Annotated in this window: 44 protein-coding genes; 18 read left to right on the top strand and 26 right to left on the bottom strand. The window is 40.8% G+C overall.

The genetic code is table 11. The features are described from left to right. Positions 1-824 precede the first annotated feature (824 nt). The 5 genes from CSC79_RS13835 to CSC79_RS13815 all read left to right on the top strand — a co-directional run bounded on the left by CSC79_RS13835 (position 825) and on the right by CSC79_RS13815 (position 6,585). Entirely contained in the window at positions 825-2,636 is a 1,812-nt protein-coding gene (locus tag CSC79_RS13835) for an assimilatory sulfite reductase (NADPH) flavoprotein subunit (protein WP_099296353.1), read from the top strand. A 65-nt stretch (positions 2,637-2,701) separates the two neighbouring features. Beyond that, complete coding sequence (gene cysI / locus CSC79_RS13830; RefSeq protein ID WP_099296352.1) at positions 2,702-4,399, top strand: assimilatory sulfite reductase (NADPH) hemoprotein subunit; 1,698 nt, start codon at positions 2,702-2,704, stop codon at positions 4,397-4,399. Positions 4,400-4,442: 43 nt separating this feature from the next. After that, complete coding sequence (locus CSC79_RS13825; RefSeq protein ID WP_099296351.1) at positions 4,443-5,183, top strand: phosphoadenylyl-sulfate reductase; 741 nt, start codon at positions 4,443-4,445, stop codon at positions 5,181-5,183. A 101-nt stretch (positions 5,184-5,284) separates the two neighbouring features. Further along, positions 5,285-6,019, top strand: a complete 735-nt coding sequence (locus tag CSC79_RS13820; protein WP_099296350.1) for a transporter substrate-binding domain-containing protein — start codon at positions 5,285-5,287, stop codon at positions 6,017-6,019. Positions 6,020-6,057: 38 nt separating this feature from the next. Further along, positions 6,058-6,585, top strand: a complete 528-nt coding sequence (locus CSC79_RS13815) for a DUF4124 domain-containing protein (protein ID WP_099296349.1) — start codon at positions 6,058-6,060, stop codon at positions 6,583-6,585. Between the two features lie 59 nt (positions 6,586-6,644). Here the strand turns inward: CSC79_RS13815 and CSC79_RS13810 are convergent, their stop codons facing one another. The 6 genes from CSC79_RS13810 to CSC79_RS13775 form a co-directional block, all read right to left on the bottom strand. Further along, a complete protein-coding gene (locus CSC79_RS13810) occupies positions 6,645-7,466 on the bottom strand; it encodes an ABC transporter substrate-binding protein (RefSeq protein WP_099296348.1) in 822 nt (273 codons plus the stop codon). Positions 7,467-7,831: 365 nt separating this feature from the next. Further along, positions 7,832-10,579 carry an aconitate hydratase AcnA gene (gene acnA, locus CSC79_RS13800; RefSeq protein WP_099296346.1) on the bottom strand — a complete coding sequence of 916 codons (2,748 nt, stop codon included), beginning with the start codon at positions 10,577-10,579 and terminating at the stop codon, positions 7,832-7,834. Positions 10,580-11,590: 1,011 nt separating this feature from the next. Beyond that, positions 11,591-12,874 carry a threonine synthase gene (gene thrC / locus CSC79_RS13790; protein ID WP_099296344.1) on the bottom strand — a complete coding sequence of 428 codons (1,284 nt, stop codon included), beginning with the start codon at positions 12,872-12,874 and terminating at the stop codon, positions 11,591-11,593. Positions 12,875-12,892: 18 nt separating this feature from the next. Beyond that, entirely contained in the window at positions 12,893-13,819 is a 927-nt protein-coding gene (gene thrB / locus CSC79_RS13785) for a homoserine kinase (protein ID WP_099296343.1), read from the bottom strand. Between the two features lie 9 nt (positions 13,820-13,828). Further along, the gene (thrA, locus tag CSC79_RS13780; RefSeq protein ID WP_099296342.1) at positions 13,829-16,246 is read right to left on the bottom strand and encodes a bifunctional aspartate kinase/homoserine dehydrogenase I; all 2,418 of its coding nucleotides are present in this window, start codon (positions 16,244-16,246) and stop codon (positions 13,829-13,831) included. A 229-nt stretch (positions 16,247-16,475) separates the two neighbouring features. Beyond that, a complete protein-coding gene (locus CSC79_RS13775) occupies positions 16,476-16,841 on the bottom strand; it encodes a response regulator (protein WP_099296365.1) in 366 nt (121 codons plus the stop codon). 252 nt (positions 16,842-17,093) lie between these two features. On the opposite strand from CSC79_RS13775, the gene CSC79_RS13770 reads away from it, so the two are divergent. Both CSC79_RS13770 and rdgC read left to right on the top strand, forming a co-directional pair. After that, a complete protein-coding gene (locus tag CSC79_RS13770) occupies positions 17,094-18,857 on the top strand; it encodes a HAMP domain-containing sensor histidine kinase (RefSeq protein ID WP_099296341.1) in 1,764 nt (587 codons plus the stop codon). A gap of 121 nt (positions 18,858-18,978) precedes the next feature. After that, positions 18,979-19,890, top strand: coding sequence for a recombination-associated protein RdgC (rdgC, locus tag CSC79_RS13765; protein ID WP_099296340.1), 912 nt, complete (start codon positions 18,979-18,981; stop codon positions 19,888-19,890). 98 nt (positions 19,891-19,988) lie between these two features. On the opposite strand, the gene CSC79_RS13760 is transcribed toward rdgC, so the two are convergent. Beyond that, the gene (locus CSC79_RS13760) at positions 19,989-20,828 is read right to left on the bottom strand and encodes an HDOD domain-containing protein (protein ID WP_099296339.1); all 840 of its coding nucleotides are present in this window, start codon (positions 20,826-20,828) and stop codon (positions 19,989-19,991) included. A 275-nt stretch (positions 20,829-21,103) separates the two neighbouring features. On the opposite strand from CSC79_RS13760, the gene CSC79_RS13755 reads away from it, so the two are divergent. Beyond that, positions 21,104-22,795 (top strand): Zn-dependent hydrolase, encoded by a 1,692-nt coding sequence (locus tag CSC79_RS13755; RefSeq protein ID WP_099296338.1) that lies wholly within the window; start codon positions 21,104-21,106, stop codon positions 22,793-22,795. 44 nt (positions 22,796-22,839) lie between these two features. Here the strand turns inward: CSC79_RS13755 and CSC79_RS13750 are convergent, their stop codons facing one another. Beyond that, positions 22,840-23,397 (bottom strand): sulfur transferase domain-containing protein, encoded by a 558-nt coding sequence (locus CSC79_RS13750; RefSeq protein ID WP_099296337.1) that lies wholly within the window; start codon positions 23,395-23,397, stop codon positions 22,840-22,842. 21 nt (positions 23,398-23,418) lie between these two features. Next, entirely contained in the window at positions 23,419-23,823 is a 405-nt protein-coding gene (locus CSC79_RS13745) for an HIT domain-containing protein (protein WP_099296336.1), read from the bottom strand. A 117-nt stretch (positions 23,824-23,940) separates the two neighbouring features. Here CSC79_RS13745 and CSC79_RS13740 point away from each other — a divergent pair, with 117 nt between their 5' ends. Next, entirely contained in the window at positions 23,941-26,166 is a 2,226-nt protein-coding gene (locus CSC79_RS13740; RefSeq protein WP_099296335.1) for a S9 family peptidase, read from the top strand. 317 nt (positions 26,167-26,483) lie between these two features. Next, entirely contained in the window at positions 26,484-28,121 is a 1,638-nt protein-coding gene (locus CSC79_RS13735; RefSeq protein ID WP_099296334.1) for a methyl-accepting chemotaxis protein, read from the top strand. Positions 28,122-28,183: 62 nt separating this feature from the next. On the opposite strand, the gene CSC79_RS13730 is transcribed toward CSC79_RS13735, so the two are convergent. The 4 genes from CSC79_RS13730 to CSC79_RS13715 all read right to left on the bottom strand — a co-directional run bounded on the left by CSC79_RS13730 (position 28,184) and on the right by CSC79_RS13715 (position 33,153). Continuing rightward, on the bottom strand, positions 28,184-29,707 hold the full coding sequence (locus CSC79_RS13730; RefSeq protein ID WP_099296333.1) for a leucyl aminopeptidase family protein: 1,524 nt from the start codon (positions 29,705-29,707) through the stop codon (positions 28,184-28,186). A 124-nt stretch (positions 29,708-29,831) separates the two neighbouring features. Next, positions 29,832-31,514: a carbon starvation protein A gene (locus tag CSC79_RS13725; RefSeq protein WP_099296332.1), complete on the bottom strand. Its 1,683-nt coding sequence runs from the start codon at positions 31,512-31,514 to the stop codon at positions 29,832-29,834. 316 nt (positions 31,515-31,830) lie between these two features. After that, entirely contained in the window at positions 31,831-32,883 is a 1,053-nt protein-coding gene (dinB, locus tag CSC79_RS13720) for a DNA polymerase IV (RefSeq protein ID WP_099296331.1), read from the bottom strand. A 69-nt stretch (positions 32,884-32,952) separates the two neighbouring features. Continuing rightward, positions 32,953-33,153: a hypothetical protein gene (locus CSC79_RS13715; protein WP_099296330.1), complete on the bottom strand. Its 201-nt coding sequence runs from the start codon at positions 33,151-33,153 to the stop codon at positions 32,953-32,955. Positions 33,154-33,277: 124 nt separating this feature from the next. Between CSC79_RS13715 and CSC79_RS13710 the strand changes: the two genes are divergently transcribed. From CSC79_RS13710 to CSC79_RS13700, 3 genes are all read left to right on the top strand, one after another. Further along, positions 33,278-33,706 carry a thioesterase family protein gene (locus tag CSC79_RS13710; protein WP_099296329.1) on the top strand — a complete coding sequence of 143 codons (429 nt, stop codon included), beginning with the start codon at positions 33,278-33,280 and terminating at the stop codon, positions 33,704-33,706. 11 nt (positions 33,707-33,717) lie between these two features. After that, a complete protein-coding gene (locus CSC79_RS13705; RefSeq protein ID WP_099296328.1) occupies positions 33,718-34,770 on the top strand; it encodes an aldo/keto reductase in 1,053 nt (350 codons plus the stop codon). A gap of 108 nt (positions 34,771-34,878) precedes the next feature. Continuing rightward, positions 34,879-35,847: an ABC transporter substrate-binding protein gene (locus CSC79_RS13700; protein WP_180270438.1), complete on the top strand. Its 969-nt coding sequence runs from the start codon at positions 34,879-34,881 to the stop codon at positions 35,845-35,847. 224 nt (positions 35,848-36,071) lie between these two features. Here the strand turns inward: CSC79_RS13700 and CSC79_RS13695 are convergent, their stop codons facing one another. The 3 genes from CSC79_RS13695 to CSC79_RS13685 all read right to left on the bottom strand — a co-directional run bounded on the left by CSC79_RS13695 (position 36,072) and on the right by CSC79_RS13685 (position 40,599). Next, on the bottom strand, positions 36,072-36,677 hold the full coding sequence (locus CSC79_RS13695) for a fumarylacetoacetate hydrolase family protein (protein ID WP_099296327.1): 606 nt from the start codon (positions 36,675-36,677) through the stop codon (positions 36,072-36,074). A gap of 177 nt (positions 36,678-36,854) precedes the next feature. Then, a complete protein-coding gene (locus tag CSC79_RS13690; RefSeq protein WP_099296326.1) occupies positions 36,855-39,374 on the bottom strand; it encodes an exo 1,3/1,4-beta-D-glucan glucohydrolase in 2,520 nt (839 codons plus the stop codon). Between the two features lie 13 nt (positions 39,375-39,387). Beyond that, the gene (locus CSC79_RS13685; protein ID WP_237114026.1) at positions 39,388-40,599 is read right to left on the bottom strand and encodes a sugar MFS transporter; all 1,212 of its coding nucleotides are present in this window, start codon (positions 40,597-40,599) and stop codon (positions 39,388-39,390) included. 318 nt (positions 40,600-40,917) lie between these two features. Here CSC79_RS13685 and CSC79_RS13680 point away from each other — a divergent pair, with 318 nt between their 5' ends. Genes CSC79_RS13680 through CSC79_RS13670 form a run of 3 tightly spaced genes read left to right on the top strand, consistent with a single transcriptional unit; the run spans position 40,918 to position 44,585 of the window. Further along, the gene (locus CSC79_RS13680; protein ID WP_180270441.1) at positions 40,918-42,210 is read left to right on the top strand and encodes a GH1 family beta-glucosidase; all 1,293 of its coding nucleotides are present in this window, start codon (positions 40,918-40,920) and stop codon (positions 42,208-42,210) included. A gap of 19 nt (positions 42,211-42,229) precedes the next feature. Then, complete coding sequence (locus CSC79_RS13675; RefSeq protein WP_099296323.1) at positions 42,230-43,561, top strand: glycoside-pentoside-hexuronide (GPH):cation symporter; 1,332 nt, start codon at positions 42,230-42,232, stop codon at positions 43,559-43,561. A gap of 22 nt (positions 43,562-43,583) precedes the next feature. Continuing rightward, on the top strand, positions 43,584-44,585 hold the full coding sequence (locus CSC79_RS13670) for a LacI family DNA-binding transcriptional regulator (protein WP_099296322.1): 1,002 nt from the start codon (positions 43,584-43,586) through the stop codon (positions 44,583-44,585). On the opposite strand, the gene CSC79_RS13665 is transcribed toward CSC79_RS13670, so the two are convergent. Genes CSC79_RS13665 through CSC79_RS13645 form a run of 5 tightly spaced genes read right to left on the bottom strand, consistent with a single transcriptional unit; the run spans position 44,565 to position 50,099 of the window. Further along, positions 44,565-46,541: a response regulator gene (locus tag CSC79_RS13665; protein WP_099296321.1), complete on the bottom strand. Its 1,977-nt coding sequence runs from the start codon at positions 46,539-46,541 to the stop codon at positions 44,565-44,567. The two genes, CSC79_RS13670 and CSC79_RS13665, sit on opposite strands and share 21 nt — an antisense overlap. Positions 46,542-46,558: 17 nt before the next feature. Further along, positions 46,559-47,020 (bottom strand): response regulator, encoded by a 462-nt coding sequence (locus CSC79_RS13660; protein WP_099296320.1) that lies wholly within the window; start codon positions 47,018-47,020, stop codon positions 46,559-46,561. Further along, positions 47,021-48,505, bottom strand: a complete 1,485-nt coding sequence (locus CSC79_RS13655) for a sensor histidine kinase (protein ID WP_099296319.1) — start codon at positions 48,503-48,505, stop codon at positions 47,021-47,023. Between the two features lie 16 nt (positions 48,506-48,521). Beyond that, a complete protein-coding gene (locus CSC79_RS13650) occupies positions 48,522-48,737 on the bottom strand; it encodes a histidine kinase dimerization/phospho-acceptor domain-containing protein (protein WP_099296318.1) in 216 nt (71 codons plus the stop codon). 21 nt (positions 48,738-48,758) lie between these two features. Beyond that, entirely contained in the window at positions 48,759-50,099 is a 1,341-nt protein-coding gene (locus CSC79_RS13645; protein ID WP_099296317.1) for a sigma-54 dependent transcriptional regulator, read from the bottom strand. A 151-nt stretch (positions 50,100-50,250) separates the two neighbouring features. Between CSC79_RS13645 and CSC79_RS13640 the strand changes: the two genes are divergently transcribed. Then, a complete protein-coding gene (locus CSC79_RS13640; RefSeq protein WP_099296316.1) occupies positions 50,251-50,769 on the top strand; it encodes an NUDIX hydrolase in 519 nt (172 codons plus the stop codon). Here the strand turns inward: CSC79_RS13640 and CSC79_RS13635 are convergent. The 3 genes from CSC79_RS13635 to CSC79_RS13625 are packed head-to-tail and all read right to left on the bottom strand — an operon-like array spanning position 50,752 to position 52,893. Next, complete coding sequence (locus tag CSC79_RS13635) at positions 50,752-51,249, bottom strand: YgjV family protein (RefSeq protein ID WP_099296315.1); 498 nt, start codon at positions 51,247-51,249, stop codon at positions 50,752-50,754. The two genes, CSC79_RS13640 and CSC79_RS13635, sit on opposite strands and share 18 nt — an antisense overlap. 50 nt (positions 51,250-51,299) lie before the next feature. Then, a complete protein-coding gene (locus CSC79_RS13630) occupies positions 51,300-51,866 on the bottom strand; it encodes a cyclic nucleotide-binding domain-containing protein (protein ID WP_099296314.1) in 567 nt (188 codons plus the stop codon). Continuing rightward, the gene (locus tag CSC79_RS13625) at positions 51,859-52,893 is read right to left on the bottom strand and encodes a nitronate monooxygenase (protein WP_099296313.1); all 1,035 of its coding nucleotides are present in this window, start codon (positions 52,891-52,893) and stop codon (positions 51,859-51,861) included. The genes CSC79_RS13630 and CSC79_RS13625 overlap by 8 nt, the downstream gene beginning before the upstream one ends. Before the next feature lie 195 nt (positions 52,894-53,088). Here CSC79_RS13625 and CSC79_RS13620 point away from each other — a divergent pair, with 195 nt between their 5' ends. Continuing rightward, complete coding sequence (locus CSC79_RS13620; protein WP_099296312.1) at positions 53,089-54,465, top strand: NAD-dependent succinate-semialdehyde dehydrogenase; 1,377 nt, start codon at positions 53,089-53,091, stop codon at positions 54,463-54,465. 189 nt (positions 54,466-54,654) lie between these two features. Here CSC79_RS13620 and CSC79_RS13615 read toward each other — a convergent pair whose 3' ends face one another. Both CSC79_RS13615 and CSC79_RS13610 read right to left on the bottom strand, forming a co-directional pair. Further along, on the bottom strand, positions 54,655-55,752 hold the full coding sequence (locus tag CSC79_RS13615) for an endonuclease/exonuclease/phosphatase family protein (protein ID WP_099296311.1): 1,098 nt from the start codon (positions 55,750-55,752) through the stop codon (positions 54,655-54,657). A 14-nt stretch (positions 55,753-55,766) separates the two neighbouring features. Next, the gene (locus CSC79_RS13610; protein ID WP_099296310.1) at positions 55,767-56,099 is read right to left on the bottom strand and encodes a hypothetical protein; all 333 of its coding nucleotides are present in this window, start codon (positions 56,097-56,099) and stop codon (positions 55,767-55,769) included. Between the last annotated feature and the right edge of the window lie 191 nt (positions 56,100-56,290).

Raw genomic sequence — 56,290 nt, 5'->3', positions numbered from 1 at the left:
AAATCCGGCTCCCGCAACCACTGAAATAACATGTTTTATTAAATCTACACGCTAAAGCGTGTTTTTTTATGCCTGAAATTCAGTGAAGTAAATAGCTCGTCGGTCTCAACTCTCCATTAGCCAGCAAAGGTCATCTATCCAAATCCGGCTCCCGCAACCACTGAAATAACAAGTTCTATTAAATCGACACGCCTAAAGCGTGTTTTTTTATGTCTGAAATTCAGTGTAATGGATAGCTCATTGGTCTCAGCTCTCCATTAGCCAGCAAAGGTCGTCGATTCGCTCACCATAAACTCTGGCTCCCGCAACTAACTGAAATTACAATTTAGAATATTAAACAGACACGCCCAAAGCGTTTTTTTTATGCCTGAAATTCAGTAAGTGCAAAGATTAGGTGACTCATAACCCGAAGGTTGCCGTCACTGCGTGAGGCGCTCTCTCTTCATAAATTCTGGCTTCTGCCACTATCAAAATTACACGCCATACTAAATCGGCACGGCTAAAGCATGTGTTTATGGCTTAAGTTCAATGAATTAATTAGCTAGGTGTTTTAATAGTTAAGCTGATGAGCAAGTGTGACGCGAAAACTCAAAACATCTCTTTAATCTGTTTTTGAAGGAAATAATCTAATTCCATAACTAAATGGAATAACAAAGCAGATTCTATTCTTTTTTTATTCGCCAATACCCCGTTATTCTTCATGCTCAAAGAAACCTTTGAGGCGGGCGTTTACGCTTTAAAGTTGAAACAAATTTTAGGCAAACTGATTTACTTATAAAAGTAGTCATTTTGCAGTTAACTTTTAGGGTTACGGGGACGAATTCATGTTGTTAGGTCAACTCAATGCAGCGGCAAGCCCGCTATCGCAAGAGCAAGTACAAAAGCTACAAGGTTTAGTGGCTGAGCTTAATCCAATTCAGCAAGCTTGGGTGAGTGGTTACCTTGCTGCGAATGCAAATACTGCAGCCCTTGGTGGAGCTGTGGGCGCAGCACCGAGTGCAGGTGAAGCAGCGGCATTAACTATTTTATATGGTTCGCAAACCGGTAACTCAAAAGGTGTAGCAACTAAGCTGAAAGAACAAGCAGAGTCACGTGGTTTAGCTGTAAAACTGGTTAGCATGGCTGATTACAAACCAACGGCGTTGAAAAAAGAAAAGTTCTTAACCGTTGTTGTATCTACCTATGGTGAAGGTGAGCCACCAGAAGATGCAGAGACACTACACGAATTTCTAACCACCAAGAAAGCGCCTAAACTCGATGGCGTTAAAATCGCAGTCATTGGTTTAGGTGACTCGAGCTATGAGTTTTTCTGCCAGACAGCCAAAGATTTTGAAGAGCGCTTGACTAAGCTTGGTGCAGAGACTATTTATCAGCGTGCTGATTTAGATGTTGATTACGATGATGAAGCAGCTACCTGGATCACTGGCGCATTAGATGCCTTTGAGCCTGACTTAAAAGCACAGCAAGATGCAGGCGGCCAAGTAGTCTCTATGCCATTTGGCGCACCAGCAGCGGCTGCTAGCCAATACACTAAGCAAAACCCTTTTGCGGCAGAATTAAGCTTGGTACAAAAAATTACCGGTCGAGATTCAACTAAAGATGTACGCCACGTTGAAATCTCTCTTGAAGGGTCAGATATTACGTATACTCCTGGTGACTCACTGGGTGTGTATTTCTTAAATGATGAAGCATTGGTCGACGAAGTACTTGAACTGACGCAAATTGATGCAGCCAGTAAGGTTCAACTTGGCGATGAAGAGCTAAGCATTCGCGATGCATTAATTGAAAAATTAGAGCTGACTCAATCCTACCCAGGCTTTGTTGAAAAATACGCAGTGGCGACTGGTACACCTGAGCTATTAAAGCTGGTGGAAGATAAAGCGGCAATGCGTGAATACATTGAGCCTCGTCAAATATTTGATGTGATACGCCAAAATCCAGCAAAAATTGAACCACAAACCCTCGTAGATTGCCTGCGTAAGCTGCAAGCGCGTTTATATTCAATCGCTTCAAGCCAAGCTGAGGTTGAAGACGAAGTACATCTAACGATTGGTCTTGTTGAGTTTGATGCTTTTGGAAGTGAGCATTTAGGTGGCTGTTCAGGTTATTTGGCCCGCCGTGCTGAAGAAGGCTGCAAAGTAAAAGTATTTAGTGAGCATAACGACAACTTCCGTTTACCTAGCAATGACGACACACCAGTGATCATGGTCGGCCCAGGTACGGGTATCGCGCCGTTCCGCGCATTTTTACAAGAGCGTGATTCGCGTGAAGCATCGGGTAAAAACTGGTTGTTCTTTGGTAATCCTCACTTTACTCAAGATTTTTTGTATCAAGTAGAGATTCAAGGTTATTTAAAATCAGGCCTATTGAGCAAAGTTGATGTGGCATTTAGCCGTGACCAAGCTGACAAAGTCTATGTACAAGATAAGCTTCGCCAAAACAGTAAAGACGTTTTTGCATGGTTAGAAGCGGGCGCACACATCTACATTTGTGGTGATGCAAACCGTATGGCGAAAGACGTACACAATGCTTTGGTTGATATTATCAGCGAAAATACCGGCAAGAGCTTTGAAGAGTCTGACCAGTATTTAAAAGACTTACGTAGCGCAAATCGCTATCAGAAAGATGTGTACTAAGTACACAGTGCTTACTTTATAAAGCAACGCTAACAGCCGTCACTGTAACAAATTTAGGATTAAACATGAGCGAACAAGATAAAAACGTAAAGCTTTCTGATAACGAGCGTTTGAAAAGAGAAAGTAACTTTTTACGTGGCACTATAGAGCAAGATTTAAAAGACGAGATCACCGGTGGTTTTACCGCGGATAACTTTCAGTTAATTCGTTTCCACGGTATGTATCAACAAGATGACCGCGATATTCGTGGTGAGCGTGCTAAGCAAAAGCTTGAGCCACTACACAATGTAATGCTGCGTGCACGTATGCCGGGCGGTATTATCAAGCCAGAGCAGTGGCTTGCGATTGATAAATTTGCCGATGAGAAAACCAGCTACGGCAGTATCCGTTTAACAACGCGTCAAACATTTCAGTTTCATGGTGTATTAAAGCCAAATATTAAAGGCATGCACCAAATGCTTAACAGCGTAGGTATCGACTCAATTGCAACCGCAGGTGATGTGAACCGTAACGTACTATGTACTACTAACCCTGTTGAATCTGAGCTTCATCAAGAAGCATACGAGTGGGCGGCAAAAATCTCAGAGCATTTGTTACCAAAAACCAAAGCGTATGCAGAAATTTGGTTAAATGGCGAAAAAGCAGAAACCACTGAAGAGCCAATTTTAGGGTCTAATTACTTACCGCGTAAGTTTAAGACAACTGTGACTATTCCGCCTAATAATGAAGTAGACGTTCACGCAAATGACTTAAACTTTGTCGCCATTGCAGAAGATGGCAAGCTAATTGGCTTTAACGTGTTAGTTGGTGGTGGTCTTGCGATGACTCACGGCGATACTGCTACGTATCCACGTAAAGCGGACGACTTTGGTTTTATCACTCTAGAGGACACGTTAAAAATTGCTGAGCATGTTGTGTCAGTACAACGTGATTGGGGTAATCGTTCAAACCGTAAAAATGCAAAGACCAAATACACTTTAGACCGTGTTGGTTCAGATGTATTTAAAGCGGAAGTTGAAAAACGTGCCGGTGTTACCTTTGCTCCTAGCCGCCCATTTGAATTCACTCACCGAGGGGATCGTATTGGTTGGGTTGAAGGCATAGATGGCAAACACCACTTAACGTTATTTATTCAAAGTGGCCGTATACTCGATTACCCAGATAAGCCACTGAAAACAGGTTGTCGTAAAATTGCCGAGGTTCACCAAGGTGATATGCGCATGACGGCGAACCAAAATTTAATTATTGCCGGTGTGCCAGCTGATCAAAAAGCTGTGATTGAAGAAATTGCCCGTAACCACGGTTTAATTGACGATAAAGACACTGAGCAACGCAAAAATTCAATGGCCTGTGTGGCATTACCCACTTGCCCGCTTGCAATGGCAGAAGCTGAGCGTTACTTACCAAGCTTAGTTGAAAAGACCGAAGCACTGCTAGCTAAGCATGGTATTCCTGATGACAGTATCATCATGCGAGTGGTGGGTTGTCCCAATGGCTGTGGTCGCGCAATGTTAGCCGAAGCGGGATTAGTCGGTAAGGGCCCAGGTAAATATAACGTGTACTTAGGGGGCAACCTTGAAGGCACACGTATACCTAAATTGTATTTAGAAAATGTCGGTGAAGACGTTTACTTAGAGGCCTTTGACAAACTAATTGGTCAATGGGCGAGTGAGCGTAACGACGGCGAATGTTTTGGTGACTTTGTTATTCGTAAAGGCATTGTTGCTGAAGTTAAAGTGTCAGTCACTGATTTTCACGCTTAATTTAAAAGCAAGCAAGTGAGCTTGCTGAGGTTTGGAATTTACTATGAGTGAATTTAAAAACATATTACAGCTCGATAAAGAAAGCCAAGCGGCGTTGCTTGCAGATGCTAATGGCTTACTAAAAGGCTTAAACGCTGAACAACGTGTTGCTTGGGCGCTTGAAAATTTACCTGAGACGCAGTTTTTATCATCAAGCTTTGGTATTCAAGCTGCTGTGATGCTGCACTTAGTGACAACACAGCGCCCAGGCATCCCTGTGGTATTAACAGATACAGGTTACTTATTCCCTGAAACGTATCAGTTTATTGAGCAAATGACAGCGCGTTTATCACTTAATTTAAAAGTGTATAAATCAGCCCTTAGCCCTGCATGGCAAGAAGCTAAGTTTGGTAAGTTGTGGGAACAAGGCGAAGCCGGCATTAAGCAATATAATCAGCTTAATAAAGTAGAGCCCATGACTCGCGCGTTAAAAGAGATTGATGCTGGTACTTGGTTTAGTGGCCTACGCCGCGACCAAGCATCTACCCGTGCTGATAAGCAAATTGTTGAGATTAGCCGCGGTACGGTAAAAGTTTACCCAATCATTGAGTGGACTAATCGCGATGTGTATCAATATTTAACCAAGCATGACTTACCTTACCACCCGCTTTGGGAGCAAGGTTATGTGTCGATGGGTGATGTTCATACCACACGTAAATTAGAACCGGGTATGACAGAAGAGGAAACGCGCTTCTTTGGCTTAAACCGTGAATGCGGACTGCACATAGATGGTGACGGGATTTAATCCTAAATAGTTATCTGAATATTCCTAAACGCAGCTCAGCTGCGTTTTTTCATTTATGGCTAAAGTATACTCAATGAGTACTACTTAATGCGTACTCATTTATGAAACAAGTTTCTTTAGTTTTACTATTATTATTTTATAGCCAAGTGCATGCTGATACTTTTCGTTTAGCGTTGCCTGAAGATGATTACCCTCCATTTCATTTCGCTAACAGTGATAATGAGGGTATATTAAATAAAATTTTGTCTCTATTCTCAGCTGAAACTGGCTACATTATTGAAAAAGTGCTCGCATCTGAAATGCGGTCGGTTAAATTAGTGCGTGATAGTAAGGTTGATGCTCGACTTGAATCAAAGGCATGGCAGCCTGATAGTAGCCAGTACTATTGGAGCGATGGCATTGCTACAATAGAGGATATTATTGTTGTCAGTCAAAATGGGGATCCGGCCTCTTTTCATTCGCAAAATGAATCGATAGCAGGTGTGTTGCTCGCTAACTATGGGTATGTTTTTCCAGAATATGAGCAGTTACTAGCAGATCAGGTGATTCGTAGAGAGAACTTTTATTCTGATCTCGCTATTTTGCATAGCCTCTATAATAACCATAAAAATACACGTTTTACTATTATGTCTCGCGCTGTATTTAATTGGTATCGCCAAAAATTCCCTAAGTTTCATATTCTCAATACTAGCCACTTTAGTGTTGGAGAAGAGCCTCTTCAGTTACAGTTTTCATTTACGCCGCGAGGCAAAGTACGTGCAGATTCATTTAATAATTTTTTAAAAAAGCTGAAAGCTAATGGTGAGCTTGCTAGAATAATAAATAGCTATGAATAAGCTTATTTATTTTTAAATACACACTTCAAGGAATGAAAATGAAGTATTTTGCCTACATATTAATCATGCTATTACTTATCAGCATCACCACCTTATTTTACCTGAAGCGCCCGGATGGAAAATCTTGGTTGAGCGTAGAACAGATTTCACACACATCAACAAAGCTAAAATCACAAGCGGTAGCTCTATCAAATAATACCTTGGATGAAGCGGTAAAATTAGTAGCAAATACACATCGTGACTTGATACAAAAAACCAATGATGATTTCTCAGCATCTACCGTGATTTATAAATGGCAAGATCAGCATGGCCAGTGGCATTATTCAGATCAACCCAATCCAAATGGTAAAAGTGAAAAAATGCTCTTAGACCCCAACGATATTACTGTGGTTGAAGCCGAAGACACCTCTATTTTAAAAGGCAGCGCCAAGTCAGGCCAGCTTGTTGTTACGCAAAATCCCGCAAATGCGTATAACCCTGTTGTGATCAAAAAATTGTTTGATGATGCGCAGCAAGTAAAGAAAAAGTTGGCAGAGCGGACTGAGCAACTTGAAAAAGCAAACTGAACATATACTTTTGTTTAATAGTGCTAATTATCTAAGTTTATACTCTAACTCATACTCTTTTAACGATCAGCAATGCTAGGAAAGAAAGTATGCTCAATGGCTGAAGGTAAGTTATAGAACTTGAGCCACTCTTGGGTGATTGTATTTATTTCACCGGATTGAATGAGTTGACCTAACTTATGATCAAACCGATCTCTTAATTTTTTATCGTGAAACACAATAAACGACCCTTGGTAATCCAATAAATCAAGCGACACGTAATCATTTGGGTTTAAGCCAGATATATAAGCGGTATGCCTATAAAACATTAAGTAATCGCCAATTCTCACATCAATTTTGTTCTTATGCAGTAGCTTATTGAGCGCTTGCTGATTGGCAGTTTCAAAATATTTAACTGAATCTGACTGGGTAAATTTTTTAAACTCATTGCCAAACAAGTTTGATGCCCCAGTAAAACTAGCTAGAGTAAAGCCATCTAAGTCATGTAATTTTTTTATATCGTTCGACCATTGGTCGGTGTGCATGATTACTCTATTTAAAAACTTCACTCTATATTTAGATGTGTAACTATTCGAAGGTGGCATTGCTGTGTAATTAATTGCAACATCAGCGACGCCATTTATAAAATAACGTTTAATAGCATCGTTGTTTAACGAGACTAAATTGATATTGTTGTAGCCTTCTTTGTTAAGAACTTTCAGTAGGATTAGATCGAAATAACCATCACCAGTAACGTCGTCCTCTTGAAAGTAAGGGGCAAAGTTACCTGATGCGATTGTTAATTTTTGCTGTGCAAGCGCCTCTGAACACAAAGCATAGAACATTGTGCTGTATAAAAAGAGTTGATGTAAAAAAGACCTACGTATTCTTCGTATTAGCATGAATGCTGGCCGATTTATTGTGCTTATCTTCTAAATTCATAAGGATCAATGTTAAACAAATCTTGGTTGGCAATGAAAATAAAACACCGAACGCAATACACGATGCACTAATAACAATCTTATTAATACTAGTAATAGCATCAAAATAGTCAGAAACCAAAAGATAGTGACCTAATATAATAAGACTTAAGCCCAATATTATGCTTAATCTGAGTATCTTGATGATTATTAGAGGAGGCATCAGTACGCTTTGTTGATTACTAATACCTTCAGTGTAGCCAAAAATCCTTAGTTCAACTTGTTCTGAATCAAATAAGCAACTATTGAGGCTGCGCAGTAGTAAGTAGCGCAGCCTCTAGGCAGTATTATTGCTCAAGCATGTTTCTTAAAACGTATTGAAGGATGCCTCCATGTTTGTAGTAGTCCCATTCCTTAGGTGTATCAATACGCACATCAGCACTAAAGCTCACTTGTTTCCCCTCACTGTTAGTGGCTATCACGCTGACTTCGTTTGTTTTATCAAACAGGCCTTCAATATCAAATGTTTCTTGGCCCGTGAGTCCTAAAGATTCATGGCTTTCACCTTCTTTAAATTGCAATGGAAGTACGCCCATACCAATTAAATTAGAGCGATGAATGCGTTCATAGCTTTGCGCGATAACAGCTTTAACTCCTAACAATAGGGAGCCTTTTGCAGCCCAGTCTCGTGATGAGCCTGTGCCATATTCAGCACCTGCAAGCACAACTAATGGCGTGCCTTGCTGTTGATAACTCATCGCAGCATCATAAATACTTGCTAACTCGTCTTCAGGCTGAGTCCGTGTGACACCTCCTTCAGTGCCTGGGGCAAGCAGGTTTTTTAATCTTACGTTGGCAAAGGTGCCGCGCATCATCACTTCATGATTACCACGACGTGAGCCATAAGAGTTAAACTGGCCTTTTTCAACACCATGTTGTTGCAGGTATTCACCCGCCGGAGCACTGGCTTTAATTGCACCTGCTGGCGATATGTGATCGGTTGTGACAGAGTCACCTAGTTTTGCTAAGCAACGTGCTCCACTAATAGTTGGGATGCCTGGGGGCTCAACTTCCATGCCCTCGAAGAAAGGGGCTTTCTTAATGTATGTAGATGCATCATTCCAGTCATACAGTTTACCATCAGGTATTTTGATTTGTTGCCAACGCTCATCACCTTTATATACATTGCCATAGCTAGAGGCGAACATCTCTTTAGTCACTGTTTTTTGTACCAGTTCATTGACTTCATTTACGCTGGGCCAAATGTTTTTCAGGTAAATGTCATTACCATTTGCATCTTTTGCTAATGGCTCGTTGTATACATCAATATCCGTTCGTCCAGCAATTGCGTATGCCACAACCAGAGGTGGTGATGCGAGGAAGTTCATTTTTACATCTTGATGAATACGCCCTTCGAAATTACGGTTACCCGATAGGATAGAGCTTACAACTAACTTGTGTTTTTGAATTGCATCAGATATTTCATCAGCAAGTGGTCCAGAGTTACCAATACAGGTAGTACAGCCGTAACCCACAAGGTTGAAACCAAGGGCCTCTAAATCATCCATTAACTCAGCATTTTTTAGGTAATCAGTGACAACTTGTGATCCAGGAGCTAAAGAGGTTTTAACCCAAGGTTTAACATCTATACCGAGTTGACGGGCTTTTTTGGCAACCAAACCTGCGGCTAAAATTACGCTTGGGTTTGATGTGTTAGTACAGCTGGTGATCGCGGCAATAACACATGCGCCATCGTTGAGCTCAAACTCTTGGCCTTTAAATTTCACTTTAGCTGCGCCCATAAATTGAGCTTCATCTACTGGTTCATCTGGATTGGTCGTAGGGCCTTCACTTTCAATACGAGATTGCTCTTCGTCGCTTTTATCGCGGTTTGCGATACGATCATCTTGAAAGCCTCTTAAATGCTGAGTAATAACATCACCAGCTTGATCTAGGGGAATTCTATCTTGTGGACGTTTAGGACCTGCTAAGCTGGGCACTATGTCATCAAGTTTTAATTCGAGCTTGTCGGTATAATGAGCTTCATCGCCGGCATTACGCCATAAACTCTGGTGCTTGGCGTAATCTTCGATTAGTTTTAATTGTGTTTCATCGCGGTTAGTTAGGCGTAAATAGTTAATTGTTTCATCATCAATCGGGAAAATACCGCAGGTAGCACCATATTCAGGAGCCATGTTAGCGATCGTTGCGCGATCGGCTAATGGTAGGTCGGCGAGGCCATCGCCATAAAATTCAACAAATTTGCCAACCACGCCATGCTTTCTAAGCATCTCTGTTACAGTCAGCACTAAATCTGTAGCGGTCGTTCCCTCAGGAAGACGGCCATTGAGTTTCATGCCCACTACTTGTGGAATAAGTAAGCTGATAGGTTGCCCTAACATTGCGGCTTCAGCTTCTATGCCCCCTACGCCCCAACCAAGTACACCCAAACCGTTGATCATGGTTGTATGAGAGTCAGTCCCAACGAGTGTGTCGGGGTAAGCAAACTTTTGGCCATTGCGCTCTTCATTAAATACCACACGGGCGAGATATTCTAGATTAACTTGGTGAACAATACCGGTTGCGGGTGGCACCACTTTTAGGTTATCGAAAGCAGTTTGACCCCAACGTAAAAACTCATAGCGCTCTTTATTGCGTTCATACTCAAGTTTGGCATTTAAATCAAACGCGCCGTCATCGCCATAACCATCAACTTGCACAGAATGATCAATAACAAGTTCTGCAGGAGATAGTGGGTTTATTTTGGCAGGGTCGCCACCGAGCTTTTCCATGGCATCACGCATGGCTGCTAAATCAACAATGGCAGGCACGCCTGTAAAGTCTTGCATAACAACGCGCGCAGGTGTGAAAGCAACTTCTGCGCTTGGTTTAGCTTGTGGATCCCAATCTAATAAGGCTTCAATGTCTTGTTTTTTTATGTTGATGCCATCTTCATTACGTAACAAATTTTCAAGTAGTACTTTGAGTGAAAAAGGTAGTCGTTTGGCTTTATCACCGAGCCCCTGTAATGAATGAATGTGAAATTGCTCGCCGTTAATTGTGAGTTGTTTTTGGGTGTCAAAACTATTGCTCATTATATGCCCCTTTGTGTTACCGGTGCTGAATGCGTTGGTATTGTGAATATCCTTAAATATAACTTTAGCGTTTAATAGCTAAACTTTTACTAGCCAATTTATTGCAAAATATATATTGCAAAATATATATTGCAAAGTGTATACCAAAATTAGATTGTTGCATTTTTATACATCGCATGTGCTAAGTGTGGTGGTAGGCTTTTATTTTTCAAGGGGGTTATATCCAAGCCACCACCTCAAGATGCGAGCATCGTTGGAATTAAAAGCGATTTAGATAAGGCATTGATTGCGAGTGATGGTGGTTCTATTGGTAAATTCAATAACGCAGTATAAATCGCTTTTAAACCAACCCATTGGGCGCTTCACAGGGACTTACTCTCATCGTTGTTCCTTCTTAAAAGGGATGGCCTTCTTGCAAAGTAACGCCTTGATATTAAGCCCCTGTGAAACGCTGAATTCTGCATTTTGAGGTGTTTGGGTAACAATCACATTGCATATGTTTCTATTTAAACTACAATTTAATGAAATGTGATCAAGGATGATACTTTAACCGCTATGCTCGCAAAACCTATTTACGAATCGATTCCCTATTTTTACTTCACCTTTGGTGCAAGCTGCTTACTTATTGCAAGCTCTATTATCCCAACCGCGATTGGTATCATAGTGTTTTTAAATGGCGCTAACATTTGGCGCTTACGCTCTAACGCTCGACGAATTGATCACAAAGTTAATCGCAAAAAAGTAAAGAAGCACTATTACTACTATGAATTTAAACCCTTTCTTTTGTTAACGTGTGCACTACTTTTGATTAGATGGGCTCCTTATCAAATAGTAACAATTGCAGGTTTAATACTGTGTTTAATTGCGATGCTAATCATATTGCTAAGAGTATTAAACAGGCGCTCACGTTCTATGGTGTGATTAACTGCTTCACTAGTAATAAAATCTTATTTATGGCTCTAGCTGAGAGTGCAACAGCATTGCTCATCTCGCTGCTGTTGCACTTTAGGTCTAACCTAGCTTTTCTAAGATAATGTTTCGTAACTCTTCATAATCATCTTTAATCTCTTGTGCTAAACACGGCTTAGCAAGGGCATCTGCAAGCGGCTTTGGCATATCAAGTTCAATAGCTAAAATCTCTTCAACACTTTCTTTAAATTTAGCAGGGTGTGCAGTTGCTAAGAATATACCTGCACTGCCTGGGGCTAAATCAGCTTTTAGGCCTTGGTAGGCAATCGCGGTGTGTGGCTCAGCAACATACCCTGTTTGTTGGATTTTTTTCATAACAGCTTGGGTGTCGTTTTCATCCACACTGGTTGAGTAAAAATTATCATAACTAAACCAGTTATTATCTAACATGGTTTGCACGCGAGGCCAGTTATTAGGCTTACTCACATCCATTGCGTTTGATAGTGACTCGATTGTTGCATTTGGTGCCCAGTTTTTATCTGCAATAAAACGCGGCACAGTATCATTTTGATTGGTTGTGGCGCTTAGTTTAGCAACAGGTAAGCCAATTACGGCACCTATCATCGCGGCGCACACATTACCAAAGTTACCACTTGGCACTGAAACATGTGCAGTTGCACGTTTTTCTTTTGGTAGCTGTGCAATGGCTTCAAAGTAATAGCATACTTGTGCCACTAAACGGCTAATATTGATCGAGTTAGCGGAGTTCAAGCCTAGGCGTGTTTTTACTTCATCATCTAAAAAGGCATTTTTTACCATGCTTTGGCAATCATCAAAACTGCCCTCTACCGCATAGCAATGAATGTTGTCGCCAAGAGTCGTAAATAACTTTTGCTGAGCCAGTGATATTTTGCCTTTAGGGTATAAAATGACTACGTCGATATTGGGCTTATTGTAAAAAGCATGTGCCACAGCGGCGCCAGTATCTCCTGAGGTCGCCGTTAAAATAGTCGTTTTTTCACCTTGGCTGAACTGCGCTAAGCACTCCGCCATAAAACGCCCGCCAAAGTCTTTAAACGCAAGAGTTGGACCATGAAACAGCTCTAGGCAATATATATTTTCTTCTACTTGGACTAATTTAACCGGGAAGTTAAAGGCATTTTGCACCATTTTTGCCACGGTATCTGCCCGGAGCTCATCGCCAATCAGGTGTGATAAAATAGCCGAGCTACGGCTGACAAAATCCATATCAAGCAAGGCATCAATATCTGCCATGGGCGCTAACGACTCAGGAAAAAACACCCCTTGATTACGGCCAAGACCTGTTTTAACGGCTTCAACAAACGACACTTTTTGCGTGTCGTCTTTTAAATTATGTAATTGCATTATTAATTCCTTAAATTCTTATAGCTGACGCGCGCCGGCGCTATCAAGCTTACAGATATGGCAAAAGCCTTGTTCGTTTAAATAATTGCTTTGTAACCATTGCTCGCACTGCTTTGCCGCTTCAAGCGTTTTACACACAGTAAATAACGTAGGTCCTGCTCCTGAAATACTCACAATTTCAGCGCCTAGTTCAGGTAGCGCTGCTTTCGCTTCGCTAAACCCAGAGATGAGCGGTGCACGGTGTGGCTCTGCTATTTCATCACTCATAATTGATAAAGCATCATCAAAACGGTTCGTAAGCAGTAGCGTGCTAAACGCCGATAAACGCTGGGCAAACTCTACACTCGCATGCATGCTTAACTGCGTAGGTAATACAGAGCGTGCCTTGGCTGTATTGAGTGAAAAACCCGGAAAAGCCGCCACGTAATACCAGCTATCATCCACTGGTAACGCCAGTGATTTGTCTGGGATTAAATCGCCAGTTAGCTGCAACCCACCTAAGTAACATGGGGTAATGTTGTCATAGTGACGGCCCCCGCTAACAATAGCCTCAAAATCAGCCATTAACTCAATAAGTGCAACTTGACTAAGCTTTGTATCAGCAAACTTATCAAGCGCTGCAAATGTGGCAACCACTGAGCAAGCACTTGATCCTAACCCTGAGCCTATTGGTAAGTTCTTTTTCAGTTCAAGCTTGACCGTTGGCATGTTAGGTGCAACATGCTCGCGAAAATGCACCAAACATTGATATGCTAAATTTTCACTGGCGTCACTTGGCAGTTTATGGGCATAGTCGCCAGAGCAAATAAACTCATCAGCCGATGCTGAACTAACAGCCACTACATCACCCAATAAAGTGCCATCAATTGGTGCAAGCGCGGCACCTAAGGCATCAAACCCTACCGCAAAATTACCGATAGAAGCCGGAGCATATACTTCAATCATAGCCCTCTCCTAACGAGACAATGTTTTTAAGATGTCAGCGAATACACCCGCGGCGGTCACCGCAGAGCCCGCCCCATATCCACGAATAACAAATGGGCGCGGTTGGTAGTACTCACTCAAAATTGCTAATGCGTTTTCTCCATCACGAATAACACTCAGTGCATGACTTGAATCAACAGCCTCAATACCGACTTTGCAGTGACCTTGTTTGATAGTACCAACATAACGTAGCACTTTGCCTTCACTTGCTGCACTGTGGATGCGGTCATTGAATGCGGCATCTAAGCTAGGCAGCTTGGCCATAAAGTCATCAACACTGTCATCTTGTGCAAACCCTTGTGGTAGCACAGGTTCAACTTCGATATCACTAAGCTCTAGTTTTAACCCTGCCTCGCGAGCAATGATTAGAAGCTTACGCGCAACATCAGTACCTGATAAGTCATCCCGCGGATCTGGCTCAGTAAAGCCACTTTCCTTTGCTTTAACTGTGGCCTCTGATAGTGACAAGCCATCCTCTAGCGCGCCAAACATATACGACAACGAACCTGATAAAATACCGCTAAATTCAAGTAACTCATCACCAGCACCAAATAGCGACTGCAAGTTATCAATAACCGGAAGGCCAGCGCCTACGTTGGTTTCGTATAAAAACTTGCGGTTATTTTTTTGCGTTGCACTAATTAAATCTTGGTAATATGTATACGAGCTAGTTGTGGCTTTTTTATTGGCCGCAACGACATGAAAACCAGCATTTAAAAAGTCGACGTATTGTGCAGCTAATGCATCCGAAGAAGTACAATCAACCAGCACCGGGTTGATTAAATGATTTTGCTTTACAAATTGCTCAACCAGTTTTAAATCAAACGCTTGCTCTGATGTTGCGAGCTTTTGCTGCCAATCACCAAATTGCACCCCTTCACTGTCTAAATGAAGTTGACGAGAGTTGGCTACGCCATACAAGTTAAGTTTAATATTACGTTTTTCAAGCCAGGCTTGTTGGCGCTCAAGTTGCTGAATTAGCTCTTGACCGACTAAGCCACAGCCCAGTAAAAACACATCGATTGATGGGATATGAGTAAAGAAGTTTTCGTGGCACACTTTAACGGCATCGTTACACAGTTCACCGTCAATAACCGCTGAGATAGCACTTTCAGTCGAGTCTTGTGCAATTGCAACAATGTTTACTTGTGCTTGTGCTAAAGAGGCAAAAAACTTGGCAGCTAAGCCTTTGTGCGCGCGCATGTTGTCACCTACTAGGGTAACAATCGCTAAATTACGCTGCACTTGTACAGGCTCAATCAGACCCGCTTGCGATTCAAGCTCAAAGGCCGTTTGTAAAGCTTCAAGTGCAAGGGCTAAATCTGATTCATGAACACAAAAACTGATACTAAATTCACACGACGATTGCGTAATTAACACAATAGACACGTTATCATGGGCAAGGGCATTAAATACCTTTGATGCCATACCTACTTTACCTTTCATGCCTGGGCCCGAAACCGTTAACATGGCAAGATCTTGTAAGCTAGACAGCGCTTTTACAGGTTCATCTGATGCGTAATCATTACCAATTAATGAGCCTTGTGCCTCTGGGTTATGGGTATTTTTAATTTCACATGGCACGCCCGCTTTAGCGCACGGTAAAATTGTTTTCGGGTGAAGCACCTTAGCACCAAAATAAGACAGTTCCATCGCTTCTTTATAAGATAAAAAATCGACCTTAGTCGCCTTTTTAATATAGCGAGGATCGGCATTATAAACGCCATCTACATCAGTCCAAATTTGGCACACGTCGGCTTCTAAACACGCTGCTGCAATCGCAGCTGAATAATCAGAGCCGTTACGGCCAAGTGTTGTTAACTCACCTTGTTCATTACTTGCCGTAAAACCAGGCATAATGTAAATGTTAGCAGGGCTTTCTTTTAATGCTGCTTGAAAACGAACCTTACTGGCAGCTAAATCAGCTTCAGCATCAATATGGCCACCCGTTGAAGCGATACAGGCTGTGGCTTCTAAATAACGTGCATTGTGTGAGCTCAATAAACATTGCATTAATGACACACTAACGCGTTCACCAAAACTAATAACATACGCACGTACTTGATCAGGGCAACACTTAATCAGTTTTACGCCTGCCAGTTTATTGCTTAATTCATCAAGATCTGGCCAGTTCTCGACTTGACCAAAATCGGCTTCTACCGCACTTTTTAAACTTTCACAACGCTGCGTTAAAGTTTGCCATTGGTCGCTGAAATCTAGCCCTTGTTCTGCGCTGCTAGCCAGCGCAACAAGAGAGTCAGTCATACCGCCTGGCGCTGACAATACCAATAACATTTCATCTTTTAGTTGCGCTTTGACTAACTGAGCTACCTGTTGTAAACACGCAAAGTCGGCAAGTGATGACCCACCAAATTTTAATACTCGCATTTTTTATGTTTCCTCATCCCATAAAACGAAAAAAGGCCTGTGTTCTTAGTGAACACAGGCCTTTAAATTTGTTGCACCGACCTATGCCACTATCCAGTAAGAATGGTGGTTGTAATAATAATGGTCAGTGCGTGATTATTTGTTTTCATAGCCTTTAGACTGCCTCAAAGGTGGCTATTCTGTCAACCCACTTGAAAAGATAAATTATGTCTTTTGGTTATATAAAGAACTATCGAATGCCAAATTTATGCAAGACTTCTTTCAACCTTGGTTTATCTATTGGCTTGTGAATAAAGTCGATAGCCCCTAATTGAGTGACGCGCAGCTTCATTTTTTCTTGGATATCCGCTGAGATAACCAAAACAAAGCACTCAATTTTTTGTGCTCTTATCGCTTCTAATACCTGCACGCCATCGACTTCAGGCATCGTTAAATCAAGACACAGTAGGTCAAAGCTCTGGGTCTTCATTAATTCAAGTGCTTCTTTACCGTTTTTAGCCTGCTTGATATCTGCATCAATACATTCATTTAAACAGCGCACTACTTGCTTACGTGCTACAGTTGAGTCGTCACAGACTAATACAGAAAAATTCATACCTTTAACTACTAGATTAAGAATAAAAAAGTTAATAAGTGGATCATACACTCATTACGTTTTGACAAATGATAATAGATTTTATATCACAAATAATAAAATGAGATAAGCTTAAGTTTTTGCTAAAAAAAGAAAATTTCCTTACTTTGTTGCTTAATAAACAATTCTTTTATTTATTTTTATACGTTTATTAGCTAACTTTAGTAAAAGCAAAACGTAATTCAATTGCCACCAAGGAGCTATGGACAATCCATGCTACAAAAAAGTCTCTCAAAAAAGCTATTGACCAGCGTATTATCTGTCTACTTTTTACTTACATTTGTCGTCACTTGCGGCCAAGTAATTGCTGAATATATCAATACTAAAGATTACATTCGCAACGAGCTAACTACGTTACAAAAAACTTTTAGCCGTAGTTTAACTCGCGCAATTTGGGAGTTAAACACAAAGCAAACCATCACAACTGCTGAAGGACTGCTTGCGATCCCAATGATTGAGGGCATTATTGTACGCGATGACAGCGGTGAAATAATATCACAACTAGGCCGCTCATTAGATATACGAGAACTATACAGTCAGCAACTTGTTCAAGAAGAGGCGATTATTGAAGATACTCCTTCAGGTTTATTTGGCTACACTTTCCCTTTAATTTTTGAATTTTCAGGACGCGCCACCCAAGTAGGTGACGTGACCCTTTTCTCAAGTAGAGAAGTTGTCTTTAGTCGAATTATGATCTCAATTTACTTTTTAATAGGTAATGCGATGATCAAAACCACATTTTTAATCATCCTATTTTTAATGGCCTTTAGAAAGCTATTGACTGATCCTCTTGCTCAATTAACTGAGCAAATAGAAGATTTAGAACTGAACGATATTGAAGGACAACACATCAATATTGAAACAACTGAACATAACGAATTAAAAGTTATGGAGCAGTCTTTCAATACATTAATAGACAAAGTAGTGCAATACCGTAAAGAGCTTGAGCACACTCAAAAAGAACTTATTATCAGCAATGAAAAGCTTGACCAACAAAATCTACAATTAGAGCAAGAAGTGGCACGAAAGACCTCTAATTTGAGCCAAGCAATGATGGACTTACAACAGCAAAAGTATGAACTAGAAAAACAAAAGCTAACATTGACTGAAGAAGTTGATCTACGCCGCCATACAGAGCAAGAACTCCTTACTAAGCAAACTCAGCTACAACGCTATGTTGATGAGTTAAATATTGCTCAGGAACGTTTAGTTAGTTCGGAAAAGATGGCTGCATTGGGTGGCTTAGTCGCTGGTATTACTCACGACATCAATACACCTGTAGGGATAGGTGTTACAGCTACATCGTTTTTACAAGAGCGACTTGTTCAAATTGAAGCCGCCTACAAAGATAAAACATTGTCACCAAAAGCATTGGAAGAGTTTATTAACGACGCTAAACAAAGCACTAGCTTATTAACCAGCAACCTTGATAGAGCGTCAGAGCTTGTTGCCAGCTTTAAGCAAATAGCTGTCGACCAAGCAAGTGAAGCTGTGCGGACTATTAATTTTAAAGAGTATTTGGGAGAAGTAATTCGCTCGTTGCACCCTAAAATTAAAAATACTAGCCACCACATAAATTTAGACTGCCCTGAAGAGCTAACACTGAACTTACCCGCAGGGGCTATAAGCCAGATTTTTACTAATTTAATCATGAATTCATTGATTCACGGTTTTGATGGATTAGAAAATGGCATCATTGATATCATTATCAAGGATGATGATAATTACGTTGTTATTGATTTTAAAGACAACGGTAATGGTGTGAGCGAACAACAACTAGAAAAGCTGTTTGACCCATTTTTTACAACTAAACGCGACCAAGGCGGAAGTGGTTTAGGTACACACATTACATTTAACTTAGTTAAGCAAACGCTTAGTGGTGATATCGACGTATCAAGTTCACCAGGTAATGGCCTCCATTACCACATTAGCTTCCCTAAGGACATGCCAAAGCCACTTTCAATCTTCAATAATTAAAGGCATTTTAAGTTTAGGTTAATGCTTGGCTTAATTGCTGAGCATTAACTAAATCAGCCATTTCAGCATCCGGTTTTTATTGCTATGATTGAGCAAATTTACCAAATGGATCAAATCCCCTATGTGGTTTAGTAACCTTATTTGTTACCGCTTTAAACAAGATGTTTCATACACTCAAGAAGACTTTGATAACGCCCTAGAGCAAGATGTATTTCGCCCTTGCGGCAGCCAAGACTTAAGCACGTTTGGCTGGACCAAAGCCTTTGGTAAACACGGTGAATCTCTTTCTCATTTTTCTCAAAAAAGCATCTTAGTTTGCGCAAAACGCGAAGAAAAAGTTTTACCCGCTGCCGTTGTAAATGAAATGGTTGCTGAAAAAATAGAGCAAATCGAAGCTGAAGAAAATCGCCCTGTTAAGAAAAAAGAAAAAGACGAGCTAAAAGAAAATATTCTTCACACTTTATTACCTCAAGCGTTTAAAAAATCGAGCTTACAATTTGCTTTTATTGACCAAGAAAATGGTTGGGTCGTGGTTAACAGTGGTAGCTTTAATAAAGCTGAAGAACTATTAGCACTTTTACGTAAATCACTTGGCACATTACCTGTGGTACCTGCATTTGCAAACTATGATTTAGACGTATTTCTAACCGACTGGTTAACCAACTTTAGTACGCCAGAAGGTTTTGCCATTGGTTCTGATGCAGAACTTGAAGAAGCGGACGACAGTGGCGCGCAAGTAAAACTTAAAGGCCATGATCTTGCTTGTGATGAAGTTAAATCTCACCTTGAAAGTGGTAAGCGAGTAACTAAGCTCGCCCTTGATTGGCAAGAACGCCTGAAGTTTATGCTACAAAATGATGGTTCAATCAAACGCTTAAGTTACTCGGAAACACTAAAAGAAGAGAATGCTGATATTCCTAAAGAAGATATGCTGATTAAGCTTGATGCTGATTTTATTTTAGCTTCTGAAGAAATAAAGCAAATGTTAGAAGAGCTAACATCCGGTTTGGGTGATGCTGACGATCTAGCTTAACTTTAAAATAATAAGCGCCGTAATGGCGCTTATACCCAAGCCAGTGAAACGCTGAATTCTGCATTTTGAGGTGGTTTGGGTATATTACTATTACTTTATTAGCTAAAAACAGATTTCACATCATCTAACATTTCATTGTATTCATCGGTTGTAAACACCTCTAAAGAAGAGATAGTGCCTTTATCAATATACATCTGTAAAGCAGCTGACTTATCAGAAACTTGAAGAATTCCTTCCATAATCGCACCGATACGAATGAAATCAACGTAACAAATATGTTCTGGGCGATAATTTGGATTTGCCCAACTCTCAGCTACTTCAACAAATTCATCAGTAAACTCCCAAGCACGCATAATAGCGCCCCCTACTTTTCCACTCAGTTTTTGAATCGCATGAGCTAAAAAGCTTGGGTTTGCAAACACTTCTGGATGACGTTCGGCCTCTGTTAAAATAGGTAATACACCAATATTATAAACAAGCGCTGCTAGAGTAATTGTGTCTCGATTTAGTGAGGTTTGCTTGTTTTCTTTTAAAAAGAACTCCATAAGAGTGATAGAGTGGCACGCCACCTTAAGCGTTTTTTGCCACGCTTTATCCATATAGCCTTTGATTAACTCGTTATGAGACACAAAGAGTTGCTCCATCGCCATGGCGGTTGCAATATTTTTAATTTGCCTTAAGCCGATACGAGTTACAGCTTGGTTTAAATTGGATACTTTAACTGAGCGCCCCATAAATGCACTGTTTGCCACTTTGATCATGCGCGCAGCAAGTGCAGGGTCATGAGATATAACATCAGCCATCTGTGTTAAATTTACATCTGGGTCATCTGCTGCTTGGCGAACGCGAATCGCAATTTCTGGCAATGTAGGTAACACGAGAGTGTCGTTATTAATTCGGTCAACCAAAATGGTTAATAGTGCGTTTTCTGTTGACATAAATGTGTCATCCTTTGTTATTAGCCTGCTGAAAAAGCCATGCTATGGAACTTTTATTTGTTATACCCACAGTATTGTCTAAGTTCTCGCTAAAGTTAAGGAAATTACTAAAATTATCTCGCTTTATTTTATAAGTAAGCCCACTTTCTCCTGTCTATCTATAAAATTGCAGTAAACTTGCTATTTGCGCTTAAGGTTTGCTTTAATGCATTATTCAAGCAAGGCTAGTAACCCAAAGTAACTGGCTATCAACTTCTCTTATAACAGGCAATAAAATGACTCTTAACCAAATTAGCAAAGCACTCGTTTTATGCGGTGCCGCTTTTCTTAGTGCATGCTCAGAGCAAGCTACAACCCAAATTTCAGACACATCAGCTAAAAATGAAACTCAAAAACCGATCTCACAGCAGCTTATTAATGCCGATAAAGATCGCTTAGCTATTTATACTGACTTTAGCTTAACCACAGATCTTTCGCATTTAAGTGACAATCAAAAAGCCATGATCGCAACATTAATCGATGCATCAAAAATCATGGATGACCTATTTTGGCGTCAAGCATTTGGTGAAGACAAAGCCAGCTTTTTAGCAAAAATAAACGACCCTGAAGTGCAAAAGTTTGCCGCTATAAACTACGGCCCTTGGGACCGCTTAAATGGTGATCAAGTATTTCTATCAGGTTATGAAGATAAAGCACCAGGCGCACAATTTTATCCTGCAGATATAACAAAAGAAGAACTTAATAATGCAGACGTTGAAGATAAAAACGGTCTGTATTCAATTGTAAAGCGTGATGAAGCAGGTCAGCTTTATACAGTTGATTACTCCATTGAGTATGCACAAGCACTAGAAAAAGCAGCAGCCCTGCTGCGAGAAGCAAGTAAACTTGCTGATGATAAAGAATTCGCAAACTACTTAAACCTTCGTGCCGAGGCGCTACTCAGTGATGAATATCAAGCATCTGACTTTGCTTGGATGGACATGAAAAATAACCCTATTGATGTGGTTATTGGGCCTATAGAAACATATGAAGATCAATTATTTGGTTCACGTGCGGCATTCGAATCATACGTATTAGTAAAAGACTTAGCATGGAGTGAACGTTTAGCCAAGTTTGCAGCTTTCTTACCTGAGTTACAAAAAGGCTTGCCTGTTGATATCAAGTATAAACAAGAAGTACCAGGATCAGATGCAGATCTAAACGCATACGATGTTGTTTACTATGCAGGTCACTCAAATGCGGGTAGTAAAACTATTGCTATCAACCTACCAAATGATGAGCAAGTTCAGCTTGAAAAGGGTACACGTCGTCTACAGCTTAAAAATGCCATGCGCGCTAAGTTTAATAAAATTTTAGTACCTATCGCTGAGCAACTAATTGTTCCAGAGCAACGTAAACACATTACTTTTGATGCGTTTTTTGCTAATACGATGTTCCACGAAGTGGCTCACGGTTTAGGTATTAAAAATACAATCACAGGTAAAGGAACCGTTCGCCAGTCTTTACAAGAACACGCTAGCGCGCTTGAAGAAGGAAAAGCAGATATCCTTGGTCTTTACATGGTTGAACAATTACTTAAGAAAGGCGAAATAACGCAAGGCACATTGGAAGATTACTACACCACGTTTATGGCGGGTATTTTCCGTTCAGTACGTTTTGGTGCCTCAAGTGCACATGGCAAAGCAAACATGATCCGTTTTAACTTTTTTGCACAAGAAGGCGCGTTCTCTAAAAACGAGCAAGGTCTTTACCGTGTAAATATGGAAAAAATGGGTCAGGCAATGGCTAAATTATCGAACCTTATTTTGACGTTACAAGGGGATGGTGATTATCAAAAAGTAGATCAACTTATTGCCACACATGGTGATATTAAAGCCGAGCTTGCTAAAGACTTAGAAAAACTAAGCCAAGCAAATATTCCTGTTGATGTAACCTTTAAACAAGGTAAAGATGTACTAGGGCTTTAGCATTAAACCTAGTGTGTTACGGCCTCTGGCTGTAACACACATACTCAGTCTAGATTACTTATAACATTACGTACTAATGGCTCCAGGCTTTTTAAGCCCCAACTTTTTCCCTCAGCAATGGAAGCCTCTATATCTTGGCTGCGTTCATAAGCTGCAATAGCCATCAACGCACCGACTCGATTACTACTAGCACAATGAACTAACACAGCCTCACCTTTTCTCTGTGCCAGAAACTGCGTTAATAAACGTGCATTCTTCACATTTATATCTTTGGCACCAGTAATAGGTAGCGCGACATAATCCATATTTAAGCTGTTAACCAGTGCTTTTTCATCCCAGTCTTGTTCGCTTTGTCCACGCAGGTTAATTACATGCTTAATACCTTCATGCGCTAATGCCTCAAACTGATCAATACTTGGTTGGCCTGCTGAATACACATGCCCTGCATGAGGCATTAAATTAGCGACTCCAACATTATCAATTGCGTGAAAATTAGCTTGCACTGACAAGCCAACACTTGCTTGCTCATTAGATACAGCAAAAGTGGCATTAGATAATGATAATAACAGTAAGCTTGTGCAACATTGCTTTATAAGCTTCATACTACTCTCAAAGGTACGTCGTTAAGAATGATTGAAAACGGCTTTTAGCTTAGCTATTTGTTCATCGGAATATGGTTTAGCAGGATATTTACCCCACACTGGTGCTGGCCACGCAACATCCGATTTATAGCGGGCAATATGATGAATATGTAGCTGTGGCACCATGTTACCCAGCGCTGCGACATTGAGCTTATCTGGGGAGAAAACATCTTGTAGTAATCGACTTAGCTTAGCCGACTCTTGCATTAAAACAATTTGCTCTGTTTCACTTAAATCAATGCTCTCTTTTAGGCCTGCTTTACGAGGCACTAAGATAAACCAGGGGTACTGGCTATCATTCATTAATAACACTTTGCAAAGAGGCCAGTCAGCCACGTCAATACAATCACGAGCCAGCTCTGGTGCTAAAGCAAATTCAACTGTCATTTTTATTCCTTTTATTTATCTCAATGGAGCATCTAAACTACTTTATAGCATTTAGTTGCAGTTGCCCACGCTTGGCTTTAACATCATGGCAGTTTTTATTCGAGCGAAGGTAATTACGTGTTAAAAAAAATCAAACACCTCTCATGGGCTCTGCCCTTAGTAGCTACAACACTAACCGTGCAAGCAAAACCTCTCACATTAGAGCGTATTTTTGACGACCCTAGTTTAGCGGGCAAAGCCCCTGTGCAGCTGAAGTTTTCGCCTGATGGTAGCCGTGTTACTTACCTACAAGGTAAAACCGACGATTACAACCGCTATGATTTATGGGAATACAATCTAAAAGACAACAAAAATCGCTTACTAGTCGATTCGGCACAACTTTTTTCTGGCCCTGAAAACCTATCAGACGAAGAAAAGGCACGCCGTGAGCGCCAGCGCATTTTTGGTAAAGGTATTTTGGAATATAAATGGTCAAAGGATGGTAAAGCCCTTCTTTTTCCGCTAAATGGCGACCTTTATTACTACGATTTAGCCTCCGCAAAAAGCCGTAAATTAACAGATACCGATGCATTTGAAACCGATGCTCGTTTCTCGCCAAAAGGGAATTTTGTATCTTTTATACGTGAGCAGAATTTATTTGCGCTAAACCTTAAATCGGGTAAAGAGATTCAACTTAGCAAAGATGGCGGCGGCGTCATTAAAAACGGCATGGCTGAATTTGTCGCCCAAGAAGAAATGGGCCGTATGACTGGCTACTGGTGGGCAGGTGATGAGTCAAAAATTGCCTTCACGCGTATTGACGAAAGCCCAGTAAAAGAAGCTATTCGTAACGAAATTTACGCTGACGAAGTTAAGCTATTTAATCAACGCTACCCGTTTACTGGCACCAATAACGTAAAAATTCAACTGGGTGTGGTAAAAATTAATAACCAGCAAACTGATTGGATTGATTTAGGTAAAAACGAAGACATTTATATTGCGCGTGCCAAATGGTTAGAAGACGACACGACGTTATCTTACCAATGGCAAAACCGCTCACAACATAAATTAGAGCTGCGCTTTTACAATGCCAACACTAGAAAACAAAAAGTTGCCCTAACTGAAACCAGCGACACGTGGATCAACTTACATTTTGACTTACAGTTCTTAAAAGACAAAAAGCATTTCGTATGGGCGTCTGAACGTGATGGTTTTAAACACCTTTACCTATACCGTACTAATGGCAAACTTGTTCGTCAAATAACTCGCGGAGACTGGGTTGTTGATAGCTTAAAAGGCATTGATGAGAACAAAGGCATTGTGTATTTTGCTGGCCGCAAAGATACACCACTTGAAAGCCATTTATACAGCGTACCATTATTTAAAAAAGGTGATATTGAACGTATCACCGAGCAAGGTGCTTATCATAAAGTGGTTATGGCTAAAGACAGTAAAACCTTTATTGATAATAGCTCGTCAGTTAATCAACCTAACTCGGCTGCACTTCGCAAAGTAAATGGTGAATTTATTACATGGCTTGAACAAAATAAGCTTGATAATAACCACCCACTAACCCCTTTCCTTGACGAGTTAGCTGAGCCTGAGTACGGCACCTTAACAGCAGAAGACGGTCAAGTTATGCACTACCGTTTATTTAAACCTGCAACAGTGAATAATAGTAAAAAACACCCTGTACTTGTTAACGTATATGGTGGCCCGCACGCACAACGTGTTACTAACAGCTGGCGTAGTAAAAACTTATATTTCCAATATATGGCACAACAGGGTTACGTGGTATTTCAACTCGACAATCGTGGTTCTTACAACCGTGGTAAAAAGTTTGAAGATGCCATCTACAAAAACTTAGGTGAAGTAGAAGTTGCCGATCAGATAAAAGGCGTCGAGTTCTTACGAACGCTTGATTATGTAGATCCTCAACGTATTGGTATCTATGGTCACAGTTATGGTGGTTACATGGCATTAATGACCATGTTTAAAGCTGGCGATTACTTTCAAGCGGGTGTTTCTGGCGCGCCAGTAACTGATTGGGCTTTATACGATACGCATTATACCGAGCGTTATTTATCTCACCCAGCAACAAATGCTGAGGGTTATAAAAATAGCGCGGTGTTCCCGTACGCTGACGGTCTAAAAGGCCCACTGATGATTTATCACGGTATGGCTGATGACAACGTATTGTTTACCCACGCAACCAAGTTATTTAAACAACTGCAAGATAATGAAAAGCAGTTTGAAATGATGACTTACCCAGGCTCAAAACACAGCTTACGCGGTAAACAAGTGCAAACACATTTACATCAAACTATTACTAACTTCTTTAACCGTCACTTTGACGTGAAATAAGTTGTTTAAAAAGCATTAAAATTTCACTAAAGGCTGATTGCAAAAATCAGCCTTTTTTTTTTGCTTATCTTCCACTTTCTGTGAGTTTTAAAACGATAAACCTACAGCAAAGGCCAACAGACCCTAGATATATTACCTGTTTTTACTACACTTAATTAAGAGTGCTTACTCCGATTAGGTAAGTTTCAACTTAATAAAATCTTAGTAAATACTGAGAAACTAGTAAACACTCAAGCAATACCTTAAAGACTCTTAAATTAGAGCTGGTGCAACAACACACAATAACGAGCAAACACATTAACTTATTGAGAACAGCTATGTCTTACCTGCGTCGATTTACAATTTTTCAGCGATTAGCGCTATTAGTATGCGTTGTTGTCATTGGTTTAATGTTGTTAAGTGTTACTACATTGACTCAGCAATACGATTCGTTGAAAACTGAGCAACACACTAAAACAAAAAACTTGGTTGAATCCGCACACAGTATTTTTAGCCACTTTTACGCACTACAACAAAGCGGGAAAATGAATGAGCAACAAGCCAAACAAGCAGCGCTGAACGCATTAAAAGCACTGCGCTATGATGGGGATAATTATTTTTGGGTTAATGACTACACACCAACAATGGTAATGCATCCTTTTAAACCAGAGCTCATTGGCAAGTCATTAAGTAATACTAAGGATCCTGATGGCGTATTGCTATTTGTTGACATGGTTAACTTAGTAAAAAAACAAGGTGAGGGGATCATTCCCTACAAATGGCCAAAACCTGGAGCCGATAAACCCATTGATAAAATTGCCTACGTTAAAGGCTTTCCCCCCTGGGAACTGATTGTAGGTTCTGGTGTTTACATTGACACAATAGATAAAGCTTTTGCACACCTTCGCAATTTAGTGATTATAAATGCAACTGTTATTATTTTACTGCTAATTGGGCTTAGTTACTTAATTGCTCGCAGCATTTTATTACCCACAAAACTTGCCGCCAACATGATGAAAGATATCTCTCAGGGTGAAGGCGATTTAACTCAAGCACTTAATGAGCAGGGTAATGATGAAGTTTCACGCCTTTCTCGCCACTTTAATTTATATACAAATAAAATGCGTGAATCACTCAAACATGTAGCCTTAAGTGCAAATAACGTAAATCAATATGCGCATAATATTGATGAGGCAAGCAAAACAAATTTATCATTCATCGAATTACAAAATGATAGCTCAACCCAAGTTGCAACCGCTATGGCGCAAATGACTAACCAAATACATGATGTGAGTCGCCATGCTGAAGCCGCAGAGCATGCCGCAGCCGAGGCGGCAACTAACGCATCTGATAGTAAAAATGTGGTGGCACAAACAATTAAAGCGATTGAAACGCTGTCACATCATATTGAAACAGTAAGCCAAGTAACAGCTGATTTGGCACAAGAGAGTAACAACATAGGATCGGTGCTTGATGTTATTCGTGGCATTGCTGAACAAACAAATCTACTGGCATTGAACGCAGCAATAGAGGCAGCTAGAGCTGGCGAACAAGGTCGAGGGTTTGCTGTTGTTGCAGATGAAGTTCGAACGTTGGCCAGCCGAACAGGAAAAAGTACTGATGAAATTCAAACGATGATTGCAAAACTGCAAAAAGGCGCACAAGCGGCCGTTGACGCTGTAAACGCAAGCCAGCAACTATCCAGTCGCACTGTAGAACAGGTAGGTACTGCAAATATGTCTCTCTCTGAGATTGAGCGTCTTGTAACTGTAATTACAGACATGAACAGCCAAATAGCGCGGGCAACTGAACAACAGTCAAGTGCTGCGGATGAAGTAAATCTGCGAATTAACGAGCTATCGCAATCAACAGAACAGTCATTACAAAACACGGCTCAACTATCTGATGCCAGTGATAATTTAAAGCACAGCAGCCAAGAGCTGAATGATGTCGTAAATCGTTTCAAATTGGATTAAAAAATTCAAGCAACAAAAAGCCCCGCCATGTTAATTAGCGGGGCTTTTTTCTTGCACGTACCTTACAAACAATAGCGTGCGAATAAGCTACTTAAACCTGCTGCTGTAGGTTTACCATGTTGCCAATCACCGCCTTCAACACCGCTACCAGCAATATCCATATGAACATATGGAATTGGATGAGCTGACTCACTGCCATGCTTATCTAACCCGCCAACTACCGCTAAAAATGCCATTGGAAATTGGTGGCCTCGGGCAGTGACCGCAGACGCTGCATTGTTACTTGATAACACATCATCAGCCAAAGTGCGTGGTTTGATAAAATCGTAATCTTCACGACGACTACGTGATACTTCAGCACAATCAGCCCATAAATCACCACAATCGGCTAGCTTACGAGACACATTAGCAACACGTGCTGGACCATTTTCAACATAAGCACTGTAAGGCCCCATTGCACGGGCAGCATGACCTGTTAATGTTGCAACAGTGAATAGCTCAGGGTTAACTTCATTTTTAGCAAGGTCTTTCATCTCACTTAATAAATCGCCCATCGCCAAGCGCCCTTCAGCATCGGTATTACCAATACGAACACGAACACCTTCACGGCTAGTAATAATTTCATCTGGGACAAAACAATCAGAGCCAATTGAGTTACGAACCACGGCTAAAAAGGCAATAACCTTAACGCCTTTTGGTTGAAAGTCAGCAACTGATTTCATAAAGCCTGCAACCGATGCTGCACCGCCTTTATCTCGACTCATGCCTGCCATGTATCCGCCAACTTTTAAATCTGCGCCGCCTGTATCGTAAACCAAACCTTTACCAACGAACATCAACGTGCGGGTAACTTCTCCCTCTGGAACATATTCAAGTTTGACTACTCGTGGGTGATGGCGCTCTACCGCATACGATGCACGGGCAACCGTACTCATCATTGGGTAATCTTTATCAATCGCTTTGATATCTGAAATTACTTCGACATTTACGCTAGAGTCTTTAAATAAATCAACACAATAATCAGCAAACCTTGGCGGTGCCATACGCTCAGGTTCAGTACCACACAAATCACGTGCTGCGTATTGTCCCGCTGCAATAGCGTTAACGGCTTTAATCGTTTGTTCTGAGGCACCAAATAGCGCGATTTGTGTAATAGGCTCAATGCCCTCACCGTGGTGTTCACGCGCTTCAAGTGGTTGCCATAATGCTTGGCATGCACCTAAGTACGCAACTTCTAACGCATATTGGTAACGAGTATCTTGGCTGGCTTGAGGAAGAAAAATAGCAGGTTTTTTACTACCAGACGCTTTTGCTTCATTGATAGCTAGTTTTGCTGCATCAAAATATCGACGTACATCATCATAGTCACGATTTAAAGGACCTGTTGGTGCTAAAATCACACGTTTAGAGTCAACAACAAGTAATGTTACTTTTTTACCTATGCGGGCATCAACAGCCATTTGAGCTTTAATTGCTTTACTCAAGTTAGGATCGTCTAGCTGTGAAAAGTCATCAGCAATAATAATAAGCGCATCGTGTTTAGCGTTATCTAATTGCGGGGCCGCAACTGCATGTGGGTATGCCATAAAAAAAGGTCCTGTTGTCAAAAAGCTTAGAACCTTATTATCATTTATTTAAGTACCTATTGCCAGTAATGTGAGATGAGTCAACACATCACTGGCAACTAAGTTTTACAGCTTAAACTGCTTGCTATTTACCAGATTTAAGTGCGTTATCGCGGCGGTGTTTTGCAATAACAGACCACGCTTCAAGCATTACGAACACACTGATCACCAGCACAACAACATCAAGTATCACAAGTAGCCAATTACCTTGCTGGTAATATTCGCCTAATTTGATAACACCCGCGAAGAATGCCATAACTAAAACAAAGCTCATTGGGATCAGAGTATATCGCGCAGGGCGATTAGCTTTAATTAGAATTACAGAGATAACCAATAAAGTTAAACTTGCTAAAATTTGATTTGTCGAACCAAATAGAGGCCATATAATCATCCCCCCGCTTCCGCTGGCGCCACCTGCACCAAACGCGAGTAATAAGCAGCTCAAAACAGCAATGAGTGTTGCTATCACACCATTTTTAATCACTTTTATGTTATAGATATCGCCCCACTCTTGGATAATATAACGCTGTAAGCGAACGCCAGAATCCATTGTAGTACCAGCAAATAACACCACCATAACAGCAAGCAATGTTGACGCTATTTCGTTGGATATACCCCAACCGCTTTCAATCAAATTTGCGCCACCATTAACAAAGGCTCCCACACTACCAGCCCCTAGGTGGCTGTATATTTCATGCCACTCCTCAGGTGATACCGCTAAGGCAACACCACTGACAGCCACCAGCGTGATTAATGCAAGCATACCTTCACCAACCGCACCTAAATAGCCTACAAAGCGACCATCAGTCTCTTTATTTAATTGTTTAGAGCTCGTTCCTGATGACACAATGCCGTGAAATCCAGAAACCGCACCACAGGCAATGGTCACAAATAACAGCGGAATAATACTCGGGGTATCCATGGCTGTTTGGGTATTAAATGCAGGTGCCGTGATATCTGGCATAGATACAAATACAGCTCCGTATAACAGCACCAAGCCAACAAGCAATTGCATGCCATTAATAAAGTCACGTGGTTGCAATAACATCCAAACAGGTAATAAAGACGCTATCGCAGCGTAAATAAATAAGATAATTATCCAGTTTGCATTCGCAGATAAACCGAACAATTCATCTGGTAACATAATGGGCATGCTACTGCCTAAATAGATGGTGTAGTACAAGATCCCAACGCCAATAAAACACAATGGGATAAGCGATACTTTCTTGCGCAGTAGCTGACCTATAACAAGCGCTACCACAATGGCTGACCATGCAGGAAACACAGCATTAGGGCTGTTAATGAACGACTTGGCAATGACCACGCCAAATACGGCATTAACCATCAACAATACAAGGAAAACAACAATCATAAACAAAGCACGAGTACGTTTGCCTATAACTGACTCTGAGAGTGCTCCCATGGATTTACCTTTATTGCGCGCACTTGCCCACAAAGCACCCATATCATGCACACCGGCGAAAAATATGGTACCAAACACAACCCAAAGCACTGCAGGCACCCAGCCCCAGTAAACAGCAATAGCGGGCCCTACAATTGGTGCGGCTCCGGCAACGGAGGTAAAATGATGCCCCCAAAGAACGACTTTGTTTGTTGGCACATAATCCACACCATCTTCTAACTCATGCGCGGGTGTGACAAAATTGTCGTCCATTTTGAAAATCTTCTCGGCGATAAATTTAGAATAAACAAACCAACCAAAAAGCATTCCAACCATACCCAGCAGTACAATTACGACTGATTGCATAGCATTCTCTCTTATAATTAAAATTGATATACCCGTGTGTGCACACAATACAAGCAAGGTTGAGTGCGGCGCGTTATTTTGACAGCAAATTTAAAAAAGATAATCATCCATTAAATTAGCAAATCGGTTATATACGTTTTAAAAAACACGTTACCTAATTGTATTTATTACTTTAAAAAGACAGGTGACCACTAACTCGTAGCAAGGTTTATTCCCCACTTTGTTAAAGCTTTCAACCTGATTTTTTGAAGCGACACAATAGAATTATGTTCAATCTACACCCTAACAATAATTCCCTTATTCTGACTCTAAACCTTTAGTCTAATATGCTTAACTGTAGGTGCTGTTGTGGTTCGCTTTTGATACCAACTCCAATCCCTAGTAGCCTCACTGGCTGCTGGTTTCCACGCTCATATGCTTTAGTTAACAGCTCACTCAAGATGCCTGAGTTAAGTTGGTGAGATGCCTGATCTGCTGACGTTACTACAAAGTTTGCGAACTTTACTTTTACGCTTAATTTATTAATTTGCTGCTCTAACTGCTGCTTAGCTAACCGACGGGTTAACTCCTCTAATAACGAAGGTAATTGTTCTAAACACTCTTGTAAGCTGGTTTTGTTATATTCATAAGTATGTTCAACACTTAGCGATTTTCTAACCCGTTCTGTTGATACTGTGCCAATGTGTAACCCCGCACACTTTTGGTACAGCGATACACCAAAGTTACCCACATGCTGTTGCATCCAGTTAACCCCTTTTTCACATACATCAGCCCCGGTATATAACCCTTTTAAGTTAAGCTTCCCTAATGTGACCTTACCAACGCCGGGGATTTTTCCAAGTGGCAGAGTTGCTAAAAAGTCGTCTACATTTTCTGGTAGCACAACACATTGACCATTTGGTTTATTTTCATCACTGGCAATTTTGGCAATAAACTTAATTGGTGCAATTCCAGCAGAGGCGGTTAACCCCGTCGTTGCAAATATATCTGCTCTAATTTGTTGCGCAATTAACGTAGCGCTGCCTTTACATGCCGTGCTATCGGTCACATCAAGGTATGCCTCATCTAATGATAGAGGTTCTATTAGGGGAGTATAGTCGTGGAATATCGCGCGGATTTGCTTAGATATCTCTTTATATACGTGCATGCGCCCTGGTACGATAACTAAATCAGGGCATAATTGTTTTGCATGGTAGTTTGACATTGCCGAGCGTACGCCATATTGCCGAGCAATATAATTTGCGGTCGAGAGTACCCCTCTGCGGCTTTTTCCCCCTATCGCCAAGGGGACATTCGCAAGCGATGGGTTATCTCGCATTTCAACGGCCGCATAAAAGCAATCCATGTCGATATGAATAAACTTTTTCATTCCCCTAAACCAAACAACTGTATATATGAACAGCTATTATTAATTAAGTTTTATTGATTAGCAAGTTTGTTAATGTGACTGAGGGCTAGGGGATTTTTTGCGTGTAAGCAACTTATGACCAAACAACCAAAAAACACCCTCAAGTACAAAACCAAGCGCAACCAAAATAATAGCCCCTGACGCATTGCCCATTGCATAGCAAGTTAATGACAAGCAAATCAAAATGAATAAAGCACTCCACTTAAGGGCTTTCCTTGTAATCGATTGCATAATCAACTCCTTCACGTCCATCATTAATTAAATATAGGGGTGTTTTTATAAAAACTCTAATCTCCTTGAGCTAAAAGCGCCATATTGCTAACCTAACGATTCTTTAAATTAATAGAGCTTTGCTATGCAATCGTTTATAGAACAATACCCTATCCACACTAAAATAAATGTAGCGTGGGGTGAAATGGATGCCCTGCAACACGTGAACAACGTGGTATATTTTCGTTACTTTGAAACCGCTCGCATTGACTTCTTTAATCAAGTAAACCTTCTCGAAGACCTACAAATAACGGGTGTAGGGCCTGTGATCAGCGAAAATAATGCTCGCTATAAACGCCCGGTGACATTTCCTGATACCGTACTTGTCGGTGTAACAATCAGCGATATTAAAGCTGATCGTTTTATGATGCACTACACTGTTTTTAGTCAGCAACAAAATGCCATAACAACCGTTGGATCATCACAAGTCGTTATGTTTAATTTTAAAACAGGTAAAAAAGCCACCTTAAGTGACCCGCTCATCGAGGCGCTAAAAACTTACTCGCAAGAATAAAAGGAATAGCCATGTTATATAGTCCATTAGGTAGAAGTGGAGTCAATGTTTCTCGCGTATGTTTAGGAAGTATGACTTGGGGCTTGCAAAACTCACAAGCTGATGCAGATGAGCAAATAGCCTATGCATTGGCCAACGGTGTTAACTTTATTGACACCGCAGAGATGTATGCGGTACCACCTTCTGCGGAGACCTATGGCAAAACGGAAGCCATCATCGGTGATTGGGTGTCACGAAATAAAGCCAAGCGTGATGATATTGTGATTGCGACTAAAATTGCGGGTAATGGCTTACCTTGGGTAAGAGAAGGCGGTGATATTACTCGCCAATCCGTTATTGATGCTGTTGAGGACTCACTCAAACGCTTAAAAACCGATGTAATCGATTTATACCAATTACACTGGCCAAATCGCTCGACGCCACACTTTGGCCGTCATTTTCCGGGCACAATTCGCTTTAGTGATGCAGACACCGAACAAAACACTGCCAGCATGCTCGATATTCTTGAGGGATTAAATGACTGTGTAAAAGCAGGAAAAATTAAGCACTGTGGCTTGTCTGATGATACCCCTTGGGGAATTAGCCAATTTTTACGCCTAAGTGATGAGCATAACTTGCCACGTATGGTGTCTATTCAAAACGAATTTAGCCTTATTCATGGCAAAGATTGGCCTTACTTAATAGAACAATGCATTCATGAGGATGTTGCCTACCTTCCCTGGTCTGCGCTTGGTGGCGGCATGCTCAGTGGTAAATATCAAAATGGCGCTCGCCCTGGTGGTAGTCGCTGGACAATATCGCAGCGTAATGGTTTATTCCGTAATACCCAAGCATCAGAGCAAGCAATCAACCATTATATGGAGATTGCCAAGCAACTAGGCATTACATCTGCACAATTAGCCCTTGCATGGTGTAATCAAGTTGACGGTGTATCATCAACAATCATTGGTGCCACCAGCATGGCGCAGCTTAAAGAAAATATAGATGCGTTTAATATTCAACTAAGCGAACAAACGTTAGATGATATTGCACACGTATACCAGCAATACCCTGTCCCTTTTTAATACATACTGATGAAAAAAACAATGAGCTGCTAATGGTTAATCATTAGCAGCTCATTAAAAACCTTCTATAATTAATTCGAGAATTAACAACTTAGTTGGGGTTTATCAATGAATAAATGGTGGTACAGGAAAAGCGCAGCGCTCTTATTACTATGGATACCAGGCACACTTGCTGACACCGCTGGCACGATAAAAGAAATTACGTGGCTGCAAAGTGCGACCCCTCCCTTTCACCTAAATAAAACGAAACTCAATCCGCACGGCGGGTTATGTGACAATCTTATCGAGCAGTTGATAGAGTACTTGCCATCACTCAAACACACCCGGATTGTGATGCCACAAAAGCGCATAGGAAAAAATTTAGACGAAGGTAGAAATGTGTGTTTCCCATGCATGATTCACCGGACCACAGATACCGCCAGAGCAACCTATTCAATACCCACTGCGGTATACCCACCCTTTCGTATTATTACCACAACCAAAAACGCCACTAAAATAAATAAAAAACATGGCCAGCCAGTGAAGCTAGTCAACTTGCTTATTGATCCCGAATTTGTGTTTGGCCAAAGTGCAGCAAGAAAATTCACCCCTAAACTAAATGAGATAGCAAGAAATACGCAGGTATATAATTCAGCGTCTTTAAGCTGGAGCAGTGAAAATGAATCTAAAACAGTTATTTCACGGATTAATCATGGTTATATAGACTACACAATTGATTACCCATTTATGGCTGATTACTTTAACCGTGAAAATAAACTCAACAGAATTGTCTCTTTAAATTTTGAAGCAAATCAAGCGCCCTTTGTAATGGGTGCTGTTGGTTGTTCATCAAGTGCACCAAATGGGTTTGCCCAACAAGCTATAAAAAAAATAAATAAGGTACTGACGCAAAAGATACTTCCTTCAAAAACCTACCAACAGGGCCAGCACTTTTGGTTAGAAAACTCATTTAGTAATTTTAATCAAATTTACCAGCAAAATATATTAGGGTCTGTTGACCTTTCAAGGTTAAATTTGCAGCAGTCTGTTTGGTATTTAGGCAAGGCAGCGCCTATGTGGTGTGGTTATTCCCCATAAATAGGCGATAACGCAGCATCAATGCCAAACAGGCGCTGCCCTTCGGGTTCAGCCTAGGGGCGATTTACTCTTTGTTACCTACATGGATGTAGGTAAGGGGCGTTAGCAGGACGCGGTAGCTTTGCTCGGTTTTGACTTAGCCCACTAGGTTACAAACCTCGCGCCGCGATTAAACCGCCCCTAGTTTGAACAAATTTTAATCCTCAAAGGTCAACTGACCCTAGCTAAACCGCCAGCCAAGATACTTCAATAAGCAACTGGTCTGCACACATTATACTCGCTTTAAAAGCGTCTCCGGCAATTACCCTGCCTACACCAGCTGGCGTGCCAGTCATAATTATATCGCCGTCATTCAAGGTCATGAACTCACTTATTTGCGTTAAAATATTTGATGGCTTGTAGAGCATCAACTCGACGTTACCTTGCTGCTGAAGATGGTCATTAATACTTAACGAAAGGTTTAATCCAGCGATATCATCTTGCTCTATTGGTACAAAATGACTAAACAAAGCAGAGCCATCAAATGCTTTGGCTCGCTCCCACGGTAAGCCTTTTGCTTTTAGTTTGGATTGTAAGTCACGTTTAGTGAGATCTAACCCTACCCCCACCTCAGCTAGGCGGCCTTGTTGTATTTTAAAACAAATTTCAGTCTCAAAATGTAAAGGTTCCCCATTATGCTCACTCAACAATTGAGTCGCAATCGCCGTGTTTGGCTTATTAAACACCACCATCTGGTCGGCTATTTGATTGCCCAACTCGTTAATATGATCAACATAATTTCGTCCAACACAGACAATCTTTGAGGGGGCTAACGATAAAGATGGGGTCATTTTAAACAGCCTTTATTTAGAGTTTAAACGTGGTATTTCATTTTCCAATCACAGTAGCACAGAACTTAATGTTTTTCATCAATGAGTTAGCATGGAAAAATAGAATATACAGGATGTGAATAGTCAAAAAGCAGGTGCTAATGGGCTAAGCACCTGCTAAAAGGGATTGAGCTGGTTTTACTGGCAAGTTATTGCAGAGGAAGTCTCACGATTAGTGTGAATACTTAATTTAGCAATTGATACACGCCAATCTGCAGACGTACTTATTTGCCAAGGTGAGAATACCTGAGATAAGTTAACACCTTGATCTGCAAAGCACGCTAAATCTATGTTCAGGGTTTGCCAACCATTTTGCCCCTTAAGCTGCTCTGAAATATCAAATTTCCCCTGGCAGTCATCGCCACATTGCATACCAAGCCAAAGCGGCGCATCAGCAGCCTGATCAACTTTAATTTGCATCTGCAGTTGACCTGATTTCTCAACGTATGAGCGCAAGTCTGATGGAAATGCAGCCATCAAACGCACAGCAGCGGTTTCACTGCCTGTAAAACTGATTGCTCGTGCATCTTCTTGTACATCTTTATCAAACGTTTTAACACTGACAGAACCTACAGACTCACGACTACTAGCCATGGTCTTTTTTTGCTCTGCGCTTTGTAACACAAGGCTCCACGGCGATTTAACTGCACGCTCAAACATCACTAAATCTTCAAGTTGTTGTGATGATTGGCTTTGCTCTGCAAGGTCATCACTGAGCGTGTTTTTGTCTGAATACGTCAAACCAAACCCGTATGGCAACAATGGGGTGTAGTCTTCATCGCCACGGTTGTGATTATCCACTGGATTATTGGGCCAAGAAAACGATAATTTGCCTTTAAAGTCGTAATTTACAGAGCCCTCAGCGTGCGAAAATAACACATCACTAATAGCATCTCCTTCTGTCCCAGGTAACCAAGTTGCTACAAAAGCATCACTGGCATTTAATTCAGCGTTTACCCACATTGGTCGCCCGCTTATGAATAAAGACACAACGGGAATTCCCTTGTCTTTTAACTTACGTAATAAAGCTAAATCGGTTTTATTACCACGTTGATACTCAAGGTTATCTAAATCACCATTACCTTCTGCATATGGCTGTTCACCAAATACCACAATTGCAACATCTGGACGGGTATTAAACTCACCATTTAAGTCATACTGAACTTGCCCGCCTGCCTGCACAACGGTGTGTTTAATACCATCCAAAATTGACGTACCACCTGGAAAGTCACTATTTTCATTGCCCGTTCCCTGCCAAGTAATACTCCAACCGCCGGATTGCATTCCGATATTATCAGCCCCAAGGCCTGCTACAAGCACATTCCCCTTAGGTGATAGAGGCAGCAATTGCTGCTTGTTCTTAAGTAGAACAAGTGATTCACGAACAGCTTGTTTTGCGATTTCACGATGCTCTGCGCTCCCGATCACTTCTGTTTTACCTGACAATGGACGTTTTGCTGGGCTTGGTTTGTCAAATAAGCCTGCTCGCATTTTTACACGTAAAACACGGGTAACGGCATCATCAATACGTGATTGCGCAATAGTGCCATTTTTGACTTGTTTAATTAGGTTTTCATACAAGGGTTTCCATGCATCTGTTGGAACCATATATACGTCTAAGCCTGCATTAGCGGCTTGGGCACAGTCACCGTTGGTGCACCCAGGGATTTGCCCATGACCATTCCAATCGCCAACAACGAATCCATCGAACCCCATTTTCCCTTTGAGTACATCTGTAAGGAGGTACTTACTACCATGTATTTTTTCACCATGCCAGCTATTAAACGATGCCATAACCGTTTGCGCACCCGCGCTTAAGCCACCTACGTACCCTTGCGCGTGAATAGCAAACAAATCCGCTTCACTGTCTATATTATTACCTTGATCATCACCGCCTTGCGTACCACCATCACCCAAAAAGTGTTTAACGGTGCTGATCACACGTCTATCTGATAAAAAGTCTTCGTCTGTAGCGCCTTGCAAGCCTTTTACAATTGCCGCAGAGTACGATTTAACTATCTGAGGGTCTTCAGAGTATCCTTCATAAGTACGGCCCCAGCGATCATCTCGCACTACAGCAACAGTAGGTGCAAATACCCAATCAATGCCCGTTACCATTACTTCTTGTGCTGTAGCTGCTGCTATTTTCTCAATTAACTCGGGATTATTTGTCGCCCCTAAGCCAATGTTATGTGGAAATAGCGTCGCACCGATGACATTATTGTGTCCATGCACAGCATCGGTTCCCCACATAGTTGGGATACTGATACCATCTAATGAATCATCAACCGAAGCTTGATACATTTTTTCAGCTAAATCTATCCAGTCAGCAGCTGAGGCATGTTTATTATTATTAGGGAAAGCTCCCCCGCCGTTTAAATATGAACCAAAGCCGTATTTACGCATATCTTCAACCGTAATATCACGGATTTCAGGCTGAATCATTTGTGCTATTTTTTGCTCTAATGTCATGCTCGACAGCAGTTTGGCTATTTTAGCTTCCATGTCGGCATCGTCTTTAATACCCGTTGAAATGGTGGGCCAAATTTGTAAATCACTATTCTCGTTTCCAGATTTAGTATCAGGGCCAGAACAGCCGTTCATCGCAATTGTCGCTATTAGTAGCGCCGATAGTGTGAATGGTTTATTTAAAGTCATGGTTTGCACCTAATTATTGTTGACGAGTTGAAGAAACCTTTGAGCCTGATAGCGCAAAGTAGGTGATGTAAAGGTAACAAACAATAGGCAGCATCAATGCTAATTGCACACCCATGTTATCTGCTAATACACCTTGCAGCAGCGGCACGATAGCCCCACCAACAATTGCTAGACATAAAATCCCCGAACCCTGAGATGTATATTTACCTAAGCCTTGTAATGCCAAGCTAAAGATTGTCGGGAACATTATTGAATTACATAAGCCAACTAATAAAATAGCCCACATAGCTAATGAGCCCTGTCCAGTCATAGCAATCAGAATAAACACAACAGCTAATAATCCATGGCAAGCCAGTACTATATGCGCATTTACTTTTTGCATTATAGCCGCGCCGGCAAAACGCCCAATCATTGCCCCTGCAAAATAATAACTAATATAATGTGCAGCCTGTTGTTCGCTGAGCGCTGCAATATGGTCAAGAGTTAAAAAGCCCACTAAAAAGCTACCAATAGCAACCTCTGCTCCGACGTACACAAAAATACCTATCGCACCAAGAATAAGGTGGCGATACTGCCAAACGCTGCCTAAATCTACAAAGTTATCATCTGGTTGAACATGTTCTTGAGAATCGCTCTTGCCTAATTTAGGAAGTTTTAGAAAAGCAAAAATGACAGCTAATATTAGTAAGCTCGCAGCTAGGATTAAATAAGGCAGTTTAACTTGCTCTGCTGTGGCTTGGCTTATTTCACTAAGAATCAACCAACCACCAAAGATAGGGGCAACAGTTGTGCCTAATGAGTTAAACGCTTGTGTCATTGTGAGTCGCGAGGAAGCTGTTTTAGAACTTCCCAATACACTAACATATGGGTTAGATGACACTTGTAAAATTGTTATACCACAGGCTAATACAAACAATGCGAATAAGAACAGTTCATAAACATGTGCATCAGCGGCTGGATAAAACAGTGCACAGCCTATTGCTGCAACTATTAACCCAACAACAATGCCATATTGGTAACCAATTTTACTGACCAGTTTACCTGCGGGAATAGACATCACGAAGTAGGCGCCAAAAAAGCAAAACTGCACCAACATGGCCTGTGTGTAAGAAAGCGAAAACATGCCCTTCAAATAGGGGATTAAAATGTCGTTTAAACATGTAATGAAACCCCACATAAAGAATAAGGTGGTTAACGATGCAAGAGCAAATGTTTGCTTCGGCATCGCCTGAGTGTCATTGTGTTGATGTGTTGTCAAAGGCGCTTGTGCCATAATATATCTCTAATTATTAATAATTATCAGTTGATTGCCCCTAGTTATGCACTTTTCCAAGCATTTAAAAAGTAAATAATAGTTGCAACATAAAATGTAAGCGCTTACATTTATACCATATAAAATTTATTTATCAATTTATTTACAATAATATTGTAAGCGCTTACATAAACTCGTTATGATGTGTTTTATCTAATGCGCATTGCCACTAAAAGTAAGAGGATATCCCTAGTCGTGTATAAAACAATCTCTTTACCTAAGCAATCTGCAATGCTAAAGCCATCGTTCACTTTTGGTGTTGCTACTGCCTCATTTCAAATTGAAGGGGCCCGTGACTCACGCCTTGCATCCATTTGGGATACTTTTTGTGCTAAGCCCAATACCATTGCAGATCAAAGCAATGGCGATAAAGCATGTCAGCATGTTCAATACTGGCAACAAGATGTTGAGATGATAGCCGATTTAGCCGTGGATGCTTATCGCCTCTCCATCTCATGGCCGCGCGTAATAAACCAAGATGGTAGTGTGAACCAACAAGGCATCACGTTTTACCGTGAACTATTAACAGCGTTAAAAACACGTAACATCAAAACTTACGTCACTTTATATCACTGGGATCTGCCTCAATACTTGGAAGATGCGGGGGGCTGGCAAAGCCGCGATACAGCGTATGCGTTTGCTGCATATACAGACATAGTGAGCCACGCACTAAGTGGGTTAGTTGATTCATATGCAACATTAAACGAACCTTTTTGCAGCGCCTATTTAGGGTATGAAATTGGTGTTCATGCTCCTGGAATTAAAAACCAAAAGGCCGGACGACAAGCAGCTCATTACTTATTGCTAGCTCATGGTTTAGCAATGAATGTGTTACGTAAAAATTGTCCCAATGTTGAAGCCGGCATCGTTTTAAACTTTAGCCCCGCTTATCCACTTACTGAAGATGATGCACCCGCGGCACAACGTGCTGATGAATACCACAATCAATGGTACATAAAAGCTGTGCTAGAAGGGCAATACCCGTCACTTTTAAATGAATTACCTGTTGCTGCACAACCGATTATCGCACCAGATGACATGGCAATTATTAGCCAGTCGATTGATTTTATTGGGGTGAATTACTACACTCGAATACATTATAAAAAAACAGCTAGTAACTGGTTTGAAGAAGTTGCATTACCCGATGTTGCCGTCACCGACATGGGCTGGGAAATATACCCACAAGGTTTAACTGAACTTTTAATCTCATTAAATAAGTTATACACCTTGCCTAAGATTTATATCACTGAAAATGGTGCAGCTATGGCTGATACTTGCCAAAATAATCAAGTGCTAGATTATGACCGTGTCAGTTATTATCACACCCATTTGAATGCCGTTGACGACGCGATTAAACAAGGTGTTGACGTACAAGGTTATTTTGCTTGGAGTCTCATGGATAACTTCGAATGGGCATACGGTTATGAAAAACGCTTTGGTCTGGTTTATGTTGATTATATAACCCAGCAACGCACACTTAAAGAAAGTGCAAAACACTATCGCGCTCTATTAAAACAACGCTAATAATCAATGAGAACCGGCTATGCTAACTAAAAAAGAAAAAATAGCCTATGGTTTAGGTGACACCGCGAGTAACATCATTTTTCAAACAGTGATGTTATTTTTAACTTTTTTTTATACCGATATATTTGGTATTTCTCCTGCTGTAGTGGGTACTTTATTTTTAGTAGTTAGAGTTATAGATGCAATTACAGACCCGCTTATGGGCTCATTAACTGACTCAACTCGCACTCGTTATGGCAGTTATCGACCATACTTACTCTGGCTTGCTGTGCCTTTTGGGTTAATTAGCATTATCACTTTCACGACCCCCGATCTAAGTGATTCTGGCAAAGTTATCTATGCATTTATTACTTATACCTTACTAATGTTGGTTTATACCGCAATTAACATCCCCTACTCCGCACTTGGTGGTGTACTTAGCCGCGACCCCAATGAACGTGTCTCCATTCAGTCATACCGATTTGTATTTGGCATGCTTGGTGGCTTAATTGTTAGTGCGTGCACACTACCACTAGTGAGTTGGTTGGGCCAAGGTGATAACGCGTTAGGCTATCAACTTACCATGGTATTAATGAGCTGCCTTGGTGTTGTGTTGTTTCTTACTTGTTTTAAGTTTACCAAAGAGCGAGTGTGTGCAAGCCAGGCTATACGCCTCAATTTAAAGCAGCAAATGACAACACTTTGGAGAAACGGCCCCTTTAAAGTTCTTTGCTGTGCATCAGCTGTGCTGCTAACAAGCATGGTATTGCGAACAACGCTGGCTATTTACTACATTAAATATGTGCTGGGTGAAGGCGATTTAGTCACACAATTTGTAACCTTAGGAATGATAGGAAACATTTTAGGCTGCGCCTGTGCTCAGCCTTTAAGTAAATTTGTAGATAAGAAAACTGCCTACATTTACTTACAGTACATTTCTGCTGCTATAAGTTGTCTTGCGTTTTGGTTACCCAGTGACAGCCTAGTTCTTGCTTTTGGGGTTTATTTTTTATGGTGCTTTTTCACCCAAATGGCAACTCCATTGCTATGGGCTAAAATGGCCGACACCATTGACTTTGGTCAATGGCAAGACGGCCAACGTTTAACTGGTCTTGTTTATGCTAGTGTTGTGTTTTTTATCAAACTTGGTCTAGCCCTTGGCGGTGCATTAGCAGGCTGGTTGCTGGCTTATTATGATTACCAAGCGAATACTGTACTTAGTGAAACAACTAAAAGTGGTATATTGATGTCATTCACGTTATATCCCGCTATTGGTAGTGTGCTTGTCGCCTTAATCATGAAAAGGTATATTCTTGATAATAAGACTGTAAGACAAATAAACGCTGATTTAGCAACAAGTAATAACACGTAAACAAATACCTAAAAGGAAAAACATGGCCACCATTTATGAGGTGTCAAAGCTTGCAGGGGTTTCTCTAGCGACTGTTTCGCGAGTAATGAACAACAATGCGAATGTCAGTGATACCACGCGAAAAAAAGTAACTTCGGCAATGAATGAGCTCGGCTATAGACCCAACTCAATTGCTCAGTCGCTTGCTTCAAATTGCTCAAATAGCGTGGGCTTATTGGTATCTGAGTTGTCAGGCCCTTTTTACGGACCGATGATGGGCGGTATAGAAAATGTTTTTCGTAAGCAAAGTAAGCACGTTATCATCGCTGCAGGCCACAGTGATAAAGTACGTGAAGAGCAAGCAATAGAGTTTTTAATTAGCCGCAATTGCGATGGCTTAATTTTGCATGTTGAAGCCGTAAGCGATCAATATCTTATTGAGCTATCCAAAGGTAAAACACCCTTTGTTTTGCTCAACCGTTTTATTCCTGAATTAGCAGAGCGCTGTATTACTTTAAATAATAAGCGCGGTGGCTATTTAGCAGCCAAGTACGTTTTAGAGCAAGGGCACAAAAACATTGCCTATATAAGCGGCCCACTTTGGAAAAAAGATGCACAAGAGCGCCTAGCAGGCCACAAACAAGCCTTAAAAGAACACCATATACCATTTGATGAGCAACTACTGTATGAAGGTGACTTCATGGAGAGCGGGGGGGCACATGGCTACAAACACTTACATGCATCGGCGCGCAGTTTTACAGCTTTAATTTGCGCAAACGATGAAATGGCAACAGGTGCCATGGCAATTGCACGCGAATTTGGTGTTGTGCTACCAGAAGCCCTTTCTATTATGGGATACGATAACGTGTTTTTCACTCGTCACGTTTTCCCACCATTAACAACAATAAATTACCCTATCAACGAAATGGGTCGCATGGCAGCTAACTGGATTTTAAGCGAGGTGTATCAAAAAACCACCCCTGTGCTACAAACCCTCTTTGAACCTGAACTTGTAATTCGCCAATCAATCGTCAATAAGGGTTGATAACAACGATAAGTTAATTGGTTTTAATAAGACCGACTCAATTTTAAGCTGTTCAATTTGTATAGGGTTAGGCTCTACGCCACTGACAATAACGCGTTCTATATGTGGGTAATGTTGCTTTATATGCTGAGCAAGCTCAAGCCCACTACCGTCTGGTAAATGCATATCGAGTAATGCTTTATCATACTGCGAATCTCCTTTGAGCATTGAAATACATTGCTCAAAACTGCGTGCAATAGATGTGTTAACTCCTAAACTTTCCAATAATAACTGGGTTATTTGCGCTGCATCGGCATCATCTTCCACGAGTAAGAAACGGGGTAATACCTGGCCTGCTTCATCTGATTTCTGCGTCTTGGGTAGCTCAGTTATATCGGCTTCTTTAGTTTGTGTTAGATACTCCTCTAAACACTGATAAAGATGGCTTGCGTCTACAGGTTTGCCAATCACTTCATTAAAGCCTAAAGCCGCCAATTCACTTTTTATTCCCTTCATTGTGGCTGCGGTTAATGCAATGATAGCGCCTTTAAATCCTTGACGTCTGAGCTCTATGGTTGCCTCTTTGCCGCCCATTACAGGCATATGAATATCTAAAAATACAATATCAAAAGGCTTTCCCTCAGACCTTGCTTGTTCAACTTTATGCAACGCTTGTTTACCATTTTCAGCGTAAACAACATCAGCACCAGCAGAGGTCAACATGTGCCCCACAAGCATACGTAAATCACGTAAATCATCCACGACAAGTACGCGCCCTTCAACACGGCATGACGTCTCTTTTTGCTGCATGTTAGGAGTTAAATCAAGTTTTAAAACATGGCGTTGTACATTTTTTATATCACCAGGATACAACGAAATTGTGAATTTTGAGCCCTTACCGACAGTAGAATCGAGTGTAATTCCACCTCGCATATGACTAAGTAATTCAGAACAAATAGCTAAGCCAAGCCCGGCTCCACCTACTTCGCGCGATTCAACATCAGCAATTTGTTCAAATGGTTTAAATATTAATGCTTGTTTTTCCTCAGCAATTCCAAGGCCTGAGTCCTTGATACTAAAAAATAGCATCTCAGTGTCATCAACTTTTTCTGTCCATGCCCGTACGGTTATTTCACCTTGCTCAGTAAACTTAATCGCATTATTTATGATGTTTATTAAAATTTGCCTTAAACGCGTGGCATCAACATTAACCACAAGCGGCAGTGGTTCAAGTGACTCAAAGCGTAAACTTAGCCCTTTATCAAGAGCTGATACACGCATCAATGTGAAAACATCTGCCATTAAGCTATCTAAATTGACGTCGGTACAGGTTATTTCAAGTTTGTCGGCAGCTATTTTTGATAAATCGAGAACATCATTTAATAAACTCAACAAATGCCTGCCATTGCGGTAAATAACACCTAACTCATTGCTCGCATACTCATTAAAATCACCCTGCATGAGTAATTCGGTATAGCCTAAAATAGACGACAGCGGCGTGCGTAACTCATGACTTAAATGGGCTAAAAAACGGTCTTTTGATCTATTTTCAGCCTCTGCTTTAAGGCGCTCAATCCGCTCATCTTCGATATCTCTTCGAGCCAAAGCATAACGGATAGAGCGAGCAAATCGACTACTACTCATCTCATTTTTAACAAGGTAATCTACTGCGCCCGCATCCAATGCAGCTAAATCTAGGGCGTCATCTGATTGCCCTGTCAGCATTATAATTGGCCCATCAAAACCATTACTAAGTGCTTTCTTTAAAACCTCTAATCCATCTGATGCGCCAAGTCGATAATCAAGCAAACATATATCATGCCTGCTCTGAGAAAGTACTTCTACTGCAAGATGTGGTTCACTCACCCACTCAATATCAAAAGTATGTGAAGTAAGTTGCTCCAGATAGTCGCACGTTAGAATGTAATCATCTTCATCGTCTTCAACAAGTAATAGCTTCGTGGGCTTGTCTATCATAGCGCTTATATATTTCCTTAATCGTTAAACGTACTTGGTAATTCAACAAATTCGACCCAGTATTTACCTAGTGTTTTCATCAGGTCAACTAAGCCATCGAACGTAACGGGTTTAGTAATATAAGAAGCGGCTCCTAAGTCATAACCTCTGACCATATCCTCTTCTTGCTTGGAAGTTGTCAAAATTACAACAGGGATCCCCTTTAGATTCGCATTTGCTTTAATAGCCTGCAACGCTTCTCTACCATCCATGCGCGGCATATTTAGATCTAGTAAAATAAGCCCTGGGCGTGGCGATAACTCTTTATCTTCATACTTGCCTCTACGCTCAAGGTACTCAAGCAGTTCGACACCATCTTCAACAAAATGTAAATTATTTATAACTCGGCTTTCTGCAAGAGCATCTTGCGCTAATAAACGATCATCTTCATCATCGTCGGCCATTAAAATAGTGATTGGTTTAACTTTTTTGAATGGCATCTAAGCCTCTCCTTGTAATGTGAAAAGCTCTGCTTCCACAGGTAATTTAATAATAAAGGTAGCACCCTCATCGACAACACTTTTCGCAGTGATTGTACCACCATGGCGCTCAACAATACGCCTGCATACAGATAAACCTATGCCCGTGCCTTTATATTGCGAACGTCCATGAAGACGTTGAAATGGAACAAATATTTTATCTGTGTATTCTTGTGAAAAGCCTATTCCGTTATCTTTAATGGTTATTACTTGCCACTCCAGCTCGGTGTTGTGACCATCACTAAACTCATGCACATGCTCAAAGTTAATGGTGATAATTGGTGCAACCCCTTCACGTTTGAACTTAACAGCATTGGAAATGAGATTTAAGAAAAGCTGATGCATTTGGCTTGGATCAGCTTTAATTACTGGCATATCATTAACGCTTATTTGCGCTTTTGATTCGGTGATCGCGATCTCTAAATCATCAATAATTTCGTTGATTACATTATTAAGATCGGTATCTTCAAAATCCTTTCCTCGTGTTGTAACCCGCGAAAACTCCAACAAATCATTTATCAAAGTCGACATTCTCTGTGCAGCATTTTTCATTCGAGCAATGTAATCTACGCCCTTTTCACCAAGCTCATCTTTAAACATGCTTTCTAATCGGTCACTAAACGCTTGTATCTTACGAAGCGGCTCTTGTAAATCATGACTCGCCACAAACGCAAATTCTTCCAGCTCGCGGTTAGAACGACTTAATTCATCTGAATATAAAGTAAGCTCCTGAGTACGTTCTTTTACTTTAAAGGCTAAAGTTTGGTTTTGCTGCTCTAATTTATTTCTGTACTTAGCCGATTCACTTAAGTTAATACGGACCAATACAAACATACCTAAAATTAAAAGCCCACTCGTAATCGCGGTAATGGCAAAGGTAATCTTGGCTTCCTTCTTGATCTGACCTAACTTACGAAATTGCGCGAGTTCAAATGTTGATTCTGCCGATTGAATTTCATCCGTTAAAATACGTATTTCTCTGTAAAGATTTCGCCCTTCATGAGTTTCAAGTAAGTAATGAGCTTTGCGATCTTTATCTGCCAACGCAAGTTCAGCAGTGCGTGTAAGAATATGTACTTTCTCATCTACAAGCAGTAATAGCTTCGCTACATTTTCAGCCTGACCATCTATTTCAGAACGTAACCCCTTAACAATTTTGGCTTGTGAAGTGAGTTGCTCTAAAGCATCATAATAGGGAGCTAAGTAATCATTTTCACCAGTCAACAAATACCCTCGCTGACCTGACTCTGCTTGTAAAACAGATAAATGCAACTTTTCAACAGCCGTATTAAGCATGCTCGTATCATCAAGGCGCTGTTGGGTTGTGGTTAAATTTTGTATTGTATTGACAGCTAAAAACGCATTGCCAACAACAATACACAAGACAACAGCGATAAAGCTTGCCCACATAACATTTGTGCTACCTTGTTGCTTTTGCAGTATCATTTACTTTCCTTGGTGGTCAAGTTGACTCTGAAGAATCTAAATCAGATATTTTTTGCAAGCCTTCACTGCATTGCTGACAATTATTAATAATTTTATCAAGTGCTAATAATGCTTTGTCTTTAGGCATATCATTTTCTAAAATCAATTTAATTAATTCAGCATTCATTGAAATTCGATTAAGCGGTGCTCTTGCATCATGAACCAATGTTCTTAATATCTCTTTGTCCTTCATACTACTCCTCAGCAATTATTATTAACTATATTCGCCTATACCACCGTATGCATTTAATCGGTTGTATAATGTTTTTGTGCTAATTCCAAGCATTTGCGCAGCAAGCGTTTTATTCCCTTGAACTTTATCTAAGGTGGCGTGAATCAGATCTTTTTCAACTTCTTCGATTGTTTGACCGGCGCTAACTTGACTTGCTTGAGACTTTTTAATAACACGTGAGAATGGGGATTCTAAATTACTTGGTAAAGTAATTGTTTTACCTTTTGGGTCACTCATAATAAATGCACGATGAATCGCATGACGAAGCTCACGCACATTCCCAGGCCATTCATAACCACTAAGCTCTTTCAGCTGAGCTGCTTGCCAAATAAAGTCTGTGCCATTTTCATCATTTAACTGCTCTAAAAACGCCTTAGCTAACAATTCAATATCTTCTTTTCGCTCTCTTAAAGCAGGGATATCAATGGGGAATACGGCTAAACGAAAGTAAATATCTTCACGAATAACGTTATTTTGCGCTAAGTCTTCCAATGATCGGTTGGTCGCTGATATTACTCTACAATCAACAGGTAACTCTTTATTACCGCCAACACGCACTACTTTTTTGCTCTCCAACACTCGCAATAAGTTTGGTTGCATATCAATAGGCATTTCTGTCACTTCATCTAAAAATAAAGTGCCGTTTGCAGCTTGTTCAAACACCCCTTCTTTTCGGGCAATCGCGCCAGTAAACGCACCTTTTTCATGGCCAAATAGCTCACTGCCGATTAATTCTTTAGATAGCGCGCCACAGTTAGTTGCAACCAATGGCCCTTCGCACTGACTGGCATTATGAATAGCTTGTGCAACCACTTCTTTACCCGCACCACTTTCACCCATGAGCATAACGTTTGCATTGGTGCTCGCTACGCGTTCAATCATAGTGTATAGCTGTTGCATAACTGGTGATTCGCCAATTAATGTACCAAAATGTTTTTGTATACTTGGCTGTTTCTTTTTCTTTTCAGTGTTCTTTTTTGGGTTGAGAACTCGCTCAATATCTTCTCGTTGAAGTGGTTTAACGAGGTGCCCTACATTAGGGGCACACATTTCGGCGAGCTTACCTTTTACCGAAGGGTGGCCTGAAATAAGCGTGATTTTGGGGCTTTGACCAATACTGTTAAGGTGTTCTACCAAATGTAAACCGCTGCCATCTGGCAGCATGAAATCAAGGAACACATGGTCAAAAGTGTTATTTTCAAACCATTGTTGAGCTTCAGCTAAATTAGCAGCTGTGTCTATATTATGACCTAAAAACTCCACTATATGGCAGACAACATCGCTGAACTCGCTGTCATCATCAACCAAAAGTATGTTTAACATGATTATTCCCTATGCTTTATAATTCCTAATAGCGTAACATAATAAGTGGGTTCTGAACCTATAAATTCAACTATTAACCCTATATATATGCAAATAAAAACAATTTCGATCACATGTAACTCTTTATTTAAAGTAGCCTTCTAGGAGCGTTATGCAACTTCTCAAAATCACAACCCACCCGAGTATATCGGCCGATAATATAAGCCAATTTACACGTATTACCAGTCGAGCAATTGTACTAAAGGGATCGCAAATTTTATTAATGTATACAGCTCGTTATGAAGATTATAGTTTACCCGGAGGAGGCGTTGATGATTTTGAAAGTATCGAACAAGGGTTAATCCGTGAACTGCAAGAAGAAACGGGCGCGCAAAACATTAAAATAACCGGGGAGTTTGGCCTTTATGAAGAATACCGCCCTTGGTATAAGGATGACTATGAGGTCATTCACATAAAATCTTACTGCTACTTTTGTGACATCAATGACACATTAGGTCAGGCACAACTAGAACATTACGAACAGCAAAATGGAATGCAAGCCAAATGGGTAAACATACATGAAGCGATAGCTTATAATGAGCGCACGATTGCTAATAGTAACAAACAAGGATTATCTATTATTAGAGAAACCTACTTACTAAAAGCAATTGCTTTACGAGCAAACGCTTGATGGTCGATAAAATCGATACAAGCCAATGATATTACTGGTCAAGAATAAGCATTCCATTAGCACCGCAATGGGCGAACCCACCATTATATTATGCGCCATCCATAAGCTGGTACCTACTATCATCAGGATACGTAATTTAAAGTCTTTGGCTTGAAATGACGCTAGCGTTTGAACAAGTGTTGCAATCAACGCTAATCCACTTAACCAGCTATGCCAAGTAATAAATACTGCCACCATGCTTAATATAATAAAGCCAAGCATTACCATATATCGCCTTGCAAAGGCGCAATACAGGTAACGTGCGGCTGCAATAAGCATTAGCCAGCCAGCACTAGGTTGGCCCAACATAAAAAAGTGACATGCAGTCAACAATACTGAACTAAACAAGCACAATAAAATAAATCGTCGTGATTTAAATTGAAATGAAGCTAAATCGAGTAAAGTGGCAACGCCAACCAAGCATTGAGAAAGTAAAAACATAGTGACTCCTGAAAAAAACAGCAGTCTAATTAAGTAAATTATGTAGCGCCTTAACTTAAGTTAAGGCGTTTTCGTATGCGAGATAAAGAAATAGATGAAATACCTATGTACATTGCCACTTCTGTTAAGGTCAGTAGTGCAAGCCAGTGAGGCTTTTGAGCCAATAAATAGCGATAGCGTTGCTCTGGGGTTTTTAATAATAAAAAAGCTTCTTTTGCTTCTTTGAATAATAATTGCTGGGTAATTAATTGTTGCTTTAGATCTCCCCAATCAGCTTGTTCGAGCCTAGTTAAAGGAATAGCGATGAGTCTTGCTGATCTGATCACTTTGATTTGGTAAAGCGCAGGCGTACTTGTGAGCCAATTACCAAATAATAATGCAAATTCATCTTTAAAATAGAACTCTTTACATTTTTCCTTGCCATCATCGGAGCTATAAAATGCGGCTAATACGCCATCCAGAACCAAATAGCCATACTGCTGTTGGTGACCCTGCTGTAATAACACGTCACCACGCTGATAAGTTTTCACCATTAACTGCTGCTTCGTTTGTGCAAGCACTGCTTTTGCTAAAGTGCGATAACTATCCCCTAGTTGGAACTCTGGTAAATCATGCATCAGTAGTCATTAGCTCCTTAGTGATCTCTTTTGCACTAACCGCATCTCTGACAATATATTTTTCTGAACACCACAAAGGCGAAAAATCAGCCTTACCTTGGTTTTCTGACTTTACTCTTAAAGCGCCCAGTGCAATGCTGGCAAATGGAAATGCCGGAGCTTGTTCTGGCATACAGCCAAGTTCATTCATAACACGATTTTTAATTCCCCGAGCTGCTCGTCCAGAAAAAACAGTTGTAAGCGCCGTGCTATTCGTTGGCTGTTGTAAAATAGCCTCGCGGTGAAGTGTTGAAGTTGTAGCTTCTTGGCATAATAAATATGCGCTTCCTATTTGGACCGCACTGGCACCCAGTCTCTTCATGTGTATGACATCTGCAGCTGATGCGATACCACCCGCGGCAATAACTGGAACACCCAAAGCACCGACACATTGTGTTACGAGGGCAGTTGTTGTCTGTTGTAACGTCAAGTCCATTGATAAAAAGTGGCCTCTGTGCCCCCCAGCTTCAAGACCTTGAGCAATAACTGCATCTGCACCATTAGCTTCAAGCCAAATAGCTTCATCTAAAGTGGTAGCCGTTGAAATCACTTTACTTCCCCAGCTTTTAATTTTCTGCACAATGTCATCGCTTGGTAAGCCAAAATGAAAACTCACTACGGGTGGTTTGAAAGGCGCTATTAGTTTCACTATTTCTTCATCAATCGGCTGACGCGTTGTCGTCATAGCCAAACTTGATTCATCAATACTATGCTCTTTTAAATAGGGTGAAAGTAATTGATGCCATTGCTGTTTTTGCTGCTGTGTGTAACCTATTACTTCGTGACAAAAAAAGTTCAAATTATATGGGTTACCTGTTGCTCGGGAAAGCTTGGTGATTTCGTTGACTAATTGTTCTTTTGATAACATAGCGCAAGGTAATGACCCTAAACCACCACTATTGCTAACAGCTGCAGCTAAACGATAGTCTTGCACACCCGCCATTGGAGCTTGGATAAGGGGTAACTCAGTATTTAAAAATGTTTGCATTTACACGTCCTTGTAACTTTTTCATTCATTTGCATTAATTACTTACTCCCCGTCCAGGTAAGCCACCAAAGTTTTTCTATTCGAGCCATAAAAAAACAAGATAATCAAAATCTTAAATATAAAACCAACCTATTTAATTAGAGTTGGTGCTAGCTTTGCAAGTTATTCACTTACTATAATTTGTAAGGAGATAAAATGACTAACTTAGTAACTACAATCAACCCGGCTACCGAAGAAACTATTGCAGACTATACCCTGCTAAATCTAGAGCAGGCAAATAATGAGGTAGATAAAAGTCATGACGCATTCTTACAATGGCGCCACACATCTGTAGAAGAGCGAGCTGAGTATTTAAATAAACTTGCTGATGTATTTAAAAAAAATCAAAAGTCGCTTGCCCAATTAATGACGCAAGAAATGGGAAAGCTGTACCAACAAGGCTTGCAAGAAGTAGAGCTATGCGCTGCAATATGCCGCTACAGTGCTGAGCAAGGCCCAGTGCAACTTGCGGACGAAGAACGTTTAATGGAAAACGGCCGTGCCATCATCACCTATCAACCTACCGGTGTGCTATTAGGTATTCAGCCTTGGAACTTCCCGTTGTATCAGGTTATACGTTATGCGGTAACAAATATTATGGCAGGTAACACCGCAATACTAAAACATGCAGGTAATGTATTTGGCATGGCAGAAAAAATAGAGCAGATGTTCAGTGATGCAGGCTTCCCTGATTATGTATTTAAAAACCTATTGATTGACGGCAAAACAGCCAGCGAACTAATCAGTCACTCTGCAATTCGCGGAGTTACATTTACAGGAAGTGATGGCACAGGTAAAAAGGTAGCTGAGCAAGCTGGAAAGCACGTAAAGAAAACCGTATTAGAGCTTGGCAGTAATGACGCCTATCTCGTACTTGATGACGCTGATTTAGAGCTAGCAATTAAAACCTGTATGCAGGGTCGTATGGTTAATAATGGTCAAACCTGCGTTTCAGCAAAACGTTTTGTTGTCGTAGAGGCATTATATGATGACTTTAAAGCTGCCATTGCAAAGCAATTCGAAGCAATGAAATTAGGCGACCCAATGGATGAAGAAACAGACCTCGGTCCTATGGCACGTGAAGACTTACGAGATAAGATCCATGACCAAGTTCAAGAATCTGTAAAAGCAGGCGCTAAAGTCGTTGTCGGCGGTGAAGTGCCTAAACAAACTGGCTTCTACTATCCCGCGACCTTGATTGAAAATCTATCACCGGGCATGCCAGCCTATGACGACGAGCTATTCGGTCCGGTAGCATCACTTATCAAAGCCAAAGACAATGACGACGCAATGCGTATTGCCAATGATTCGCGCTATGGCTTAGGTGGAGGCATTATCTCAAAGGATGAGAAGCGTGCGATTGAGTTGGCTAAAAAGCATTTTGATACAGGTATGATCAACATAAATGGTTATGGTCTTGCACAGCCAAACCTACCTTTTGGCGGCGTGAAAGACAGCGGTTATGGTCGTGAACACGGCGGGTTTGGTATCCGTGAGTTTGTAAATATCAAAGCTATTATGATTAATAACTAAAGCAAAGTTATAATTAAAAAAAGGGCTCCTCGGCCCTTTTTTTATGCTTAAAGCAAAGTGATAAATTCATTATTGGTTTAACTTATTTAACCTGAGCTCTGGTTAAGAGATGTAATAATGCATTGATATTAAATCACAAATATATTTATTAGTCTCCGCTGGAGATAGATTTATTATCCAGAGTTCAGGTTATTTAAGCTGGGCTTTATTTATGTCGTCATCAAATGTTGGAACTGACTTATATGACGTATTATCCATTTGCAGTTCATCCACAGCTTGTTGAATGTTCATTTCATCATCTAACTGCTGATTACTATTAGCGGGTTCATGCACTAACTCAGTTAGTAGTGCAAAATGATCTGAGCCGTACTTTGCCAATCGCTTAATCCGCTTAACCGTAAAACCATGACTATGAAATAAATGATCAAGCGGCCAGCGCATAAAGAAATACCCAGCATGAAAAGTATTAAAAAAACCTCTCCCTTTACGTGGGTCTAAAAAGTCACTGATCTCCATAAACAAACGGGTACTTCTTGACCAAGCAACATCATTCAAATCGCCAGCAACAATAGTTGGACGTTTGTTATTCTTTAAAGCTTTGGCCAGTAAAATAAGTTCGGTATCTCGAGGCCTAGAAGTATCTTCTTCTGTAGGACTCGGCGGGGCAGGATGAATAAAATGACCTTGCACTTCAAGACCTTCAGCAGTCTCAAATAAAATATGAATTGAGGGAATATCACTCTCTACTAACTCACATACTTGTTGTTTTTTTATTTTATATTTACTGTATAGATGCATGCCGTAGCGATTATCTTTTGGACAGAATATTGTATGAGGGTAGTCTTTTTCAAGTACTGATAAATGTTGTTGCCATTTACTATCCGACTCAAGCGTGATCAGTAAATCTGGTTGGTTCTCGTTCACTAAATCGATTAAATCTTGATAGCGAGTGTTCGACATCAACACGTTCGCCGACATAATACGAACACTATGTTCACTTCCTGAGGGGCTATGAGCCACCTCTTTTTTTGCGAGCCATGTGTACGGGAATATCCACTTACCTTGAATAAGCAAAATAACACTCGCCATTATTAAGGACAACAAAACCAAAGGCGATAGCTCACTTAAAGCAAAATACCCCGCTAAAAGTAGCCCAGCTAATGCAAAATAAAAAACCTGTAACCGAATAAAATCGCAACTACGAATTAAATAGTGCTGGCTGTATGACATAGGTAAAAGTGTCACTATCAAGAACACACTCAGTAAACATACTAATGCAATCAGCATTCAATGATCCCTCATTAATAACGACTTAAAATTGATAAAATCTCTCGAGTATCGTGAACCATATGAATAATGGAATCGTCAACCTCAATAGTAATACGACCATCACGGTCTATCGGCTTTACTACACGACCATGACGATAAATAGAGTCATCTAATATATCACCTTTGTGAAGCTTTTTCTGCCAGCCAGGAGGCAATTGACCACCATTATCAACTTTCTTTTGCAACCCCGGTGGTAAGCTTCCTTTGCCTTTACTCTTGCCTTTGTTTTGATGATCATTTTTTGCAAAAACAGGGCTGCTGATTAATGCTAACCCAACTATAGTCATAGCTAAAAGTGCTTTCATAATTTTACTCCCTACTTAGTTCATTTAAACAATAGCAATAATTAATGAATACGTTATGAAGTAATGTAAATAATCCATCAATTGACTATAACAGAGACTATTTAATGAAGACTAACAAGTAAGCCTGAACCAAAGATGAAATAAATTACAAAGCCTTTAATGATAGTATGCGCTCACATACGCTTGAAGTA

Source organism: Pseudoalteromonas sp. 3D05 (genome assembly GCF_002723455.1).
Taxonomy (GTDB): Bacteria; Pseudomonadota; Gammaproteobacteria; order Enterobacterales; family Alteromonadaceae; genus Pseudoalteromonas.
The sequence above is the reverse complement of the archived record's forward strand: the minus strand, read 5'-3'. Positions and strand labels throughout refer to the sequence as shown.

Excerpts from the sequence above, each read along its gene's own strand:
- CSC79_RS13835 (WP_099296353.1), top strand. The coding sequence starts at position 825 with ATGTTGTTAGGTCAACTCAATGCAGCGGCAAGCCCGCTATCGCAAGAG.
- cysI (WP_099296352.1), top strand. The coding sequence starts at position 2,702 with ATGAGCGAACAAGATAAAAACGTAAAGCTTTCTGATAACGAGCGTTTG.
- CSC79_RS13825 (WP_099296351.1), top strand. The coding sequence starts at position 4,443 with ATGAGTGAATTTAAAAACATATTACAGCTCGATAAAGAAAGCCAAGCG.
- CSC79_RS13820 (WP_099296350.1), top strand. The coding sequence starts at position 5,285 with ATGAAACAAGTTTCTTTAGTTTTACTATTATTATTTTATAGCCAAGTG.
- CSC79_RS13815 (WP_099296349.1), top strand. The coding sequence starts at position 6,058 with ATGAAGTATTTTGCCTACATATTAATCATGCTATTACTTATCAGCATC.
- CSC79_RS13810 (WP_099296348.1), bottom strand. The coding sequence starts at position 7,466 with ATGCTAATACGAAGAATACGTAGGTCTTTTTTACATCAACTCTTTTTA.
- acnA (WP_099296346.1), bottom strand. The coding sequence starts at position 10,579 with ATGAGCAATAGTTTTGACACCCAAAAACAACTCACAATTAACGGCGAG.
- thrC (WP_099296344.1), bottom strand. The coding sequence starts at position 12,874 with ATGCAATTACATAATTTAAAAGACGACACGCAAAAAGTGTCGTTTGTT.
- thrB (WP_099296343.1), bottom strand. The coding sequence starts at position 13,819 with ATGATTGAAGTATATGCTCCGGCTTCTATCGGTAATTTTGCGGTAGGG.
- thrA (WP_099296342.1), bottom strand. The coding sequence starts at position 16,246 with ATGCGAGTATTAAAATTTGGTGGGTCATCACTTGCCGACTTTGCGTGT.
- CSC79_RS13775 (WP_099296365.1), bottom strand. The coding sequence starts at position 16,841 with ATGAATTTTTCTGTATTAGTCTGTGACGACTCAACTGTAGCACGTAAG.
- CSC79_RS13770 (WP_099296341.1), top strand. The coding sequence starts at position 17,094 with ATGCTACAAAAAAGTCTCTCAAAAAAGCTATTGACCAGCGTATTATCT.
- rdgC (WP_099296340.1), top strand. The coding sequence starts at position 18,979 with ATGTGGTTTAGTAACCTTATTTGTTACCGCTTTAAACAAGATGTTTCA.
- CSC79_RS13760 (WP_099296339.1), bottom strand. The coding sequence starts at position 20,828 with ATGTCAACAGAAAACGCACTATTAACCATTTTGGTTGACCGAATTAAT.
- CSC79_RS13755 (WP_099296338.1), top strand. The coding sequence starts at position 21,104 with ATGACTCTTAACCAAATTAGCAAAGCACTCGTTTTATGCGGTGCCGCT.
- CSC79_RS13750 (WP_099296337.1), bottom strand. The coding sequence starts at position 23,397 with ATGAAGCTTATAAAGCAATGTTGCACAAGCTTACTGTTATTATCATTA.
- CSC79_RS13745 (WP_099296336.1), bottom strand. The coding sequence starts at position 23,823 with ATGACAGTTGAATTTGCTTTAGCACCAGAGCTGGCTCGTGATTGTATT.
- CSC79_RS13735 (WP_099296334.1), top strand. The coding sequence starts at position 26,484 with ATGTCTTACCTGCGTCGATTTACAATTTTTCAGCGATTAGCGCTATTA.
- CSC79_RS13730 (WP_099296333.1), bottom strand. The coding sequence starts at position 29,707 with ATGGCATACCCACATGCAGTTGCGGCCCCGCAATTAGATAACGCTAAA.
- CSC79_RS13725 (WP_099296332.1), bottom strand. The coding sequence starts at position 31,514 with ATGCAATCAGTCGTAATTGTACTGCTGGGTATGGTTGGAATGCTTTTT.
- dinB (WP_099296331.1), bottom strand. The coding sequence starts at position 32,883 with ATGAAAAAGTTTATTCATATCGACATGGATTGCTTTTATGCGGCCGTT.
- CSC79_RS13715 (WP_099296330.1), bottom strand. The coding sequence starts at position 33,153 with ATGCAATCGATTACAAGGAAAGCCCTTAAGTGGAGTGCTTTATTCATT.
- CSC79_RS13710 (WP_099296329.1), top strand. The coding sequence starts at position 33,278 with ATGCAATCGTTTATAGAACAATACCCTATCCACACTAAAATAAATGTA.
- CSC79_RS13705 (WP_099296328.1), top strand. The coding sequence starts at position 33,718 with ATGTTATATAGTCCATTAGGTAGAAGTGGAGTCAATGTTTCTCGCGTA.
- CSC79_RS13700 (WP_180270438.1), top strand. The coding sequence starts at position 34,879 with ATGAATAAATGGTGGTACAGGAAAAGCGCAGCGCTCTTATTACTATGG.
- CSC79_RS13695 (WP_099296327.1), bottom strand. The coding sequence starts at position 36,677 with ATGACCCCATCTTTATCGTTAGCCCCCTCAAAGATTGTCTGTGTTGGA.
- CSC79_RS13690 (WP_099296326.1), bottom strand. The coding sequence starts at position 39,374 with ATGACTTTAAATAAACCATTCACACTATCGGCGCTACTAATAGCGACA.
- CSC79_RS13685 (WP_237114026.1), bottom strand. The coding sequence starts at position 40,599 with ATGCCGAAGCAAACATTTGCTCTTGCATCGTTAACCACCTTATTCTTT.
- CSC79_RS13680 (WP_180270441.1), top strand. The coding sequence starts at position 40,918 with ATGCTAAAGCCATCGTTCACTTTTGGTGTTGCTACTGCCTCATTTCAA.
- CSC79_RS13675 (WP_099296323.1), top strand. The coding sequence starts at position 42,230 with ATGCTAACTAAAAAAGAAAAAATAGCCTATGGTTTAGGTGACACCGCG.
- CSC79_RS13670 (WP_099296322.1), top strand. The coding sequence starts at position 43,584 with ATGGCCACCATTTATGAGGTGTCAAAGCTTGCAGGGGTTTCTCTAGCG.
- CSC79_RS13665 (WP_099296321.1), bottom strand. The coding sequence starts at position 46,541 with ATGATAGACAAGCCCACGAAGCTATTACTTGTTGAAGACGATGAAGAT.
- CSC79_RS13660 (WP_099296320.1), bottom strand. The coding sequence starts at position 47,020 with ATGCCATTCAAAAAAGTTAAACCAATCACTATTTTAATGGCCGACGAT.
- CSC79_RS13655 (WP_099296319.1), bottom strand. The coding sequence starts at position 48,505 with ATGATACTGCAAAAGCAACAAGGTAGCACAAATGTTATGTGGGCAAGC.
- CSC79_RS13650 (WP_099296318.1), bottom strand. The coding sequence starts at position 48,737 with ATGAAGGACAAAGAGATATTAAGAACATTGGTTCATGATGCAAGAGCA.
- CSC79_RS13645 (WP_099296317.1), bottom strand. The coding sequence starts at position 50,099 with ATGTTAAACATACTTTTGGTTGATGATGACAGCGAGTTCAGCGATGTT.
- CSC79_RS13640 (WP_099296316.1), top strand. The coding sequence starts at position 50,251 with ATGCAACTTCTCAAAATCACAACCCACCCGAGTATATCGGCCGATAAT.
- CSC79_RS13635 (WP_099296315.1), bottom strand. The coding sequence starts at position 51,249 with ATGTTTTTACTTTCTCAATGCTTGGTTGGCGTTGCCACTTTACTCGAT.
- CSC79_RS13630 (WP_099296314.1), bottom strand. The coding sequence starts at position 51,866 with ATGCATGATTTACCAGAGTTCCAACTAGGGGATAGTTATCGCACTTTA.
- CSC79_RS13625 (WP_099296313.1), bottom strand. The coding sequence starts at position 52,893 with ATGCAAACATTTTTAAATACTGAGTTACCCCTTATCCAAGCTCCAATG.
- CSC79_RS13620 (WP_099296312.1), top strand. The coding sequence starts at position 53,089 with ATGACTAACTTAGTAACTACAATCAACCCGGCTACCGAAGAAACTATT.
- CSC79_RS13615 (WP_099296311.1), bottom strand. The coding sequence starts at position 55,752 with ATGCTGATTGCATTAGTATGTTTACTGAGTGTGTTCTTGATAGTGACA.
- CSC79_RS13610 (WP_099296310.1), bottom strand. The coding sequence starts at position 56,099 with ATGAAAGCACTTTTAGCTATGACTATAGTTGGGTTAGCATTAATCAGC.